This is a genomic window from cyanobacterium endosymbiont of Epithemia clementina EcSB (assembly GCF_029919255.1).
Classification (GTDB): domain Bacteria; phylum Cyanobacteriota; class Cyanobacteriia; order Cyanobacteriales; family Microcystaceae; genus Rippkaea.
This window is the reverse complement of sequence record NZ_CP123991.1, coordinates 749731-807401: the sequence shown is the minus strand read 5'-3', so window position 1 is coordinate 807401 and position 57671 is coordinate 749731. Positions and strand designations below refer to the sequence as shown.

Sequence of the window (57671 nt, the reverse complement as noted above, 5' to 3'; positions counted from 1 at the left end):
GATTTTGGATTGCCATCAGATTACAATTCTCCAGGACAACTCCTGTATAAGCTCCCGTTTCGTAATTAGGGGGAAAGCTACGCGAACGGGGACTTGCAGTTTTTACAGAGCCATAAAACAAACGAGTCTCCTTAAGATTTGACCCTTTTAAGTTGGCATCATAAAGGACAGTTCGGGATAAATTGGCTTTGACAAGATCGCACCAACTTAAATCAGCACGTACCATATTGGCTTCACTTAAATCCGTCCAGCGTAGATCTTGACCCGATAAATTTGTCCCTGCCAACATCACCCCTAAATTAATTACTCGTACCCCATGAGCTCGATCTTCAGCGTATCCTCCAAAACCGTCAAGTATAGGTCGGCCCAATCGACCATCTCGCATCAAGGGGGTCAATAATTTTGATTGGGACAGAAAACGCAGAATTTTTGCTTTTCCTACTTCATCAACACTACTGAGAATAGCTGCCGTTCTTCCTTCAGCAATAGAACGTTCTTGCGGCCAATCTTCAAGCATTCCTTCTCCATTAAGAACTAGATCGGAGATTCCTTGAAAGTAGGTATCAATAGTTTGTTGTTGAGTAATACGGTTTTGCTGGATGGTCAAATCTTTGGAGATGACATATTGAGCCCAGGCGATGTAAACTGCGAGTAAGGCAATCATGATTTGACCCAATGCCCCTACCCATTCAGCCCAAGAGCCAAATTCATCATATTTAAACTGATTAAGCCAATCTCCAATTTTTTGATAAAAGCCAACATATTTTGCCAGTCCAGTGATCGCCAGAATAAACACCAAAAATCCGATCAAAGTGTCACGTTCCTGGGGGCTTAAATATCGAATCACCCAATCTCGAAGCGACGGTACGATAATTTGTAAAGATAGCAATAAGGCAATAACTCCCGCTGACAATCCTAACCAAGAAATATTAAATCCTAATCCTAGTCCCATAATTGCTGCTGCGGTTAAAAGTAACCAAGGGTTAGAGGATTTCACTTCGTACAAATATAAGGGTTGAGGTTGTGCGATATTAGATAGAGTCTTCTGCGAAAGTTGAGTTGATGAGTTGGAGGAAACAGTCGTCCCTATTGTAGTAGGTAAGGTGTTTTTTTTACCATTTTGCTCTGCCAAACGGTTCGGAGTTTCGTCGAAGGAATGAGATTCAGGGGTTTTGGACATAAAATATTGACTGTTAACCAGTGAATTGATAACAAGATAACAACTATCCTTTTTATAGATATATAATGAATTCCCTTATTTAAGGTAAAAAAAGCCTAACACTCTAAAACCAATGGTTGCAGTAACCGATTAAGAATCTGTTTCAGGACTATGGCAGTCCATTCAATATCTTCTGAGGTAATTCCCCGTCCTAATGTAAGTCGAATTGCCCCTAATCCTTCTTTCTTAGAATAACCCATGGCTAATAAAATTTGACTGGGACTTAATTTACCACTCTGACAAGCCGAACCAGAACTAATGCCAATTCCAGCTAAATTAAGTTGACGAACGATAGTTTGCCCAGTTATTTGTTCTCGGTTATCATTACTTGATAGATCAGTTACAATGAAACTGACATGGTGAGGTAGACGGTGTAATCTATCACCTGTAGGAATTAGGTAAGGACACTCAGCCATCAGATCAAAAAGACGGTCGCGTAATTTCGTTAAGCGAGGAGTTTCCCAATTCATTTCTGAGGCAGCTAATTCAGCTGCGACTCCCAACCCGGCAATAGCCGGAACAGCTTGAGTTCCTGATCGTACCCCTCTTTCTTGTCCTCCACCTCCCAATAAAGGAGAAATTCCCACCCCTGGACGCACATATAAGGCTCCTGCCCCTTGAATTCCATAAATTTTGTGACCTGAGAGAGATAATAAATCTATCCCTAAACGCTGCACATCTAAGGGTAATCTACCGACTACTTGTACTGCGTCGGTATGAAAAAGTACCCCAGACGAATGAGCAATTTGTGCCAATTCTTTAATAGGTTGTATTGTTCCCACTTCACTTTGTCCGTAGATAGTAGAAACAAGTACTGTATCTGATCGGATAGCCTCTTTGAGATCTAACGGATTAACTCGTCCTTTATCGTTAACGGGTAATGTCGTCACTTGCCATCCTCTTTGGTTCAAAAGTCTAGCAGTTTCTGATATAGCAGAATGTTCAACTGATGAAATAATCAAATGTTGGGGAGTAGAATATTGTTTGGCTATTCCCCACAAAGCTAAGTTATCAGCTTCTGTCCCCCCTGATGTAAAAATTATGGAGTCAACATTAGGAGCATTGATTAAACTTGCTACCTGACATCGAGCAGTTTCGACGATAGTAGCAGTCCGTTGTCCCCAAGTATGCAAACTTGAAGGATTCCCCCACTGATGTCTTAGAATTTCCTGGACTTTAGTTATCACCTCTAGGCGAGGGGGCGTGGTTGCACTATAGTCAAGATAAATTTGCATTATTTCACCAGTGAGAATAGTCGGAAGTAAGACAAAAAGCTGACTTGAAGATTAAACAATTCAGAGTGATTTAAAAAAACTTAAATATCTAATGGACAGGTTTACTTAATGGCCAGGTTTACAAACATTATACTCTTCATGGGAAATGACCGCTTCTGGGACTAGTAAATTCCCCTGATCACGACAAATTAAACGATAATGTCGTGTTACAGGTATACTAATGACAAAACGATCATGCCTAAGTCGCTTCCCATGAAATTCCCGATAATTTTTTCGATTGGCTAATTCTTTAAGAATTTTACGGGCTTTAAGGACAACATTTCTGGGTAAGGTTCTCAAATTAATGGGATCTTTATCGAACTTGTCTTCCCAAGCATTTTTATCTTGTTTTTTTCGTTCCCAAGCAACTTGAGCTTGAGCACATCGGTGACACCGTTGACCATATCCTTTATGACCACACGGAAAGAGCTTTTTTCTTCTCGACATAATAATTGTTTATCTATAAAATATTTATAGCCTATTTTGTTAAAATGAAACACCTCGACGCACCCTAGCCTCTCAATATCTTCTCTTTAAAAAATATTGAGGTATTCCCGTAACCCACATTTCTATATATGTTCAGCATACAAGGTCTTATTATCTCCAGGCAAAGAAATTGGGAAGATACTAAGATAATTTCATCATCTCTAATTCACAAAATCCTCTTTGGTCAAGATTTAAACGTATATATTCTAAGTTAAATTCATGTAAAGTTCTTCTCAATAAAAGTCATAATAATCCATTTATTAGAAGAGGTTTAGAAACTGTTTGCTGTAATTAGTCTATTATCATAGATTCTCAGAAGTAGGTAGCATAGTTATAGTGAGATTTAATGTAAATAACGTTTACTACTTAAAAGCTAGAATTATGTCATCATTCCCAATCTCGTTACCCCCTAACCTTGATGCGATTGTCCAGAAATTTAAACAGCGTTCTGACCCGAAAAAACGCTATGAACAATTGCTGTGGTATGCCAAGAAGCTAGAATCAATGCCAGAAGAGAGTAAAATACCCAAGAATAAAGTTCAAGGCTGTGTCTCTCAAGTTTACATTACTGCTAGCTTGAAAGATGGTAAAGTTTGGTACTCGGGAGATTCTGATGCTCAATTGGTTAAAGGGTTAGTTGCTTTTCTAATTGAGGGGTTAAATGGTTTACCACCAGCTGAAATTTTGCAAGTTACCCCTGATTTTATTGAAGATACAGGGTTAAAAGTTAGCCTCACTCCTTCCCGTGCCAATGGATTTTATAATATCTTCCAACTAATGAAAAAGAAAGCTCTAGAACTACAAGAAGAAACATCAGTATAGAGCTATCCCCCTAGAAATAACTAGGGGGAAAATCAGTTAAGATATTGTATGTTTAGCAACTTACAAGAAATAGACATCATGATTTACAGTAGATCAAAATAGATTATATGATTAGCAGTTATCTAAGTTTAATTAGTATCCTAATACTTGTACTTTTCGATAAAAACTAGTTTGATAAAAACTGGTTTTTCCTATTATTTTGTAATTGTTACCGATGATATCTAAACTGTTTTGCTCATCGATCTAAAAAAATACTAAACAAAAAAGTAATTACCTGTAAACCTAAGATAGACTTCCAATTGTAAGTAACTTCTGCAACGTCTGAAATATAAATTGCACCATGACCCTCAATACCCGACCTGGCGAAAGTTACCCTCTTGGTGCTACCGTTTATCCAGATGGTGTTAATTTCTGTCTTTTTTCCAAACACGCCACAATTGTTGAATTGCTTCTCTTTAAGAAAGAGAATGCTCCTCAGCCCTCACATATCCTACTTTTAGAACGACAAACAAACCGTACCCACTACTATTGGCATATTTTCGTAGCTGGGTTAACAGCTGGACAAGTTTACGCTTATCGAGTTCATGGTCCATTTGAACCGGACAGTGGTCATCGGTTTGATGCGAATAAAGTTCTTTTAGATCCTTATGGTAAAGCCATTGTCGGGTCTTCCATCTACAATCGTAATGCTGCTTTCCAACCGGGAGATAATTGTGCCCAAGCTTTACGGAATGTTGTTATTGACAACAGCAATTATGACTGGGAAGATGATTACCCTTTACGCATTCCCTATTCTCAAAGTATTATTTATGAAATGCACGTGGGAGGATTTACCCGTCATCCCAATTCTGGCGTAGAACCTTATAAACAAGGAACTTATGCTGGATTAATTGAAAAAATACCCTACCTCAAAAATTTAGGCATTACGGCGGTTGAATTATTACCAATTCACTATTTTGATTCTGAAGATGCCAGGCCTGGACTAATAAATTATTGGGGTTATAGTACCATTAATTTTTTTACTCCTCACCGCATCTATAGTTCTGACAAAAGTTCTCTGGGACCTCTTCACGAGTTTCGAGATATGGTCAAAGCATTACATAAAGCAGGAATCGAAGTAATTTTAGATGTAGTCTTTAACCATACTGCAGAAGGGGACGAACGAGGACCGACCCTTTGTTTTCGGGGGATAGATAATGCAACTTATTACATTCTAGAAGCTGATAATTTGGCCCATTATAAAAACTATAGCGGTTGTGGTAATACTTTTAGGGGGAATCATCCCATTGTTGCCCGTTTAATTTTAGACTCTCTGCGCTACTGGGTATCAGAAATGCATGTTGATGGATTTCGCTTTGACTTGGCTTCAATTTTGACTAGGGATGCTAGTGGGACTCCCATTAAAGATCGCCAGGCATTAGATTTATTATGGGTAGTAGAATCTGATCCTGTCTTAGCGGGAACTAAACTTATTGCTGAAGCGTGGGATGCTGCCGGACTCTATGATGTAGGTCGATTTGTAGAATTAGCGGACTGGTTCGCCGAGTGGAATGGACCATTTCGAGATGATATTCGTCGCTTTGTAAAAGGAGATTTAGGGATAGTTCCTCGTCTAGCAGCAAGAATTCTGGGCAGTCCTGATATTTATCACCGCATGGATATAGATATCAATCGTAGCATTAACTTTGTTACCTGTCACGATGGCTTTAGTCTTAATGACTTGGTTTCCTATAATGAAAAGCATAATGAAGCCAATGGGGAAAATAACTGCGATGGATGCAATGATAACTTTAGTTGGAATTGTGGAGTAGAAGGGGAGACCAATAATTCTAGAATTAATGCCTTACGGGCAAAACAAATTAAAAATTTTCTGACCATTCTGTTTATTTCCCAGGGAACCCCAATGATTTTGATGGGGGACGAGGTGAGTCGAACTCGGAAAGGAAATAATAATGTTTATTGCCAGGATAACGAATTGAGCTGGTTTGATTGGGACGATGTGGATCGACAATTTGATTTATGGTGTTTTGTTAGAAAATTAATTCACTTTACCCAAGGGTTAGAATTATTCCGTCAAGAACAACGTTTAGAAGTCAGTTATGTTAATCTTCATCATCCTCAGATTAGTTGGCATGGAACTGAATTAAGACACCCTGACTGGTCATACCATTCGCGTTGTTTGGCTTTTAGTATACGCCACCCCGATGCGGATGAACATTTGTACGTAATGCTGAATGCTTATTGGAAATCCCTGAAATTCGAATTGCCCGCTTTAGATCACGGAGACTGTTGGCATCGTATCATTGACACAGCGTTACCTTTATCTGATAGTTTCTGCGAATTGGATGCAGCTTATCCTGTTAAAACTAACAGCTATCATGTTCGAGGGCGATCCTCTGTGGTTTTGATGGTTAAAGCTATACTTTAGGAAAAGTTGATTGTCTTTGAAGGTTACTACTGATGAATGATGACTAGAGTTTCAACTGATGTCCACTTCAAGAGTTCTTGAGCAGCTTCCATTAGCAGATTTATACAATTGTGACTTATATAAGTGCCACCCATATAACCAACAACTTCACGAACGGGATTACATCGATAGTAATACATCATATGGGGAGCATTGGGAATGTCATAATCTACTATCGGTATTCTGTCTTGGGGGAGTTTTCTAGAAAAAGTAAATATTTACTTTTTTATTGTGGTTGTTAGTGTGTAGGTAAAAATAATCATTGTACAACTTGAAATTTCTACCTGCGTTAGTTTGATTAAATTTTAAAACGCAGTATACGATGAGGTTAACGATTAGTCAAAAATTATCTGAGATAGTAACTGCCAGTAATCAAGACTAAAACAGTTTTTATAAAACAGTAGAAGGCCGGGCTAGATTACCTTTTTATTCTCAATTGAGAGAAAATATTTGAGATAAATAGGAATAAGCAATCGGTCGGACAAAAAAGTTAACAAAATAATTATAAACATTTAGATTGTTCAAATATTTAATTTAGAAGGTGTATTAAAGTCGATTTAATTAAAGAACGTTTACAAAGTAAAAATTTATCAATTAATTTCAATATTTTTTTCGTAATCTAGGCAACTACTTAATTTGTTAACTCAATTAACCTAACAAATTAAGTAGTGTTAAAAAACAGAACATATGTCTGGATTCAAAAGATATTTTTTGCCTAAAAAATCTAAAAAATATACTTGTTTTAAAAAAATAAATTCTATTTAAAAAATGAAATTATTTTTTTAAAACAACGAAGAAAAAACAAATTTTTTATAATTTATAAACGACTTTAACTATTAATTAACTAATTAAAATCGATACTAGTATGATGAATATGAACATAAAGGAAAGTAACTTTTATATATATAAAAATACAAGAAAGAAACTAAAGAGAATATAAGCAGTTAGAAAAAATTAAATATTTTGTCGGAGTTAAAGACCAAAATATAGAATAGTAGAATCTATTGAACAAGAAAAATTTATTAAAAATTTACTTTTAAAATTTACAAAAATCGAAAAAAATATCTAAAAGACAAAATATATATATGGTCTTTTGAAGGATTTAGAGTGCGATTAAAGCCGATCAGAACAAAAGTTTATCCTCCCTATTGGAGAAAAACAAATTGCTATAGTAAGCCAGAGCGATTAAAAGAAGAAATTTAAAATTTAACTTATTATCATTAGTCAAGTTTTTTAAAAATTCTGAGTAATCTATCATCTTAGACCTTGAGTAAACTCATTCATGAGTTTACTCAAGGTCATCTGTGTTTTCTGGAGTTAACTTAAAAACTAACAACTTAGCACTGTCGTTATGATTAGTAGTTTAAATTATTATGCTATCCCACATAATTTTGGTCTACTTAACTAAGTGTTCAAAAACTGGGTAGTTTTACTGTAAGCCTAGTAGCGAACTCCTATAGAAGTAGGATACTTCTATAGGAGTTCTTGTTATTTTTTCTTTGTCAATTAATAATAAATAACATATTAACATCCTTACTTAGGATATAAGTTCTACAAAATAATCGTAGTTGACCGGATTAGGAAATGCTTTCCCTAAACTTAAATTGAACTCACGTTAGCAAAGTTCACTCTCTTGGCAGCCTGGTACAAACTGCATAATCAACTATTAGAGTGGGTTACGTCACAGAGAAAAACTTCTCTCAACAATAAAGCCTTTACCTAACTTATCTTACAAAACACAAAATTTTTCTGTTACCACATTGAGTACAGCAGTGCGACAAGGGATTAAGTCAACTTAATACATTAATAATTATTTCCTCTGATTGAAGTTTGACTAACCTATCCCCTGTGCCATCTTTACCCAAAAATGGAATCGAACTAATTGGCACGACTAAAGAACGGTTTTGATTGGTGAGTAATGTAATTTCTCCTTCGTCTTTAGCCAATATCATTCTCCCTAAACCATCTGTTTTACTTTTGAATTGTAGACATTGATGACCAATATCCCCCAACTTTCCCGCTCTGATGTCTTTTAAAGACAAGCGTTTACCATAACCAAGACTTGAAATTAAGAGAATATCTTTCTCTAAATTCAGAGTAACACAACCAACTATGGTTTCTCCATAACGGAATTTTAACGCCTGATTTCCTTGAGCATTTCGTCCCATTACGCCAATCATCTCATCAGTAACTGAGAGACGTAATACACGTCCTCCTGAAGTAGCAATCACTACTTCTTGCCCTTCTTGAGTAGGACAAGCATAGTCAAGACGATCACCGTCCTTAAGTTTCACCAACACTAATCCTCGATTGGTTAGACTGGCCAATTGGGACATTGCAATACGTTTAATACGTCCGAGTTTGGTTAATAATAATAAATCTTGACTTTCCAACTGCTGAGGTAGAAAACCTGAATAAATAATCCGATTTACATTTCGTTGCGTTCCTTTTGCTAAAAGACTCAACAGAGAAATTGATTGAATCGTAACAGGAGGAATTTCCGATACGGTGATAGGATAAGCTTTACTGGCATCGGTAATTACTATTAACTCGGTTTTTTGTCCAATGGTTTCAGAATAAACAAGGTGATTGAGTCCTTTAATTTTAGGCAATCGCCAAGCTGCTTCACTACTATGGGTAATCTCTAAGATTGCATCTTCAGGGGGTTTTTGAAAAGAAAAGAGGGTTAATGGTTGGGGTAACTCCGAAGATTGTGATTTTCTTTCCGAATTATTCTCTTGTTTAGAGAAAGATGATTTGGGTTTAGAATCACTTTTTGTTGATTTAGCTTTCGTGTCTTTGGTGGGAGTAACCATTTTAGTGCGACGAGGATCACCAAAATTACGTTTTAGTGATCGTAGATCTTTCTTAAGAGTTTTTAACAGTTCATGACGGTCATTTAATAGAGTTTGTAATTTATTAATACGAGTTTGTAATTCATGATATTCGGCCTGTAATTTTTCCTGTTCTAACCCTGTTAGACGACGCATTGGCATTGCCAAAATAGCGTTAGCTTGAGCATCACTAATTTCTAATTTCTTTTGAAACCTAAATTTAGCAGTAGTTCCATCGGCAGCATTTCGTAGAATGTCAATCACCTGATCAAGATTATTGAGGGCTATTAACAACCCCTCCAATAAGTGGACACGGTTTTGTGCTTCTTTCAACTCATGGCCATATTGCCGTGTTAGAGTTTGTTCTCGAAATTTTAAGAATTCTTCTAATAACTGACGTAAAGAAAGCTGGCATGGTTTATTATCCACTAAAGCTAATGAAATCATTCCAAAATTACTCTGTAGAGCAGTTTTTTTATAAAGTCCTTTCAAGACAGTGTTGGAGTTAGCATCTCGTTTTAATTCAATAACAACCCGCATTCCCGTGCGATCACTCTCATCCCGAATATCGGCAATGCCCTCTAGGCTTCCTTGGTTAACCAGATCTGCCATTTTTTCAATCCAACCAGACTTATTGACTTGATAAGGCAATTCTGTGACGATAATAGCAGTGCGTTCTTTGCGTCGTCGTCGTCCTACATTGAGGGTTTCAATACGAGTCACTCCCCGAACAGGAATTATGCCGCGTCCTGTCGCATAAGCTTCCTTCACACCGTTTGTGTTGATAATTTGCCCTCCAGTGGGAAAATCAGGACCAGGAATAATTTTCCATAACTTCTCATCAGAAATATTAGGGTTATCGATCAGAGCAATTAAACCATCAACTAATTCCCCTAAATTGTGGGGGGGGATACTTGTCGCCATCCCCACAGCAATTCCGGTACACCCATTGAGGAGTAAAATGGGAAGTTGAGCTGGTAAAACAACGGGTTCTTGTTGAGAATTATCGAAATTATTGGTAAAATCAACAGTTGAATCACTGATATCGTTCAACATCCCGCGCTCAGCAATGGCGGCCAGTCGTGTTTCCGTGTAGCGCATTGCCGCGGGAGGATCATTATCCACTGACCCAAAGTTTCCGTGACCTGATAGGAGAGGATAACGACTCGAAAAATCTTGTACCATCCGCACCAGGGCATCATATACGGCTTGATCACCATGAGGATGATATTTTCCTAACACGTCTCCAACTACCCTAGCGCATTTACGAAAAGGGCGATCTGGGGTTAATCCCAATTCATACATTGCATAGAGGATCCGCCGATGGACGGGCTTAAGTCCATCACGAACATCAGGTAAAGCCCGCCCGACAATAACGCTCATGGCATATTCAAGATAAGAGCGTTGCATTTCTGTATGCAATGCGGTTGGGATAATTTGACCCGTCCGTAATACGTTTAGCTGTCTTGTCATTGAAGTTTCTTGATAAGAATGTTCTGTCGGTTTACAATAAGAGCCCTTAAATTTAACTTAACTTGATCACTAAGCAACTTGTGGATAAATTGCATCGAATGTAGGCTGACCATTAGCAATTCGCGTTGATTATTAAGATATTACCCAAAAACTTGAATCCCCTCCTAATTTAGAGCTAGGGGGTTAGTCCGGCAGGGCTTATTTAACGTAGTTTGTGGGAGTTGATTTCCAATCAGATATCAAGTTGATAGAGTCATTCCTGTTTCTTGGAGCAGCTCGATAGTCTCTTTAATCTTACCCAAATCACTAAAAATCAGTAATCTATCTTTATGCCTTTGGGGTCTATGACAAGCATTCTGATCGTAGAAGACGATCCCCTTAACTTTCGCGTGTCCTCTAAAACTCTCACCAAACGTGGTGAGTTGGATGTCAAAGGAATAGAGAATGTCAAGGAAATAATTAAGAATAGTTAAAGAGAGAGAAGTTGACATGAGCTCAATGGATGTTTTCCTATTCTATAGTGTTTATCTCTCTATCCCATCTAGCGCCTGTTCTATTAAAAATAGGCACTAGATGGGATAGATTTGCAATTATTCGGCGTCTTAAAGCTAAGTCTTTCACTGGAAAGTTGCCTGTTTTTCTGATATAAGGCTCATACAAACAAAGGACTCTATTTAAGAGTTGCTATTAAGAAAGGCGTTGGTATTCTAAAAGTGGGTATTTCTACTCCTGCTTTAGTCCGCGATGGGGCAAACTGCAAATTAGGAGAATTGACTTCAGTTTAGAGGCTTTTGCTTTGAAACCTCATCGTAGTGGAATGAATTCCATTGATTGGAATTCCAATTAAATTGTCGTTGAACCTACCAAAGACGGCTTTATTTTAGAATGGTGATCGTTGGTATTGAGGCAAAGTATCACTAATTAGTCAAGAAAATGGCATAAAAATAGTTAATTTAGTTTGTTTACAGTAATTTATGTACAGAGTTAAACTTATTTACGCTATCTATCCGAAGTTTTCTCAGTATGTGTAATCACCTCTCAAATCTCTTGAATTTTGCGATAAGATTTTTATATTTGTGGATGTGTGTGAGGAAAACAAGTAAATGTCACAAAACCATGATTTATATTCTAGAGTCTGGACATTCAAACTCTCACAGATTTTGTTGGGACGCTATAGCTGGTTAATAGGATTAATTTGGATGATTTTGAGTCTTCCAGCTCAAGGAGCTACTGAATTAAGAGTTGCTATTGAAAAAGGTGTTGGTACCCTCAAGGTGGGAAGTTCTACCCCTGCTCTAGTCCGCGATGGATCAGGACGTAAATTGGGAGAATTGACTCATTTAGAGGCTTTTATCGTGAAACCTCATCATAGTGGAGTGAATCTCGATCAATGGAATTCTAGTCAAATTATCATTGAACCTACTAAAAACGGCTCTATTTGGATCGGTGATCGCTGGTATCGGGGCAAGGTACGATTAATTCGTCAGGGACATGGCGTAACGGCAGTTAATTTGGTCGATTTAGAGGAATATCTTTACAGTGTGGTGGGGTCAGAAGCTTATCCAACCTGGCCCATAGAAGCCCTCAAATCTCAAGCTGTGGTTGCCCGCACCTATGCTCTCTACAAAAGTTCTAAGGCAGAAAATCGTTACTACGATCTTGACACAACCACTAAAACTCAAGTGTATAAGGGGTTAGAAACAGAATTCGTCACGACTCATGAAGCGGTTAATGGAACAGCCGGTCAGGTATTAACCCACAATGGCAAGGTCATCTTGGCAGCCTTCCATTCTTCGTCTGGAGGTCATACCGAAAATGTTGAAGATGTCTGGAGTTCTCCTCTACCTTATCTGCGTGGTGTAGTGGACTACGATCAACTTGCCCCCGTTTTCCAATGGCGTAAGTCTTTTAGTGCTAGTCAAATGGGACGACTCATCGGCGGTATAGGAGCAGTACGATCACTAATTCCCCAACGAACGACCCCTCATGGACGCATTATTACCCTGAAAGTAGTAGGAACTCGCGGTTCTAAAAACATTACTGATGACAATTTACGAAAAGCTCTCGATCTTAAAAGTACCTTATTTACTGTTTCTGCCAATGATGAAACATTTCAAATTGATGGTAGGGGTTATGGGCACGGTATTGGTCTGAGTCAATGGGGCAGTCATTACCTAGCAGAACAAGGTATCTCCTATGACCAAATTGTCAGCCATTACTATCAAAATGCACGGTTAACGACCTTAAATTAAAGTTTGGTCAGTGTGGTGATATTCATCAAGTGAGCAAGGTTAATTAATCGTTTAATTCTATAAAAATTAGACCTTAGCTCACTTTTTAGTTAGTCAAAGTAAGATTATTTGATAATCAACTGTATCTCTATCTAATAGAGATATAAAGTCATTCGAATATTATCGATATGGTTATTAGACTCTTTTTAGTATGATTTTTATTTACTTGGTGTTTTATTCTGTTGTTTTCTTTGATGGGAATTATTCTTTGAGATAATATTGTGGCGATAACCCTACTTACCATATTTTTATGACTGTAAAATCTGTATGGGAGAACAAAGAAGACTAACAGAGATAATTACACGTTGCTAGGCATTGGGGTTGCTACTCGACTAGATAAGTATTACTATAACTGTTTTCGTTGACAATATCCAAATTCTTTCTTATAAAATTGTGGCTGGTAATTTAGTTATCCTTTCTTATCCCGAAAGAATTGAGACATGGCTATTAATTAGTAAGTCAGTAGATGAGGTTTGGCAAGTAGCATTGGTTAATTTGACAGCTATCTTAGCTCAATTTGAACTTCAACTAGAGCGATACTAAGTAAGTAGCTCTATTTTACTAGAGGTAAAAAATAAACCATTGTATATCTCTATATTTAAGTATTCAGAGTTTAATTTATATTGCCTTAATTGGTACTTCTTAAAAGTAACTTTTTTGGACAATACTTTGTCTAGCTATTTTGTCCAAGTTGTTTAACTTTTAAAATATATGTATGACGAGTAGATGAGCTCTTACTTTGTGCTCTTTTACTTGTATTAAATCTAGTTAAAAACCACAACTTTATAGAAAAAATACAACTTTTATCCAAAAAATGTTTCAGTTTTACTTTAACTAAAGTACTTATATATACTTAGTTATTATTAATAATAATCGCTGTATTTATTCCTTTCTATTTACAGTGTTTTTAGCTTTTTTTCCTGTAGAGCATGGATAAATTATCGTAATTGAGTTGATTCCTTCTTATTTTTAATTTAGTTAAATTTACTTACTTATTAACAATTTTTTAGAAGATATAAAAATATTAAGCTCTTCCGGCCCAGCAATAATTAAGATTGCCGTAAATAAAAGCTAAAAGTCTCGCTTTACAAGCTTCCCAAAATCCTATCAAATTGAGCTTGATAGCAATCAAGTTTTTGGCGTTATAAAATACACTCAGGATAAAAATCTTAGAACTTATCATCTACCGATTAATCATGCTTATTTTAGAATAGTCACATATTATTGCTGATTATCAACACTACATAACCTGTAGGACTGGCAATGCTCACCCCACAATTAAAACTAAATGTTAGCCTCTTCTTTGACTAATTTTTCCCAGCCTAATTCTTCTAGGTTATTATTGCGACGTAGAGGACGGGTGACTAATTCTAGAATATCCTGTGCATTAGTAAATCCATGAATTTGAGCAAAAGTGAATTCAACGGACCATTTCGTATTAATTCCTCTTGCTTCTAAGGGATTAGCGTGTGCCATTCCCGTAATAACTAAATCAGGTTTTAACTCATAAATGCGTTTAATCTGATTATAATTATCGGGTTTTTCAACAATTTTAGGAACAGGAACCCCCATGTTTTGACAAGTTTTTTCAAGCAAATCTAATTCGGCTTTTTGATACCGCTTATCCATATAAGGAATTCCAATTTCAGGACAAGTCATCCTGCAACGAATTAGAAAACGTGCCAAAGAAATCTCTAATAAATTGTCTCCCATAAAGAAGACAGACTTACCACGAATTAATTTGATATAATCCTCTAAACTCTCCCAAATTTTCGCTTCACGTTCCTCTAAACCCTTGGTTTCAATATTGAATACTGAGCAAATCTTCTCAATCCAAGCGCGGGTTCCATCAGGGCCAATAGGAAAGGGCGCACCAATTAATTTACACTTACGGCGGCGCATCAAAGTTGTTGCAGTACGTGATAAAAATGGACTAACCCCACTAACATAATATCCCTCATTAATCACCGGTAATTCTGTATAACGTTTAGAGGGTAACCAACCGGAAATTCTGACCCCTTGTTTCTTCAATTCTAGGGTTAAATTGGTAACAACTGGATCAGGAAGAGAACCAAATAAAACTAAAGAAGGATGATCTATATATTCCAAATTCTCTTGCGTTAAATTCTTTTTCTTTTGTCTAAAATTAAGCAGTTTATGGATAGCATTACGTTTCTCTTTTTCTTTCTCTTTGGGACACTTATGTGCCATTGCTGCTAAGACTGTATCTTCCCCCTGGGTGAAGGCATAATCCAAGCCATTTGCGCGCGCAGTTACAATCGGAATACCGATTTCTTCTTCTAATTTAGGTGCTAACCCTTCCAAGTCCATTTTTATAATTTCGGTTGTACAAGTGCCAATCCAAACAATAACACTAGGGTTTCGATCACGTTTTATTTGTAAACACAATCTTTTTAGTTCTTCATAATCTTTTAATTGGGCGGTAATATCTCCTTCTTCCAACTCTGCCATTGCATAACGTGGTTCTGTAAAAATCATTACCCCCATGGCATTTTGTAGAAAGTAACCACAGGTTTTAGTTCCAATAACTAAAAAGAAACTATCCTCAATTTTTTGGTATAGCCAAGCTACGCAACTAATGGGACAAAAGGTATGATAATTCCCAGTTTCACAGTCAAATTGTAAGGCAGTAGGTTGGTTTGTAGCAGTCATAATTTACAGTTTTCTTGGTTGAATTTTTTGTCTGATTTATTCTAGTTTTTTAGTTGCCAATGGTAATCATGAAAATAATTTTATTTTTTTTGCTCTTTTTTTGATTTTTTTAGTCAGGACTAAAATCTAACTTCAGAACTTAAATCTTCATTTTTAGATCAATTTTTTTGCAAATACTAGTTCGTAGATAAGGTCTAAGACCTTATCTAAAATCGTTTTAAAGAGAATGCTAAAAAACTAAACTATCATAAAATCTAACTTTTCTTCTTTACTCTTAGAAGGGGTTTGAGGATTAAGATAGAAATCAGATAAAAGAGTAAACAATTCCCGATCTTGAACACTATTCGGAACCACTCCTTCTGGCATTGCTAACAATTGGTCAGCGATATTGAGATAGTAATGACAAATATACTCAAGAGAGGGATTTTTATCTAACATTTCAAACAAAGTTTTACCCTGAACACGAGAAACCCGAATATCCTCAATTAAGGGTAAAACTTCTAACACAGGTATAGGAACTGCTTCGATATATTTATCAATTAAATCACGCTTAGAAGTACGGTTTCCAATTAACCCTGCCAAACGTAAGGTATAAGTCTTTGCTTTTTCTCGAACTGAAGCACCAATGCGGTTAGCAGCAAACAAGGCATCAAAGCTATTATCAGTCACAATTAAACAATAATCTGCATAATTCAACGGTGCAGCAAACCCACCACAAACTACATCACCCAACACATCAAATATGATGACGTCATACTCATCAAATGCATTCAATTCTTTGAGTAATTTAACAGTTTCTCCAACTACGTAACCTCCACAACCTAACCCTGCTGGAGGTCCACCAGCTTCCACGCAGTCGACTCCTGCATAGCCTTTGTAGATGACATCTTTAGGCCAAATGTCTTCGTAGTGAAAGTCTTTTTCTTGCAGGGTATCAATAATAGTAGGAATAAGGAACCCAGTTAGAGTAAAGGTACTGTCGTGCTTAGGATCACAACCAATTTGTAAGACTTTCTTTCCTCGTTTGGCTAATGCTGTAGAAATATTACAGCTTATAGTAGATTTGCCAATACCGCCTTTACCGTAAACCGCGAGTGTCAAAGTCAAAGTTCGTTTTCTCCTTAAGAAATCTCTTAATGGCTGTTTACTTATAGCTGCTTTAACTGGGGATCAACAGCAGCTTTCTTTTGTTAATCTCATTGATCGAATTATGGACTATTTTGCCGAGAAATAAAAGATCAGTTCTAGAGACGTTAGAGTCTTAGAAAGCTTTTTAAAAAGATAAGTAATCTATCATAAATTTATATCGACTAAAAGCCTTAGTATAAAATAATATAAATTTTTATGATTTTTTTTAAAAAAAAGTAAATTAACGAAGTTAATTTCAATTAATTTAAAGAAAAGCTATCGATTTTTAATTAAAAAATATTAAAGCTTAAGTATTAAACTTTAACCTTAATTTTTCACAGATAAGACTTAAGGTTTTAAGAGAAAAAGTCTTTGAAGATGGTTGGGGACCCAAGTCTTTTACAAAAAATCTTCACAGTGTTTATAAATCAGAAGTTCACTTTCACTGATACTTGTAGAAAAAATACTATACATTATGGTTAGAAGATTGATATAATTGTAAAACAATGTAAGCTGATGATATACTGCCGACCTTGTATTAATATCATTATTGTTCTTTGTGCTGCTATAGTTTATGAGTAAATCAACTCGTTCCAAGACTACCTCCGTACTTTATCTTTTCATAATATTGTTACTAATAACATTTACGTTCTATATATTGAGAGGAATAAAGATCCTGAGCTTTTTTCCAGGATGGATAGTGCTGATATTAATAGCTATCTCAACTTTATTAGGTATTTTATATAGCGCACAAAGCAATCGACGCTGAGGATAACAAGTATGATACAATTCTCCTCTTCACCACATTTATAATCAGTTTTATTTTTTGTTCTAAGCAATTATCTCCTTTACATAAACAACTTAAACCTCTCAGAAATTATTTTAAACAAATTGGAAAACCATTAACTAATTTTTATCAATATCTTTTCAAAATAGCTAAGTACCTAAAAAGTAGCGAGATCTCACCTGGTAAAACTTCAGCTTTGCTAGCAAATCTTTTCCTATTTATTTATCTGTCCAAGAAAATTACAAATAAGTTTTTAAAAAACTGCATCAAGTTCTCATACTAGAAGAACTGATAGAAATTAAACTGTAAATTTTATTCTCGTAAGTCTCTCAAATAAAAGAAGATGAATTTCTATATCTTCGTGAAGAAAATAGTATTTTTAGTGTTTTCTAGGAGAAATTTCAACGTGAAGACAAATTTATATAAGAATTAAGTCCTCTTAAAAAAGAAGATAACATAGATTAAATGGGACTTAAAGAGTGAAATTAAGAATATAGCTTAAAGAAATTGAGTCAATTTTTTATAAATATAAACAATATCTAAAGATTTAGATAAAGACTTACAGATAAAAAAACTAAGATATTAAAATAATTAATTTTTTATTAAAAGGACTGAATATAGAAATTATACAAACAAAAAAATTAGAATAAATAGTAAAATATCTTAGAATAAAAGTGCGATTTTTTAAAAAAATAGGAGAAATAAAATTGTAACCTAAAATAGTAACCTTTCTACTATTTATAGATAAAAAAAAGCGATTAATTAGAACATAAAATAAAAATCATTAAACGATAAGATAAAAAACGTAAAAATACTAGTTAAAAATAAAATACTCTGCTAAGTACTCTGTTAGGGTTAAATAAAAGCAAATATTCTTTGCTAAAAAAAATGTTTAAAGAAAAAAAGATAAACTAAATTAGATGTATCAGACGGCATCAGTCTTCTTACAAAGATACTAATTAAATAAAAGAAAAAATCAGAATATTTTTATTAAAAATTAAGACTAAGTATTGGGACTATCGAAATTAGTCAATTTCTGTTTAAAAAATTACTTATCTTTTAGAAAAAGCTGTAAAACAATTAGATTTTTAGTAAAAAAATATTGTCTATTTTAATTAAAAAACAATTAGAATAACAGTAGAAGGTATTAATAATAAATTGAAGTTAATTATAAGGAGAGTCTATGAATTCAGAAATTTTATTAATTTTTGACTACGAAATTTTATTACCCGGTATCTTACTAGTTAATTCTACATTACCAGTTTGCTATAACCATCTTTTAATGTTTACTTAACTAAAAGAAACTCCTCTCCCAACTTAGACTTGATAAACACTCTTAAACGGGAAGATGACATCAATAAATTTAAGTCATTATGTACCAACTATACTAATATAATTTAGGCTCTATCTGTAGCGATTGTATGTCCAGTTTAAAATAGCTAACTTAAATAAGTTTAAGTTAGCTATTTTTTTTAAAAAAGCTGGTATTTTAGATATAAACATACCTAAATAATTATTTTCCATAATTAGAAGAGTAAGCACTATAAAAGTTAACTCGTACTCCAAAAATTATCTTAAAAAAGTAATAAAAACTGAAGGTTTATGTTGTTCTTTAAAAGAACAACATAAACCTAAAATTAATTACAAATTTAGTGAACTCATCACAAAATTAAATTAGAAAAACAATATCTAGATAGATTACTCAAGCAAAAGAAGAATTGTTATATTTTTTGAGAAGTATAAATAAAATAATTTAGAAGGAAGAAAATATAAAATATCTTGTATCTTGAAGAGAGATAGTTGAAAAGAAAAAGAAAGAACTTATAATAGTCAACAATAATCTAAGATTTTGAAAAAAATAGCTATAACTAGAAAAAAATAAAAGTTAGCATAAGAATTGATTCATATTCAAAAGAAAAAGAATCAAAAAAAATAGAAAAATTTTAGATAAGGAGATAAATGAAGCTGAAGAACATGGCAAGGACAAAGAAATAAAGGAAAAGAGTTGTATTTATTTTTTCTACTAATTCGCAGTCCAGTGTGAAAAAATATAATGAAAAGTTTATTTTAGTAAATAAAAACTTATACAATCCTCAAAAGTATGTTTAAATGTGATTTAACTAGAACAGTTGAACAAAGTTCTGCTCAAAAGAGCTGTGCGAAAAAGTATCAATTCAAGCAATATAAATTCAACTCTAATTACTTAAGTATAGATACAAAAAGTAATTTCCCTTTAGGTTACCTTCTTTAGGGTTTATGTATAGCCACCTGCTCAAAAAAACATGTATTTTATAAAATACATGTTTTTTTTTATAATCTAGATAAATAAAATTTTTACAAAAAGTAAAAAATAAAACCTGTGAGTAAACAACGTCTCGATATTTTGTTAGTTGATAAGAACCTGTGTTCTTCACGTCAAGAAGCCCAGGGATTTATTCGAGCTGGAGAAGTTAAAGTACATCAGCAAGTTATTGATAAACCAGGAACAAAAGTCGATATTACAGCTGATATCCAACTACAAGCTAAAGCCCGTTATGTTTCTCGTGGAGGTTTTAAGCTAGAAAAAGCTGTAAACACTTTTAATATAGCTGTATCAGGGCGAATTTGTCTAGATGGCGGCATTTCTACTGGGGGGTTCACCGATTGTTTATTGCAGGCTGGGGCAAAACAGATTTATGGAGTAGATGTAGGTTATGGACAGGTGGCATGGCGTTTACGCCGAGACGAGCGCGTTTTTTTAAAAGAAAGAACTAATTTCCGCTATTTAACCCCCCATAATTTATATGGAGATAGTCCTAAAGCTGACTTAGCGGTAATGGATGTTTCGTTTATCTCTTTGACAAAATTATTAGAACCCTTGTGGAATTTATTAGTGGTTCCCAAAGAAGTTATTTTGTTGGTTAAACCTCAGTTTGAAGTAGGGCGGTCGCGGGTTGGAAAAAAAGGGGTTGTTCGTAACCCCAAAGATCACGCCCAAGCTATTGACCAAGTTCTACAAGCTGCTTGTTCTCTAGGGTGGTACTATCACGGGTTAACGGAATCTCCCATTACCGGACCTGCAGGAAATGTGGAATATTTATTATGGTTGCGTTGCGATCAAGATAAAAAGTCACCTCAGCTTAAAACCCTTGAAGACTTTACCCAATCGATACTCTAGGATAACTTAGTCAATGTACTAGGTTAAAACTACAGCTAACACTGTCAGTCCTGCGTTAACTAGGTAGAATATTCCTACAATTTTAGTTTCAGCCCAACCACTTAATTCTAGATGATGATGCAACGGAGCCATTTTTAACAATCGTTTGCCTTTGCCATCAGGTCCTTTAGTTGCTTTATAGTAGGTAACTTGGGCAATAACTGAGAGAGATTCAACAAAAAAGATACCACTGATGATAAATAATGCCCAAAGATTACCACTAAGAATACCCACTGCCCCAAGGGAACTCCCTAATGCGAGAGAACCTGTATCCCCCATAAAAACCCTAGCAGGGTTGCGGTTGTGTACGACAAACCCTAAACATCCTCCACTCAGACAAGCACAGAAAATCATTAATTCTGAGTTGTCAGGACCCACCAACACCCCTAACCCTAAAAAAGCTAAGGCTCCATTTCCTGCAGCTAAGCCGTCTACCCCGTCAGTGAGGTTAGTCGCATTACTCTCAGCTACTAGGACAAATCCTGCAAGTAACCAAAAGAAAAGTCCTAGATGCAGAATCAGATTGCCAGGAAGGGTAATAGAAGTAATGCTAGATGGTTGACTTTGAAATCCCCAAAAACAAAAACCAATGGCGATTACAATTTGTAGAATAAGTTTCACCCAAGGGCTAATCCCTTTATTGGATTTTTGTCTTAGAATCTGCCAATCATCTATCCAACCAATGCCAAGATAAGCAAGGGTAACGGCTGAAACAGCAATAACAGTCGGCTCAAAGTCTGTCCAGACTAGAGCTACGGTCACTCCAACAGGGATAAAAAAAATTCCCCCCATAGTCGGGGTTCCTGCTTTGGTTAAGTGAGCTTGAGGACCATCTTCTTGGATGACTTGTCCAGTTTTAAGTCGCCGTAGTAGAGGAACGATCCCATAACCAAGAATTGCACTGATAGTGGCGGAGATACCAAGAGGAAACATAAGCATCAGGCTAAAGCGAATGGATTGCCCTGCAAGTTGAGCTAACCCTAAACCTAGAAGGTTTAACAGCACTATCAATAGAATTAATAAAAAGGTCCCTGATGGTTTTGTAAAGAGGGTTGAAGGGGAGAATTTAGCGTCCACAACTACCTTAAATATTAGAATCGAATAACAATCAACACAGATAATATAGCGTTGGGTTGATAGGATAACTTAGTCTTCGTCTAAATCAATATCATCATCATCATCATCATCATAGCTATCATCGACATCCATCAATTCTGAGATTTCCTCATCCTCTTTCAGGAGACTTCTCAAGTCCTCTCGTTCGCGGGGAATCAGACGGTCATTAGCTTTTAACCAATCTAGGATAGAAGAATCGTATTTGACTGGAATCACCACAGCTGGTTCATAACGTGGTTCTTGGCGTAAAGAGGGATTGTACATAGGCTTACTCTTAAAAGTTTACCGAAACACCATTAGAGTGTACCATTGAAATCCTTTTTTGTCTCTATAGCCAAGAAGTTTCAGACTCACAACTAGCGGGTGCTTTCTCCGATTTACAGCATCTATAAAAAAAGCATTATCGCATTATCTTTATTTTAGTCTAGTCATTTTAACAACCTATTTATACCCTTAAACTTAATAAGATTATCACCTTAAAAAAAAATAAATATTTAATTGATTTTTTGTGTTACCTATGCAAAAAGCTATTATACTACATGAGTAGTGAGTAATTTTCAGAGAAATAATATCGTTTAATAGACAAAAAATTGTAGGCTATTTCTTGTCTATTATTTTTTTATTTGTACTAAATTTTCATAGATAACTAACATCTTTAAAGGATTTTTTTTTAAAAAACTATTTTAACTACCTAGATTGTTAATATAATAAATAATTTGTTTTACATCTTTTAATGAGAATAAGTCTTACTTTTTTCTACTAAATTAGATTGGTTTTATCTTTAATTAATTGAACCTTATGCTAGATATAAAAATATTGTGCATTCCTCCCTATATAGTCTTCTGTCTGTATCTTTCCACTATGCTTAAAATTTAATTCGAGACTTGTTTTAATCTGTTAACCCCTACAATATAGTTTTTTTCAGAGAAAATTGTAGTGAGTAAATAGCACTTTTTCGTAAAATCGATACCTTTTTACTAAGTTATAAAGTCCTTAAATTAATTTAATTTGTTTTTTTCTCTCAACTATCCCCTGTTTTTCATTACCTAATTGTTTGGTTTATCATCCTAAATTAGGCAGAATACCCTTTTTGTAGAAAATTAGAATAGAACAGTATGTTTTTTATGTTTGTTACCCCCGATGACTTTATCTAAAATTCCCTCAATACCTAGCATTAATTTTTCTAAAATTCGCTTAGACATTCGTTCCTGTCGATCAAAATTAGTTCAATGGCGCAGACAGTTTCACATTCAACCAGAATTAGGATTTCAAGAACAAGCAACAGGGGCGTTTATTGCCAAAACTCTAACAAAAATAGGTATTCCTCATCAAACAGGTATTGCTAAAACAGGAATTGTCGCCACCATTACCAGTCCCTATCCTGGACCAGTCTTAGCAATTAGGTCTGACATAGATGCTTTACCTATTCAAGAAGAAAGTGAAGTTCCTTATCGTTCTCAAAACAGTGGTATAATGCACGCCTGCGGGCACGATGGGCACATGGCGAGCGCTCTAGGAACGGCTTATTATTTGTGGCACCATCGCCATAATTTTAAAGGAACTGTTAAAATCATTTTCCAACCTGCTGAAGAAAATTCAGGCGGGGCGAAACTGATGATTGATCAAGGAATCCTCAAAAACCCTGATGTAGATGCCATTATTGGATTGCATCTGTGGAATAATTTTCCTTTAGGGACAGTGAGAGTAAGCAGTGGACCGTTGATGGCGGCAGTAGAGTGTTTTCGCCTAGATATTTTTGGAAAGGGTGGGCATGATGGAATGCCTGATCAAACTGTGGACTCTGTGGTAGTTAGTGCCCAAATCGTCAATGCTCTACAAACAATTGTTTCTCGTAGTGTTAACCCTCTTAACTCGGCCGTCGTTACAGTAGGAGAACTTCACGCAGGAACTGGATTAAATGTGATTGCAGATAAGGCTAGAATGAGTGGTACTGTGCGCTATTTTAATCCTAATTTAAAAGGATATTTTGGTAAACGTATCGAAGAGATTGTTGCGGGAATTTGTCAAACCTTTGGTGCGACCTATGAGTTAGATTATTGGTGGTTGTATCCTCCGGTTATTAATGATGAAAAGATGGCAGATCTAGTGCGCTCGGTAGCTATAGATGTTACAGAAACTTACGAAGGAATTATTTCTTCTTGTCAAACTATGGGAGGAGAAGATATGTCTTTCTTTTTACAAGAAATCCCAGGATGTTATTTTTTTTTGGGGTCAGCTAATCAAGATAAAGGATTTACCTATCCTCACCATCATCCTCGTTTTGATTTTGATGAAACAGCATTACTAATAGGAGTTGAAATCTTTGTTAGAGCCGCCGAGAAATTTTGTCAGTAGGAGCAAGAACCAATATTAAGTATAATTTACTAATTTCAACGATTATACAAGGATAAAATAGTTCTAATAGTTTGATTAAGACTATTTAATCCTTGTAAAGACATAACCAAAAGTTTTTCTCTACGTAAGTTTTAGCCACAAACAATAGTTAATATTCAGAAATATAATGTCCCAGAATAACATCAATCTATTCGGTATTTACAAAGCTAAATTTGGCGATATTTAGGCTCTAAATTAGAATCTAATCAGGAAAAAGTGAGTAAATATAGCAGCAGTACTAAAAATAATTAGGATATTTTATTCTCGAGCTCTTTTGCGGCTTACCATTGTCTTTTTCCTAGTACTCAGCACTAAATAGTTGTATATAAATAAGCAGTCCTATATTAATGTGCATCACAAATTTTGAAATAATCGCCATGAACATATATAAAAATATCTTAACAAGGTTAGTCATAAGTATTCTGATTAACTAATATTATTTATTCAAATATTCATAGATAAAAGAAATTTTACTTTAAAATAAAAAGTAATGCTTAGTGAAGAAAAAAATTAAAAAATATGAATTAAGTTCTAAATAAACTAGCTCAAAAATAGAAAATAATGATGCCAAACAGTTGCCAAGAATATTAGATTTTCTAAATAAAGTCTATGTCAAAAAACGCCAATTAAAAAGAATGCCAAAAAAATCTACTTAAAAAAGATGTATTATTACGAGGCAATTGGGAGAAGATTAATTCACAAAAAATTCATTACTATACAAAATTTATAGTGAATACTCCAAAGAAGACTGTTTTATGAATAAATAATTTATTAAAATAAATTAATCAGTCAACAAAATATGAGTTTAACGATATAACTATAGAAAATTTTTCTAGGTAAATAAATATAAGTAATCAGTTAAATAAAAAGGTTAATAAAATAGATAATTATATATATGCTTAATAAGTAAATTAATAATTGTTTATGCTATCTAATTATTGGCAGTGATATTTAACTAAATTTAGTTTAATTTTCTGATGATATTTCACATAATTATAGTCCTAATAGATTAAGTCCTTAAAGATTAAGTCTTCTTTTTAAGAAGATAAAAAAACTTATCTTAAGTTTGTATTATTAATACTAACTTATATAATTTTTCTTTGTTAATACATAAAAAATAGTATAATAATTTTATTAATTAAAATATAAGCTAAATAAAGTAATAATAGTTTACTGGGCGGAGAAGTACTTTTTTAAATAAAAAAACAGGTAATGTACAAAAGGCTTGATATTTGATATCATGACCAGTAAGAAGCAATTATAGTAATAATAACTTTACTTGTTATCAGATAAACAATTGTCATAGTTTTTTTATCTTTAATAAATGCTGTTATCAAGAAATAAAATAACAGTACTATTTTAATTTTTAATCGAAGTTATTTATGCCACTAAGCAAAAATATTATTTACTTTTCTAAGTATAAAATAAATAATAAAAACGTCGAGTTAACACTATCAATTATAGTACTAATTTATAATTAAAATTTACACAAAAAAACATTTAAATAACATAAAAAGAGTAAAAAAAATATATTATGTTTTAGGAATTAGTTGTAATACTTTGTATTCATAATTATGATAAGCAAAAAAACACAGAAATTATACAGCAATTACTAATAGATAGTTATATAAAACTACCTAAAATATTATCTAATATAGATAATATTTTAGGTAGTTTTGAAGTAAAATTCTAATAATAAACTAAAAAATAGTACAACTATGTATAACAATATCACTTTATATAAAAAAATATGTATATAAAATTAGAAATAGCTTGAAAACTATAAATACAAAGAAAAGATAAAATAAGAGAATAAAATTTTAAAAAATGCTAAAAAATAAAAAATATCTAACTAAAGCTTAATTTTTTATGTAAATAAATTACATCCAGTTCTAGAAGATAAATATGTAAAGCAATAAAATATAAAAATAAAAGGAAAAATGTTATTTACACTAGTAACTTGAAAGGTTAAAAAATCTTTGCTTAGTTAACTGTAGAAAGAGGTTATAACAGGGATTTATTTTAGACTTAGTTATCTTACTTAACGTTTAATCACTCAATTTAAACTAGGATATATTTTTTTGAGATAAAACTACGTTAATACTTTCTACCTTACTAGACCAAACTTAAATAAAATCAAGAATTGATAGTCTTTTGTAAAAAATTAGCTAAGACAAATAGTATCTAAATTTGAAACACTTGAAGAACGTATGGATATTTTTCTTAGAAACCACCATTATATTTTTGCGTAGTGCTATGGAGCACATAATGATTCAGTCAAGATTCAAAACTAAATTTTACATCCAAAGTACCAAATTTCAATAAATACTACTTACTTTTCTCTGCATAACTCTTCATCAAACGTTTTTGAATAAAAATAGGACAGAAGGCTAAAGAGTTTGTCAAAAAAATTTTTTAATGACTCGTAAACTTCCAGAATATCTAAATTTAATAATGGTGTTACTTTACACAGCTAAATTTTTTAAAAAAATCTTAAATAATGAACAAAGGTGTCTATTTTAAAAAATTGTTTGAATACATGTATGAAATTCCAACGTAGGGTGGATATAACTTGATTTGTTTCCCTAAATAAGGGTCAACAGCCGTCAACCCTTATCATTGTCTAATTTTTATTTAGGAATTTCGACCATTAAAAACTTAAACTCTTTCAATTGATACAATCCAAGTTCCTATATACATACGAATGGGGATATCTCCTGAACTCAGAACGTCACAAATTAAGTAATAAGTACCATTGCTAGGGTTTTTTACACCAGAAAAGACAATTTCCGCTTTTTGACTAGCCTCGACAGGTGTTTCTAGCTCAATTTCGACGACACGACTTTCTTTATCCCAATGGACCTCCTTTAAAGGTAAAGACTCGCCGTCAACACGAACTTCTACTTTATCAAGATTAAATTTTCCATCGAATTTAGGCCTTTCGAGATAAGAGATAAAAAACTTACTTGCCCCTTGAGTCAACTTTTTCCCTGGGACATAGAGTCTATACCGTTCTCCCACTTGTCTAGGGCGGCCATTAAAGTCCAAATGATAATCGAGAATATCTTTACGGTCCTCAACTCCACTAAAAATTGTTAGTCCAGGATTACTTCCTGCCCAAGTTAGAGCTTGAACACCGGTAAATAAACAACCAGACAAAATTAAAGTAGAAATCAGACGCTTAGAAAGAAAGATTGCAGACAATAAATGATTCTTATTCATAATTTATTTCTTTAGCTAAAGGCGTTTTAGGGGCAGATTAAGCAAATCCACTCTTTGGGTCTTAGGATAGCAAATGTCTCCCCATTATGGGGAGGAAATAAGATAATCCTCTGAGTGTCGAAACTTCAGTAGAAGAATTTTTGTCAGGGAAGCGATTGCTACGCTCAAAATCTTATAAAGATGAGGTATTCTTGCAAAAAAGGATCAACAACTATCAATGCAACCAGCTGATATTCTCATTTTGTCTAACGGGCCAGGGGAAATGACCACCTGGGTACGTCCTGTGGTAAAAGCTATACGTAAAACTATAAGCTCGGATCGCTCTCAAGTACGTATTTCTGTAGTGTTATCCCCTTGTCCTCATGCTACGGGCCAAGAAGCTGCCATCGCGCGTCGTTACCTGGAAGTTGATCGGGTTCAGTCAAGTGAACACTTTTTTAATTTTTTATTCTGGGGAAAAACAGCTGAAGATTGGAACTGGCATAAACACGGCATTGTCCTATTTCTAGGAGGTGATCAATTTTATCCAATACTACTCGGTAAACGATTAGGATACCGCACCGTCATTTATGCAGAACGGGAGGCCCGTTGGTATCGTTGGATTGATCGCTTTGGAGTCATGAATGCAGATGTGATTAAGCCTATTCCCAAATCCCATCAACATAAACTGACTGTAGTAGGGGATTTAATGGCTGATTTGACCCCAAATTCTGTAAGTTCATCCAAAATTGATCCTTTCCCAACTATTGGAATTTTACCCGGGTCGAAACCAGGAAAATTGATGCAGGGGATTCCTTTATGTTTGGCGATTGCCGAACAAGTTTATCAACAAAACCCCAGAACCCGCTTTATTCTTCCTGTTGCCCCCACCTTGGATTTATCCATCCTAGCCAGCTTTGCTGATTCGATTCAAAATCCTATGGTAATGAAGATGGGAGGAGTGTGTGCAAAATTAGTCATGGCTAGTGCTGACCAATCTACCTCCCCTCGACTAGAGACTCCTAATGGACTTCAAGTAGAATTGATTACTCAATTTCCTGCCTACAATCACCTCTGCAATTGTTGTTTAGCCTTAACCACTGTAGGGGCTAACACAGCTGAATTAGGAGCATTAGGGATTCCGATGATCGTCTTACTCCCTACCCAACAACTCGATGCTATGCGGACTTGGGATGGGATTCCAGGAATTTTAGCCAGTTTACCTTTAGTAGGGAGAGCTTTCGCTAAGACTATCAATTTAATGATACTTAAACAGGGACGACTATTCGCTTGGCCTAATCTTTGGGCTAATGAAGAAATTGTGCCGGAATTAGTAGGGGAACTTGAACCAACTGATGTCGCAGAATTAATCTTGGATTGGTTAGCCAATCCTATTCAACTAGCAGAAATCCGTGAGCGCTTATTACAGGTTAGAGGACAGCCAGGAGCAGCAACTGAGCTTACCAACATCCTTAAGGAACAACTAAATTTACTCAATTCTTGATCTAAAATTGAGCTATAACTTCCTTTAGTTTAAGTGGCTTTTTGTAAAAAAATCAACTAATGAGGGAAGACAAATGTTAAGATATTTCGAGTCTTCATAAGTTGTTTTACCAAAACTCGGCTCGAGCGAGTTCTGCTATGTTAAAGGTGTTAATGCGCTGCTTTAGTTTGAATCGTCTAATGGTTGCCTTACTAGCCTTGGGAATCACCCAGTCACATCCAATACAAGCTCAAACGCCCTCTGTTAGCCCTAATAATAGTGAGGTGCTTGGATCTACCCCAGATAATGGAGGAGAAATCACAGATGAAGATCTTAGTAATCCCACTAATTTGCGTCCCCTAACTCAAGCTGACAGTTTGCTTAGCTCACAAGGAGCTCAAAGACTCGTTTCAGAAGCTAATAAAGCTGTTAATGCTGAAAACTATGACCTAGCGGCCAGTAAACTCCAGCAAGCTCGCACGATTTTTAATCAGTTGTCTAATTTCTATTTACAACTAGCCAATAGTTTTTCAGGAATTGATAGTAAGATTTATCAACATCAACGTGAGAGCGCGCTAGAAACAGGTCAGATGAGAGATTCTGCCACGTATCAATTAGCTCTTGTTCACCGAGCACAAGACAAACCAGAATTGGCTGTTCCTTTGTTGGTTCAAGTCATTCGTTCCCAAGATCCTACAAGTGATTTAGGAAAAAAATGTTATCGGCAGTTGTATGAATTAGGATTTGTTGATATGCCTTTTGGGACTTCTTCGACAGCTACAACTCCAAATAACTGAATTTACTCGTTAAAAAAATTTTTTGAACCAGTTCATCATGGTCACTTACACTGTGAACTGTTCTATTTTTTTTGCTGCCAAAACAAATTTACAATAGCTTTTAACTAGGCGAAGGTAGTTAGTATTGTTTTTCCAAACTATACATTATAAAACTGCTTTAGTACAAAAATGTAAATTAAGGTAGGTAGAGTTAATGAACTAACAGGTTTTAAGGAGCTTAAGTTAGTCAAGTTAAGGAGTAGCTAGTCAGGGAATTAAGCCTGCTACCAGTTCCGGAGATAAAGAGCATTTTAATAAAACAAGAAGCTTTTTACCTCCGTTTACCAAACATAAATTATCGGTGATCATCGGTAATCAAATAGCCAAAAAAATTTATTTAAATGTCTCAACTCTTCCGCTTTAATCAACCCTGATTAAAGCGGAAGAGTTGTTGTTTTTAATCTCTGGTTCAAGTAATGCTTCTTTTGGTAAATATTTAAGTCTAAAAATCGGAACTTAACCATAAACCCAAAGCAGAAACTTCTGCAGTCGAAGTCGAGAGTAAAATGGCTTTATTTGAGGAAACATCTAACAACACAACAGAATATGTAGGGCTCAAAAAAAAGTTAAAGATGGATATATAAGACAGCGATAAAAGCGAAATATAAAATTTGTCTAGAAACAATTAGAAGTATTAAAAAAGCTGTAATTGAAACAGAAGTAGAGGTTAGTCCAAGTAGACAAGAAACCCTAACTTTAAAGCAGGAACTTATACTTTTAGTTTAACAAGCTAAATAGCCTGGAGACTCCATAGAATAGCATCGTTAAGGGGGTCGAGATGACCTAGCTGATAAAGAAGCTCAAGGACTAGTGATTATTGAAATAATATTTATTATTGAAATTTATTTATCAGCCCAAGTCTTTGAATACGAAATTAGCTAAATTATCGATTAAATTATTATAAACGTTGGTGCAACGCCTCTTACAAGATATGGGGAAAATAATGAACCCGGCCATACAATGGCTAAAGAGTAAGGCTAATGTAAAAAAAGTTCAAGTGTCAGTTAAAACAAAACTTACTTAAGAACTGTTTGAAACGGCTTTTGATATAATCGTGATCAACTCAATCGGGGGGGTGTTCCCCTCAGTTTGTGATTGAAGAATCGAATTTGATATAAGATCAACCTGTACAACGGTAATCAATTCACTAAGGAGCATTGTAACTTATGGCTGCTGCGTTAATTATTGAAACTCTAATCAATTTCATCAACATATATCTACTGTTGATTTTTATTAGAATCTTACTATCTTGGTTCCAAACCACTGAGTGGGCTTACAGTATAATGGCTTTCTTAAGCCCTATTACTGACCCTTACCTCAACATTTTTCGGTCTATTATCCCTACCTTAGGCGGCTTGGATATGTCTCCCCTTTTAGCAATTTTAGCATTGCAATTTATTTCTTCTATACTGACCCAGGTTCCTGCTATCTTCTAGCTTGAGTAACCATTATAGGCTTCACTTTCCTAGAAAATAGGGGTCACTTGAGTGGTAACCTCAGACGCTTTAAATTGTCTTAATTTAAGGGGGGTCAGTTAATTAGCTGGAACCGTAATCCTTAGTTTAAACTTGCTGACCCCTGGGGAAACTTCAGTAATTGAACCTATACAATTTAGATGTTACAACACTTGCTCATCATTAGTGTTTAAAATGCCTCGAAAAACATCAGTATAATAAACAGTTTTTCCTAATGTATTTTTAGCTTTTTGGGTCGCCATATAACAACTAGTAGATGACTTGTAAATGCGGTTAGTGACATGCTTTTCAGGCAGTCAAAAGGTACTGTTTCGATAATCCATCTTAAATACTTTGATTTAAGTAAGGGGAATCCTCAATGGAGTTATAAACCAAATTTAATAGCGATAGTAGAAAGGAAAATATAACAGTTGTGATTGCTCGAAATTTTATAGATATTTGTTCATCTTAATGAATTATTTCTTTTAGTTCAACGTCGATTCCGACACCTCCTGCTTTCAAAAAGCAGGAGATAGATTTTTGTTGATAAAGTTTCTTTTCCAGTAAGGACCTAATTTATGAGGTTAATCCCCTACTTAGACTGACTTAAGGCAAGTATACATAGTACTTAGTCGACTAGACTGTCATAATATCTTTTTCCTTGATTTTTAATAAATCATCGATTTTTGTCGTAAATTTATCAGTTATTTTCTGAATCTCATTCTGTAAATCACGGGATTCATCCTCAGAAATATCATTATTTTTTTCTTGTTTACGAACCATATCAATGGAATCTCGACGTATATTCCGAATGGCTACCTTTCCCTCTTCAGCCAACTTTCCGGCTAATTTAACCATTTCTTTACGCCTTTCTTCGGTTAAGGGAGGGATATTTAAACGAATGACCTTACCATCATTATTTGGGGTTAAACCAATATCCGAAAGGCTAACAGCTTTTTCAATTGCTCCCATACTATTCTTATCGTAGGGCAATATATTAATGCTACTGGAATCAGGAATGCTAATATTGGCTAGTTGATTTAGGGGAGTTTCTGTCCCATAGTATTCAACCGTTATCCTATCAAGAAGTGAAGCATTAGCCCTTCCTGTTCTAATGGTATTGAAAGACCGTTGAGTGGCCTCAATGGATTTTTGCATATTATCTTCAAGTTCAGCTAACTTCACAGAAACCTCCCACAAGTGTTCCAACCGCCTCTCCTTTGATAGCTCGAAGGATGTTGCCTCGAACTGAGAGATCAAAGACAACGATTGGGATATTATTTTCTTTACAAAGAGCGATCGCCGTTCCATCCATTACCCGTAGATCATTAGCTAATACATGACCGTAGGTCAGACTTTGATAACGACGAGCCTTCGGATTAATAGTGGGATCACTATCGTAAATCCCATCGACTTTTGTAGCCTTAAAAACCACCTCCGCATCAATTTCGGCAGCCCGGAGCGCGGCTGTGGTGTCAGTGGTAAAAAAGGGATTTCCTGAGCCAGCCCCAAAAATGACTACGCGTCCCTTTTCAAGATGGCGGATAGCACGACGACGAATATAGGGTTCAGCCACTTCCTGCATAGCGATTGCTGTGAGGACTCGTGTAGGGATTCCCATCTGTTCGAGGGCATCTTGCAACGTCATAGCATTCATAACTGTAGCAATCATACCAATGTAGTCAGCTGTTGCTCGATCCATCCCGGCCGAAGCCGCTTTGACTCCACGAAAGATGTTCCCTCCCCCAACAACGATAGCCAATTGGGTGCCATGCTCAATGACATCTGAAATTTCCTGAGCAATTTCGGACACCACTTTAGGGTCAATGCCATAGCCTAGGTTGCCTATCAAGGCCTCGCCGCTTAGTTTAACTAATACTCGGTGGTAAGTCATCCCTCTGTTGCTACTGTTGAATTGAACCTAGAGTTTACGTTTAATTGACACTCCCACCGGTGAAACCGCGCAGGATTCTTGCTTCATTGGGTTTGTCTTGTTCAGAAAGCAAGGTTTCCAAACTCGCTCCAGATTCCCCTCTACAAGCATTTGTTTAACTTCTACTGGCTGTCCAACAGCAGAGTGTTTTTTGCAACATGATTGATTTGAGTAGATATGTCAACTCAAGTCAAATCAGTTACAGTTTCTAGACAATCATATCGCTCAATGACTCCTGGGTCTATCGATTAAGTATTTTAGTAAAGCTCAATCTTAAAAAAAGCTAATGAATTAGCTACAGGAGTTGTCCTTTTGGGAACTACGATACAATAGTCCCATGACTGTGCTAAATTTTGGTTAAAATCAAACTTTTAGAAGGATCAAAAACCTAGATGTCAAATTGCCGAATCACCTTAGCAATTGCTAAGGTGAGGGCGTCGATGGGATCGTTCGACTTTGATGGATACCATTACTTAACTTTAAGATTGTTGAACTCCAGGGAAAAAGTTACCGAATGCCCCATATTGATCGGCTCAACTCCCAAATACAAGTAAATGGTACTCAAACTATCTCCGTTCAGGGTTCTCAACCACATCACACTCCTCTTAGAAGTGGTCTTGATTTACCAGCAACCAATCAACTCCTATCCGATACTAATGCCCAAAATGTAGTCGAGTGGTCTGCCACTACATTCGGAGATGGATTAGTGATGAGTACCAGCTTTGGTATCCAAGCGGCAGTCATGCTCCATTTAGTAACTCAAGTTGTCCCTCATATTCCGGTAATTTGGGTTGACACTGGATATCTTCCGGCAGAAACCTATCGTTTTGCTGAGGAATTAAGCAAACGGTTAAACCTTAATTTGAGGATATATCAATCTCCCCTTACCCCCGGCCGTATGGAAGCTCTCTATGGGAAACTGTGGGACAAAAAAGATTTGGACTCTCTTAACCTATATGATCAGATCCGGAAGGTAGAACCAATGCAAAGGGCGTTACTTGAATTGAATGCCACAGCTTGGTTAGCAGGGTTACGTCGAGCTCAAACGAGTCATCGGAAATCTTTAGAACGGGTAGAACAACAAGGAAACTATTATAAGGTTCACCCGATTTTACATTGGGATTCCCGTGATATTTATCAGTATTTAATAGTCCACAATTTACCCTATCATCCCTATTTTGACAAAGGATATGTGTCGGTTGGAGATTGGCATTCAAGTCGTCCTATGATAGCAGGAGATGAAAGCGAACGAGATGGACGTTTTCACGGACTAAAGCAGGAGTGCGGGTTGCATTTACCTTTAACGCCTGAGGCCGCACAAAGTTTAGATTCAAGTACCTTGTAATCTGCAACCAAGCATCATAATTGAGTTAACAAAACCGGCTCTCCTAAGACCGACTGCTACAAGGTCATAATAAACAAAAGTTAGCAGTTATGCCTTACAGGTTTTACGGAATACAGTCAGTTTATGGTTCTCTTCTTTAGAAGAGAACCATAAACTTTTCATTAATTATTTTCGATTTGACGAGGTTCTGTTGTCGCTGGACCGGGTAAAATTTTCCTCAACTCTAATCCTTGTTCGAAGATGTCATGGATAGGGAACATTTTACCTTCGGCAGTCATAAATTTGTGGTCTTTTGTTGCTCGAATGATGGCACCGTCCTCAAGACAATATTCAAAGATTTCTTGCTGACCTCGTGAATGCCATTGTTGAATAGGTTGAGTATAAACAAAGCCATTTTTGTCTACCGTATAAATATTACAGTCGAGACTTTCCTCCACCACTTTACCGATGGGAATTGCTCCATACTCGACGGTCAATACTTCCGTATCATAACTTAAACAATATTCCGCAAACTTAACCATTTGTTCGTACAAATTTTCTGCAACATTCCTAGGAACTCCATTTTTAGTCGATCCATCAATAAAAATCTCTCGATGCTTTTTCATTTCTGAGATTTTCTTTTTTCCCATTGCGCGACGTAATAAATCTGCTTCTCCTAAAGAATAACCAGCTAAATCTTGTGCCATCTTCATGATTTGTTCTTGATAAACTAAGACAGCATAGGTTTCCTTAAGAATAGATTCCAATAAATAATGTTCATATTGAATCGCTTCTTTTCCATGTTTACGATCAATAAATTTAGGAATGAGTCCCGCATCCAAAGGACCAGGACGATAAAGAGCTAAAATAGAAGAAATATCTTCAATTCCTGATGGTTTTAGATCTTTAACAATCTGCTTCATTCCTGATGATTCTAACTGAAAAATTCCTTCTAAGTCTCCTCTTGCTAAAAGTTTATAGGTTTTGTCTATATCATCTGGAAGTTTTTTAGCGGTTCCTTTAGCAATGATTTGTAAGGCTTTTCTTTCTTCTAAAGGTAATTGATCTAAATCTAAATCTAGATTTCTATTTTGCTTAACTAAATCTGCTGTTTTCTGAATAGTTGTTAGATTTCTTAACCCTAAGAAATCCATTTTTAACAACCCTAGGGACTCTAAATCTTCCATGAAATACTGAGTAATAACTGCTCCTTCATTATTCTTTTGAAGAGGAACAACTTCGTCTAAAGGTTCAGAAGAAATAACTACACCTGCAGCATGAACTCCAAAGGTTTTATTGGTTCCTTCAATGCGAATTGCCATCTCCACCCAATTACGCACAGGAATTTGACCAATCACATTTCCTTTATCATCTTTAATATCTACTTCTTGACTATCATAAGCTTCTTTAAATTTTGGCTCTGGAGTTTCATCAGAAATCATTACTTTTAATTTAGTAGGTTTTCCCCGTGAAACCGGAATCATTTTCGCCATTTTATCGGAGTCTGCATAGGGAATATTTAACACTCTAGCTACATCTTTTAAAACCGCTTTAGAAGTCATACGGTTAAAAGTTATAATTTGAGCAACATTAGCTTTTCCATATTTTTCAGTAACATATTTAATCATTTCATCCCGTCTTTCAATACAAAAATCTGTATCAACATCGGGCATAGATTTCCGTTCAGGATTTAAAAATCTTTCAAATAAAAGTCCGTGATGAACTGGATCTATATTAGTTATTTTCAAAGAATAAGCAACTAAGGAACCTGCAGCCGATCCTCTTCCGGGTCCAACAGGAATTTTATGATCTCTTGCATATTTAATATAATCCCAAACTACTAAAAAATAAGTTGAAAATCCCATTCTTTGTAACATCTTTAATTCATATTCTAATCTTTCCTTATAGTTGTCTGGTATTTCTTCACGCAAACGACATTTTAGCCTTTTTGTTAACCCTTCCCAAGTTATTTCTTCAATGTAACTATCAGGATTATGTCCTGAAGGAACGGGATAATTAGGAATGCGAGGTTCTCCAAAAATATTTTTATAATGTTCAATTTTATCAGCAACTTCTAAGGTATTATTTATTGCTTCTTCAATCACACTATCAGGAAGATGATCTCTGAATAATAACCTCATTTCTTCGGCAGATTTGAGATATTCAGTCCCACTATATCTAAGACGTTTATCTTCTGTAATTAACTTCTGTGTTTGAATACAAAGTAACGCATCATGAGCTTCTACATCATAGCAAGAGATAAAATGAGAGTCATTAGTTGCAATAATTTTAATGTTTAATTTATCGGCAATTTCAACAATCTCTCGATTAACAATTCGATCTTCTTGTGAACCATGATCTTGGATTTCTAGGTAAAAGTCGTCTTTAAATATTTTTTGATACCATTTAGCAATTCGTTTAGCTTCTTTTAAATCTCCTGCTAAAATTTTTTGGGGAATTTCCCCTCCTATACAAGCACTCGTAACAATCAATCCTTCATAATATTGCTCTAATAATTCTTTATTGATACAAGGACGAGAAAAAATTCCCTTTCCCTGAATACCTTTGAGGTGAGATATAGTTGTTAACTTTACTAAATTTCTATAGCCTTGGGTATTCTTAGCTAAGACAACTTGATGATATCGTCGATGACGTTGATTAACTTCAATATCTTCATTGATAACATACATTTCATTGCCAATAATTGGTTTAATTCCTTTATTACGGCAAACTTTCATGAGTTCGATCACTCCATACATTACTCCATGATCCGTTAGAGCAATCGCTGGCATTTCTAATTCCACAGCACGATCAACTAAAGCATTGAGTTGAGACGCTCCATCAAGTAGACTATATTCACTGTGAATATGTAAACCAACAAAAGACATAAAATTCCTCTTAAAAATAAAAATGGTTTTTTAATTGATTGTTTATTAATCGAAAATATTGATTATTTACTCTGAAACTCTCTCCGTTGGTTCTAATTTACAAGTATATTGTGAATCGCCTAATTCAACTTGTAGTGTTGAATGAGCGATGCCAAAGTTATTATGTAACTCCTGACAAATTTGGGATAAAAATTTGTCACCTGGATGACCTTGAGGAATAACTAAATGTGCTGTTAAGGCAGTTTCTGTGGTACTAATTCCCCAAATATGTAAGTCATGAATTTGAGTTACCCCTGTAAATTCAGACAAATAAGTGTAAACAACACGCTCATCAATTTTAGTAGGAACTCCATCGACTACTAAGTGAAAGGACTCTTTTAACAGTTCCCAGCTGTTGACAATAATCAATACACTAATAATTAAGCTAAATGCTGGATCTAGCCAAGACCAACGAGTTAGGATAATCCCAATTCCTGCCAAAACAACCCCAACCGATACCATAGCATCTGCTACCATATGGGAGAATACAGCCTTGATGTTAATATCATTTCGACGACCTGAGAAAAACATTAAGGCAGTACCAATATTAATAATAATACCTATCGCTGCTATCCAAATAATTGGATTACTTTGCACATCCACAGGATAGAACAATCGCTCAAGTGCCTCCCAAGCTATTCCCCCTGTCACTAGTAATAAAGACACTGCATTCAAAAATGCGGCTAAAATTGACGATTTTCGACAACCATAGATCTTTCGGCTCGATGGTTGTCGGCGGGCGACCAAATTAGCTGCCCATGCTAAAATCAGCCCTAAAACATCACTTAAATTATGTCCTGCATCTGCCGTCAAGGCAACTGAGTTGGCTATAAACCCCCCTATAAACTCAATTAATACAAAACTTGTATTGAGCAGTAACCCAACAACAAAGGCACGATTGTAACTAGTAGGATTATGATGATGTCCATGACCTGTAGCAGAATGTCCATCGTAAGAGTTAATATGATGATGGCGTGTCATTTATGGAATCATAGAAATACAATTTGACCTAGTTTAATCTAAAGTAATAATAACTGTCTTTGTTTTTTTAAAATATAAAGTTTGTAGTAATGTTCGTTTTTAAACTAAATCTAAATATTTTTATAGATTAAGTTATAATCTATAAGGGACCATAAGCCATCTAATTTTAATTATTTGTATATCTACAATTAATTCTAATATATACTATTCTTCAATATAGTATTCTTATCAATTCAAAACTATCCTAGATTAGGTAAAGATAAAAAACGTTTTTACTAGAGTTAAAAATAAATACTAGGTTTAAAAAAACCTAGTATTTATTTTTAACTGTCTTGTTGATAATTAACACCACAAATATAAAGTTCAGTGGTTAAGGTCAATAAGAGAGGAAGGTAAAATCTCTAGAATGATTTCCTACTTAATATTTTTTTACTGGTAAAATTTATTATCAATCACGGCTTTTTATTCTAATAATTCTAATTTTTTTGAGTTTCTTGATTTATTTTCTAGTTTATTTTACTCGTTTTTTAACAAAAAGACAAAATTTATAATTAATTGGTTAATTAGCTCTTCTTGAAAGAGAAATAGTATAAACATATCTCAAAACTATATGTCTGGTTTATAAAAAAGTAGAGATAAATAAATTTTTAGCGATGTTTAGTAGATTCATATATTGGATGAATATCTGTATTTCATATATATAAAAAATATTTTTTATGGTTGTTTTTTTAAAATTTAACTAGATATGTAGAGTACTTTTACTATTGGTCTACCTTATCCTTATAACCATACACAATAACATTCTTCCTCATTCCTATTGTCATCTCTAGTGTACTCTCAATTTTCTCCTATAAGACTATGATGAGGAAAATAACGAAAAAAGTTTTCTAAAATCAAGGCTGACATTATTTTTTTCAATTCAACAAGACATAGATACAATGCCCTAAGTATTTTATCTATGTCTTGGTTTTTCAGCTTTTTCTTTATTTGTTAACTATTCATTGCCAGAATACTATTGTACGAACATTACTTCTACAACAACTCGACATTACTTTGAGAAATAACTAGTGTCAAGGACGTGAACTCGGGTTGTACTAACTAAAGTGATATGCAGAACAAGCAAAAAATCAGACGATATCTTTTTCCAGGAACCAGTTGGCAGCTCGAGGTCAGAGTCGCCACAGACGAGCATTCAATCTCGGTATTTACATTATAGGCTAAAGCTGATGTCCATAGTTACGACGGACAGCATGCTCGTTCCGACATTGTAGCTGTTCTCGAGGACGAATATGATCTCGCTTAGTCCCGTAACAGCGATAGGACTTTCTACTTAATTGCTGACCTATGGGGTGTTGCTAAGAAGTACAACCAAACTGAACTCATCAATTCTATCAAACAAAAGTACGATGTTAACAACACTCTCGCCGACGTTAAACAGCAATTTCTACGAAATGTTAACCTTAAATTCATTAATAGCGGCGTGAAGACAGTGAGTGATTTTCATCATAATTAGACATTATCAACCTGATTAGTTGATTGCCTCAGCTATTTCTGGGAAAGCTGCTAATTCTTCTAAACGTTCCTGTTGATCCTGACTAATACAAATTTGGATTATATCCTCAATATCTCCTTCCAGAGCACCACCAAGAGCAAAATTTTGACCTAAACGATGATCCGTTATCCGATTGTCTTTATAATTATAAGTCCGAATTTTCTCAGAACGTGCCCCTGTTCCTACCTGAGACTTACGCATCGAACTAACCGCGTTTTGTTGTTCCCGTAACTTTACTTCGTATAACTTTGCTCGTAAAATTTGCATTGCTCGTTCACGGTTTTGTAGTTGCGAACGCTCTTCTGTGCAGAATATACGGATACCCAAAGGTTTATAAAATAAATCTACTGCCGTTTCTACCTTGTTGACATTTTGTCCCCCTGCGCCCCCTGAACGTGCTGTGGATATCTCAATATCTTTGGGATCAATATCGATCTCCACTTCATCCACTTCTGGCATAATTGCCACCGTTGCGGTTGAAGTGTGAATCCGTCCTCCTGCTTCTGTAACAGGAACGCGTTGTACCCGATGAACTCCAGCTTCAAATTTAAGTTTACTATAAACCTGTTCCCCTTGAATTTCAAGAATAGCTTCCTTAAACCCGCCCATGTCCGCCAGGGACTCACTCACTAGTTTAACCATCCATTTCTGACCTTCTGCATAGCGAGAATACATCCTTACTAAATCTCCAGCCCAAATACTGGCTTCATCGCCTCCAGTACCAGCACGAATTTCTAGCATGATATTCTTATCATCGTTAGGATCTCGAGGAAGTAACAGGATTTTTAGTTTTTTTTCTAAATCTTCTGACTTTTTTTGTAACTCCTCCACTTCTAGGGAAGCCATTTCTCTCATTTCGAAATCACCTCCGGCATCTTTGAGAATTTGTTTAGCCCCTGTTAACTCTTCTTGAGTTTCTTTCCAAATCTCATAAGTGAGAACAGTTTCTTCTAAAGATGAACGCGCCTTAGCCACCCGTTGAAGTTCATCAGGGTTGGTGGCAATGTCAGGATCTGCTAGACGGTAGGTTAATTCTTTATAGGTTTGTTCAACAGATTGTAACTTTTCTAAAAGATAGGACTCAGCCATAGGATTCTCTTAACTTTAATACTTCTAATTTAACAATAACAAGATTATGTCAAGGGATTTGTTTTCAACTCGGTTTGAATCAACTAAAAAATTACGATATCTGTTTAGTAGACTGAAGATAATAAACTTTTTTAGTGTTTTTTGTTTGTATGACAAACTAACGGTATTTGAAGTGGAACTTTTATGATATGACTAAACTACATGGCAGCTACTAATTGAACTTTTCAAGATGGAACCATTTTTAGTTCACCGTTGTGGAAGAATAACTTTACTAGTAATAAATTGTTTCTTTACCCACTAAAAATATATATATGAAAAATGTATACATAAGTATAAATTAAGATAAAATGGGGATTTTTTTGTAGAAATCTTAACCAGAGAGTCTCTAGACAGCCAAATTCGTTAATAACCTATAGATTAGCACATCAAATTCCTTTGATATTCTAAACACAGCATATTTTCTCGTCTTTATCTCAAAAAATATTAACCCAGCAGAAACTCTGCTGGGCCACTAATATCAATCACGTTGCTATTTTTTAGAAGCATCAGATTTTTTTTCAGATTTTTTGTTGCCTCCTTTACTAAAATTTCCATACCGCTTTTGGAAGCGATCAATTCGTCCTTCCGTATCGATCATCTTCTGAGTTCCAGTGTAAAAAGGGTGATTTCCCGACCAAACTTCCACATTAATTTCGGGTCGAGTCGATCCTACTTTCATCACAACTTCCCCATTACACATTACTTCCGATTCGGGATACCAAGTGGGGTGAATGTCTGGTTTAGCCATAAAACTCCTTATGCTATGATTGACTAGTGGTTTTTGACAAAAATCGTGAATTATCGTTTTGAGTATTGAGGGGCCTTACGAGCTTTATGTAAGCCGTATTTCTTACGTTCTTTCGCCCGAGGATCACGAGTTAAATATCCTTCAACTTTTAGGGGTTGGCGGTTTTCAGGAGCTAACTCACATAAAGCTCTCGCTATCCCCAATTTGACGGCATCCGCTTGACCAGTCAACCCTCCTCCATGAGAGGTGACTAAAATATCATAGTCATTTTCTAGTCCCAAGGTTTCTAACGGAGCCTTGATCGACTGAATATAGGAAGCAATTCGGTTAAAGTAAATGTTCCCAGGTTTTCCATTAACGGTGAGTTCACCACCACCAGGTACTAAACGAACCCTTGCGATCGCTGATTTACGACGTCCAGTTCCCCAATAAACGACTTTATCTTCAGACGCAGTAGCTTGCATTAATTTTTTCCTCCATTAGGAATAGTATTAATATTAAGTGCTTCAGGATGTTGTGCTTGATGAGGATGGGTCGCTCCGGTATACACTTTGAGTTTTGTAAACAACTTACGACCCAAGGCATTTTTGGGGAGCATCCCCTTGACAGCCTTTTCAAGAATTCTCTCAGGAATACGAGCTTGAAGTTTTTCAAAGGTCTCTATTTTCATTCCTCCCGGTCGACCTGAATGACGACGGTAGAGTTTCTGAGTGTTTTTTCTACCGGTTACCATGACTTTTTCGGCATTGACTACAATAACAAAATCTCCTGTATCCATATGAGGAGCAAAAGTTGGTTTATTTTTCCCCCGTAAAACTTTTGCAATCTCACAAGCCAAACGTCCCAAACGTTGGTTGGTTGCATCGACAACATACCATTTATGTTCGATATTTTCTAGGGTTGAAGTTAGGGTTTTATTCATGGAGAACTCAGTGAGTAATTAAGATAAAGTTTATTTTATTGAGTTTTCTAGGAACTGATGGCACACATCTATAGGCTGCTCAGCCACAGAAAACTGTGGTTCAAAACTTTGATGAAACACAAAAAAGGGTTGGGTATCAAACCAAACACTACAGGGAAAAGGAAAATCTTGATAACCTATTCGCAGCAAACATAATCCTTTAGCTGGAGCAGAATATTTAACCTCTTCTCTTCGTTGATTCATCCAAATATCGGTAAAATTATCAGCAGAACGCTTACCACTGCCTACTTCAACTAACATTCCCACTAATAAACGCACCATCCCATACAAAAAACCATTGGCTTGAATTTCTAGATGAATAAAGGGTCCTTGTCGGTAACAATGAGCGGCTTGAATCTCAACCCAACAATGATCACGATGGGAACCTGCGCGACAAAAAGCCGCTAGATGATGTTTTCCAATCAAGGGTTTAAGAGCCGTGTTCATTAGAGATTCATTCAAGGGCGAATGATAATAATGCCAACTAAAGGGTTTTACAAATAGGTTTGGCTGCTTTTCGGTATAAAAAGTATAGCGATAGCGTCGCCACTGGGCCGAAAAACGAGCGTGCCAGTTTTCAGTAACGAGAGCCGAAGCTCGAATGAGAATATCTTCGGGTAGACGAGAATTGAGAATATCTGCCCATCGAGTGGAAGGAATGGGACTAGAATAGTCGAAGTGAGCCACTTGAGCGGCTGCGTGAACTCCTGCATCTGTTCGTCCTGCACCGTGTAAGGTAACTTTGGTTTCAAGGACTTGGGTGATCGCAGTTTCAATTTCTGCTTGAACCGTTCGCCGATTGGGCTGCCATTGCCAACCATGAAAGCAACTCCCCAAATATTGAATAACCAGGGCTACTCGTTGTTTTTCTAGTGGTTGGGTTCGGTTCATAAACTCGGTAACAAATTTCAGAACAATTTAGACAAGTTCAATAATAGCCATTTCGGCATTATCTCCGCGACGGCGCAGGGTTCGAGCGACTCGAGTGTAACCACCATTGCGATTGCTATAGCGGTCTTTGGCCTCTGCAAATAGGGCATGAACTAACTGTTTATCGTATATATAGCCTATTGCTCTGCGTCTAGCTGCTAGGGAGCCGTCTTTTGCTAAGGTAATCATTCTTTCTACCTCAGAGCGTACAGCTTTAGCTCGAGTTTTAGTAGTTGTAATTTGACCATGACGGATTAACTCTGTTGTGAGTGATCTTAACAAAGCTTTCCGCTGGTCTGCTGGCTTGCCCAGTTGGGGAACGCGACATTGATGACGCATGATTTTTACTCCTCCTAAAGTAAATTGTAATGTAATGAGTCAAGTTTAAGTCCTCAAATTTTCAGTGTGCAACACTGAGGTCTGAGGACTAATATCAGGGTTTAGCTTTTTCTTGAGGTAAGGTAATGCCCAACCGCTTTTGTAAGGCTTCAATCACTTCTTCAGCAGACTTCTGCCCAAAATTCTTAATTTCGAGAAGATCTTCTTGACTATAATCCAATAAATCTGCGACTGTATTTATCTGTGCCCTTTTTAGACAATTGTAAGCTCGCACTGAAAGTTGTAGTTCTTCAATAGGAATCTGACTTTGAGGATTGTCGTCATCTTGATAATCAGGAGGACTAGTTTCAAGTTGATTAAGATCTTTAAGGGGACTAAATAAATCGACTACAATCTCTGCTGCCTCAGAAAGAGCATCTTTTGGATTAAAACTGCCATTCGTCCAAATCTCCAAAATCAGTCGATCTTTAGGCTCAGCTCCATCTCCCCTAATGTCTTCTACACTATAATTAACTTTGGTTACCGGCATAAAAACCGCATCAATCTGTAAAAAATCCAGAGAAGGAGATTCATCTTTTTGACGGTAAATTCCCTTATATCCAGTTCCTTTTTCAACTCGAAACTCCATTTCCAACTTTGACCCTTCTGTCAGGGTAGCAATATACTGGGTTGGATCAACAGCTTCTACTTCTGAGGGTAACTCAAAATTTGCCGCAGTTACTGTGGCTGCTCCTATCGCTACTAGGCGACCAATTTGCGGTTGATCACTATAACTTTTAAGGGCAATTTCCTTCATGTTTAACATGATTTCTAGTACATCTTCTCTAACCCCTGGAATGGTGGCAAACTCGTGGTTAACTCCCGCAATGCGAATCGCCGTAACCGATGCTCCCTCTAGATTAGCTAGCAATACTCGCCTTAGAGCATTACCCATTGTCGTCCCTTGTCCTCGTTCTAGAGGCTCCAGGACAAACTTACTGTATTGACTTTGGTTTTTTTGAGTCTTAGACTCAACACACTCAATTTGAAACTGCGCCACGACCATGACCTCCCTTCATTGTCAAATGCCCCTACGACGCGGATTCGCGCCTTGTCCAACGCCAACTTTTTATGTTTTTTGAAAGATTTATGACTGCTGGCTAAACTCGGCGTCGTTTTGGTGGACGACAGCCGTTGTGAGGTATAGGGGTAACATCCCGAATAAGAGTAATTTCTAGCCCTGCACCTTGAAGAGCACGAATAGCTGTTTCACGTCCTGCCCCTGGCCCACTGACCATGACCTCAATTTGTCGCATTCCATGATCAATTGCTCGTCTACCGGCTGAATCGGCCGCGGTCTGTGCCGCAAAAGGAGTCCCTTTTTTTGCCCCCTTAAAACCGCTTGAGCCAGCTGATGCCCAAGAAACGACGTCACCTTTCGTATCAGCAATGGTAACGATAGTATTATTAAAGGTAGATTGGATGTGAGCAATGCCATTAGGAACGTTTTTCTTCTGCTTCTTTGCACCGCTTTTTTTTGTTGGTCGCGCCATAGTTCTTTACTGAATTTTCTGTCTAAATCAATTACCAATAGAAACTCATTATTTTTTAGAGGGGGCTTTTTTCTTCCCAGCAACGGTAAGTCTTCTACCGCGACGAGTACGGGCATTGGTCCTAGTCCGTTGTCCTCTTACTGGCAGTCCTTGACGATGACGACGGCCTCTATAGGTCCCAATATCTGCTAAACGCTTGATATTCATTGCCTCCCAACGTCTCAAATCTCCTTCGATTTGATAGTTTGCTTCGATGTAAGCACGTAAGGTAGCAATGTCTTCATCACTTAAATCTCTAACCCGAGTATCAGGATTAACCCCTGTTTCTGCTAAAATTTCTTGAGATCTCGATAGACCAATGCCAAATAAATAAGTTAGGCCAATCTCCACCCGTTTATCCCGAGGCAGGTCTACACCAGCTATCCTTGCCACGTTTTTTCTCCCTCTACAATATTGCTGTTTGCGTTTTTAGAAATTGTTTCACTTTTGTGTAACGACAACGACTAACCTTGACGCTGCTTGTGTTTAGGATTGGTACAAAGTACCATCACCCGCCCACGTCGTCGGATAACCCGACATTTATCACACATTCTCTTGACTGATGCTCTAACTTTCATTTTGGTTTCTACAGCTTTGACTGCAAGCTTATTATTATAGCAACAATTGTCTTCAAATTTAGCTAATTTAACAAATTTTTTAAGGAATTGTTATCGAGCTTCAGCTGACTAACCTCTTATTTTTTTGTTTTTAGCCGATAAGTAATTCTTCCTTTAGTTAGGTCGTAAGGAGTTAATTCAACCTTCACGCGATCACCTGGCAGAATTTTAATATAGTTACGGCGGATTTTCCCTGAAATGTGAGCTAACACATTAAACCCGTTGTCAAGATCGACTCTAAACATAGCATTAGGGAGGGATTCTGTTACTGTTCCCTCCATTTCAATTAAATCTTGTTTGGACAAAAGATTAAGCCTCAAATGGTACACTTTAAAAAAGATTAGGTAAATACCTACGCTAGGAATGGACAAATCTAAGTAGTCCGACGTGTGATCCCTGTAGACTATTCCCCGCCTATTTTATCAGAAATTTTGAGGTCGCGGGATTAATCGGTTTGTGGTTAACTCCGTCACTCAATTAAGCAGTAATAACTTCTTTTAAAGAGGCGGTTACCCGTTCTAGTGGGAGGTTTCCATCCACGGAAGTTAGTCGACAATGTTGTTGGTAATAATCAATAACTGGCTTTGTTTTCTCTCGGTAAACTTCTAATCGACGACGAATAGTTTCTTCATTATCGTCTTTACGACCTCTTAATAGAAGCCGTTTAACAAGTTGGTTATCAGACACTTCTAAATTGATAGCTTGTTCTGAAAATTTTCCCAACTTTGATAAGAGTTTATCCAAAAAAGTTGCCTGAGAAACGTTTCTGGGAAACCCATCTAAAATCCACCCACTTTGGACATCATCCTGGTTAAGTCGTTCCTTAATCAAATTTAACAGTAACTCATCAGGCACTAACTCCCCCTTATCAACGTAATATTGAGCTCTTTTCCCTAATTCCGTCTTTTTAGCAATCGCCTCTCTCAACATTTCTCCGGTTGAGATATGGGGAATTGTTAATTGTTCTGATAAAAGTTGGGCTTGGGTTCCTTTTCCTGAACCTGGGGGTCCTAAAAAAATTAATCCCTTTGCATGACTCATAGCTATTGTTTGTCTTGAGGTTAGTTAGGCTTCGTGAAAAATAGGAACTGGGAATAATTAAACTTCTCTATTCCCTCAATCATCTACTGTTTAATCATTCCTTCATACCTTTGGGAGATGACATAAGTTTGAATTTGTTTAGCGGTATCAATAGCGACCCCTACTAGAATCAAGAGGGAAGTTGCTCCTAGTCCCCGAAAGGTTGTCACTCCAGTTGCTCCTTCAACTAGAGTAGGAACGGTTGCGACAATACTCAAAAAGACTGCCCCTAGGAAAGTCAGACGGTTAAGAACTCCTTCTAAATACTGCTTAGTTTTATCTCCTGGGCGAATTCCTGGAATACTTGCCCCCATTTTCTTAAGATTTTTGGAGACATCTTCAGGGTTCATGATTAAGGAAGCATAGAAGTAACTAAAAAAGAGAATCAACAATGAGTAGACTCCAATATAAGTCCAAGTTCCAGGACGTAAAGTATTAGCAATTTGTACTAACACCTGACTAACTGGCCCTTGATTACCAAAAAATCCCGCTAAGGACTGGGGTAAAATCAAAACAGCGGAAGCAAAAATAATCGGCATTACTCCACCTTGATTTAACCGCAGGGGTAAATAACTGGTTCTTTCTCGGTATAATCTTCGGCCTACTTGACGACGGGCTGAAATAATTGGAATACGTCTAGTTCCTTCTTGAACAAACACAATCCCCACAATCATAATCAGAAATACTAACAACAGAATTACAACTTGAGCTACAGCTTGCTGACCGCCTGTTTGGGCATAATCTATAGTATTTCCCAAAGTTCTCGGTAAACTTGCAACAATATTAACGAAAATCAATAAAGATGCTCCATTGCCAATACCTCGTTCGGTTATAATTTCTGACACCCACATTACGAACATTGAACCAGCCGTTAGAGCCAAAACTGTTTCAGGGACAAACCAGAACTGGTCATTGAGGGCATACTGTCTCAACAAACCAATAGTAATTCCAGAACTCTGGACAATACACCAGCCTAGGGCAACATAGCGAGTTATTTGGGAAATTTTCCGCCTTCCTGCTTCTCCTTCATTTTTTTGCAAATCTTCCAAAGCAGGGATAGCAGCCGTTAATAGCTGCATAATAATGGAGGCATTAATAAACGGGAGAATTCCTAAGGCAAATATTCCTAAAGCGGCAATCCCTCCTCCTGTAAAGATATCCAAAAAACCTAAAATAGGGCTATTACTAATAGCGGTGGCAAAGGCTTCACGATCAATTCCTGGAATGGGAATAAAAATGCCAAAACGAATTAAAATTAATAATCCGATGGTTATCAAGAGCCGACCTCGAAGACCGGCGGCTTGAGCCATTTGTAAAAATGTCTCTTGTGCTGTAGGCGTTTTATCTCGACTGACAACCATTAATGGCTACCTCAGTTATCAATGATCAATTATTACTTATCAATTATTAATCGTTTTAGTGTTTTTTTTGGGGAGTATTTCAAGATAACTCTTTCCAACTTCCTCCAGCTGCCTCTATTTTTTCTTTGGCACTTTTGGTAAAGGCCGCTGCTTGAATTACTAAAGATTTGTCAAGATTTCCATTTCCCAACACCTTTAATGGACCATCATTATTCGTAATGACTCCTTGTTCAATCAAACTTTCTAGGGTAACCTCAGTCTGAGGAAACAGAGAATTTAATTTACCCACGTTAATAATGGTGTAGTTATGGGGATTAACTATAGAAAAGTGTTTTAATTTGGGAACACGGCGATACAGAGGCATTTGTCCCCCTTCAAATCCTGGTTTTGTCCCTGTTCCTGAGCGTGATTTTTGCCCCCGCATTCCAAAGCCACAACTTGCTCCTTGTCCGGCAGAAATTCCACGCCCAACGCGACGGCGGCGTCTTTTGGAGCCTTCTTTTGGGGTCAATTCATGAATTCTCATAGTTTCTTTGTTTTGAACATTTAATATTGAGCCAGTCATTCTTCCTCACACCTTGATAATCCATTGGAGTCTAGGGACTAGGTGTAAAGATATTCTAGGGGAACCCCCCGCTCTTGGGCGACAGCAGAGAAAGTCCGGACGCCTTCAAGAGCGTTAATCACAGCCCTAGCATTGTTGAGGGGATTACTGGAACCAAGTTGTTTAGCAAGAATATTTTTCACCCCTGCTAATTCTAAAACGGTACGTACGGCTCCCCCAGCAATTACCCCTGTTCCTGGGGCAGCAGGTCTAACAACAACTTTGGCTCCTCCAGAAATACCTTTAGCAAGATGGGTAATGGAGCTGGCTTTGTTCAAAGATACGTCTATTAGTTGTTTCTTGCCATCAGCGACTCCTTTACGAACTGCTCCAATAACATCCCCGGCTTTACCGACGCCAACGCCGACTTGTCCATTTTCATTGCCAACGACGACAATAGCACGAAAACTCAGTTTTTTACCGCCTTTAACGACTTTACTGACCCGACGAATTTGAATTACCCGTTCTTGCCAGTTGGTCTCTTTTGCTTTTGTTCGGCTGCCTTTACGACGCTTTGCCATAATTTCTACCCTTACATTGAGATATTGTTTCGTTGTGTTTAAAACTGCAATCCAGCTTCACGGGCTGCATCTGCCAATGCTTTAATTCGTCCGTGATAAAGATTCCCCCCTCGATCAAAGACAACTTGTTCAATTCCCTTATTGATAGTCCGTTGGGCAATCAATTTGCCTACTGCTGCTGATGCTTCACAAGTAGACCCTGAAGACAAAGATTGTTTTAAATCTGGTTCCAAGGTCGAGGCAGCGGCTAAAGTTTGCTGAGCTATATCATCAATAACTTGAGCATATATATGCTGATTGGAACGGAAAATTGCCAGACGGGGGCACTCAGTCGTGCCGCTGACTTTTTTGCGAATCCGCCGATGGCGACGTTGAACTGATTGTCTACGCGTGAGTTTCATATTTATTTTTTACCTGCCTTACCTGCCTTACGTCTGACAAACTCGCCCAGATAGCGAATGCCTTTACCTTTATAAACCTCTGGGGGACGGACAGCACGAATCTGGGCTGCAACGTTGCCCACAATTTCTTTATCGATGCCACTAACCACCACTTGGGTGTTGTTTTCAACTAGGACTTGAACGCCTTGGGGCATAATCATTTCAACGGGTTTGCTGTAGCCCACATTCAGAATAAGTTTACTTCCTTGGGCTTGAGCTCGATAGCCGACCCCTTGGATACTGAGACGTTTTTCAAAGCCTTTAGATACTCCCTCAACCATATTGGCTATAAGGGTACGGCTAAGTCCGTGACGCTCTTTGGCAGTACGAGAATCATCGGCTCGTTTTATCACCAGGGTGTCCGACTCTTGAACTACCTTGACTTTTTTGGAAAGGGTGAGATCTAACGATCCTTTGGGTCCTTTAGCCGCCACATATTGCCCGTTGATCTCGATGGTGACTTTATTAGGGATGAGAATGGGGCGTTTACCAATACGAGACATAGGTCTAATTACCAGTTATCAGTTATCAGTTATCAGTTATCAGTTATCAGTTATCAGTTTCAGTTATCAGTTCCTATTTACTGTTTACTGAAAACGCTACCAAATGTAGCATAAGATTTCGCCACCCACGTTTTGACGTCTTGCTTCCCGGTCAGTCATAACACCTTTGGAGGTAGAAATGATTGCAATACCAATGCCGCCAAGGACTCGAGGCAAGTCTTTTCGCTTAGAGTAGACTCGTAACCCGGGTTTACTTGCCCGCTTAAGCATATTAATAATGGGTTGACGGCTTTTGTCTTTATACTTGAGAGTCAGGATAAGAAATTGTTTAACTCCTTCTCCCGTTTCTTCAAAGTCTTCAATAAAGCCCTCTTTTTTGAGAACTTGAGCAATGCTGCGGGTCATTTTTGTGGTCGGCACTTGGGTGGTGGGATGCCGGACGGCACAAGCATTGCGGATGCGAGTTAGCATATCTGAGATAGTGTCGTTAGGTGCCATTATTGCTTAAGGTGAATTTCTCCTATAAAGTCGCTGATTAACCAACGGTTGCTAGTAGGCAGGCTCCGTATAAAGCGGAGTAATATAGTGACTACTTGCGGAAGGGCATTCCCATTTCTTGGAGTAAAGTGCGTCCTTCTTCATCAGTCTTTGCCGTAGTAATAATTGAGACATCCATCCCCCGAATTTGGTCGATGGTGTCGTAGTCAATCTCAGGGAAGATAAGTTGTTCGCGGATTCCTAAACTATAGTTACCTCGCCCGTCGAAGCTTTTGTCACTGATACCACGAAAGTCTCGAATCCGAGGCAAAGCTAGGTTAATCAGACGATCCAAAAAGGCATACATCCGATCTGACCGCAGGGTAACCATGACCCCGACAGGCATTCCTTCACGGATTTTAAAGCCAGCGATTGCTTTTTTTGCCCGGGTAACAACGGGTTTTTGTCCGGTGATAGTGGACAGTTCACCAATAGAAGATTCTAGAGCTTTGGCATTTTGAGATGCCTCTCCTAATCCTCGATTGACGGTGATTTTGACCACTTTAGGAACTTGATGAATATTTTTGTACCCAAACTGTTCTTTGAGTTTTGGGACAATGGTGTCTTGATAAAAAATTTTCAGGCGTTGAGTCATGGCATTTTATCCTTGATTCCCCTGGGCTTGGTCAGGGAAGGAATTAATCATTGATTAGTGAACGGGTTAACTATCCAGGGATAATAATTGATTTTTCCTCATACTAATCAATAATTTCCCCAGTTTTCTTAAGCATCCGTACTTTACGACCCTCTTCGGTGAAGGTGTAACAAATTCGGCTTGCAACTTTTTCTTTAGTGGAATACAACATGACATTAGAACTGTGAATCGGGGCTTCAAAAGTAGTAATTTGCCCAGATTCTCCTTCTTGTTGAGGTTTAATGTGCTTGGTTTTTACATTAACTCCTTGGATGACGACTTTGCTGGTCTTAGGATTGGTTTTAATAATTTCCCCAACCTTTCCTTTATCTCGACCAGATATCACCTGAACGGTGTCGCCTGTTTTGACGTGCATTCTATGCCGTTGGGGCTTTGGGTTTTTCTTATTACTCATTTAGAGTACCTCCGGAGCCAGAGAAACGATTTTGGTAAAGTTTTTATCGCGCAGTTCCCGCGCCACTGGTCCAAAAACACGGGTTCCTTTCGGATTACCATCGTTATTGATGATAACAGCGGCATTATCGTCAAATCGAATACTCATACCGCTTGCCCGTTTTTGTGCTTGGCGAGTCCGCACAATAACGGCTCTGACAATATCAGAGCGTTTGATCGGCATGTTAGGGATGGCGTCTTTGACGACAGCAATAATGACATCGCCAATCCCGCCGTAGGTGCTGTTTCCGGTTCCTAATACTCGCAAACACATTAATTTGCGAGCGCCACTATTATCAGCGACATTGAGATAGGTTTGCTGTTGAATCACTGGGCTAACAAAAGAACTAATGGGACGTTAAAATTTCTGCAACTACCCAGCGTTTGGTTTTGCTGAGAGGTCTGGTTTCTCGAATGCGAACTCGATCACCTTCTTGACATTGGTTTTCTTGGTCGTGGGCTTTGAATTTTTTTGTTTTCACGACAATTTTCCGATATTTTGGGTGAGGAGAACGGTTTTCAATAGCAACAACAACGGTTTTATCCATTTTGTCACTGACGACGACTCCTACTTTTTCTTTCACTGCCATAATTGACTTTTATTCCTCCTCTGAGGTTGGTTATGGGGTTTTAGTTTCCGTGGACTCTAACTTTGGCAATATATTTGAATTAACTGCCCGGATTTCACGTTCTCGCTCCACGGTGAGAAGTTGTGCCAAACGATGGCGTGCATGCTTAAATTCATGGGGTTTTTCTAAGCGGCGGGTGGCTTGCTGAAATCTCAGGTTAAATAACTGACGCTTGGTAGCTAAGATTTCATCAACCAGTTCTTCATCGTTGAGCTTTCTCACATTTTCTATCTTAGGTAGGGGCATAACCTTAGGTGTATTCCTCCTCTTTAGTTATAAATTGCGTTTTAATCGGCAATTTTTGGGCTGCTAACCGCATGGCTTCCCGCGCAATGGATTCAGTCACTCCCGATAATTCAAACATGATGCGACCAGGTTTAACCACTGCAACCCAGTATTCTGGATTGCCCTTACCCGATCCCATTCGAGTTTCTGCGGGACGCATAGTCACAGGTTTATCAGGAAAAACTCTAATCCAGATTTTCCCACCTCTTTTGATATAACGGGTCATGGCGCGTCGAGCAGCTTCAATTTGACGAGAGGTAATCCAACAGGGTTCGGTAGCTTGTAGGGCATATTCACCAAAATTAAGGGTATTACCTCGATAGGCCATTCCCCTCATTCGCCCTCGCTGCTGTTTCCGAAATTTAGTTCTTCTAGGACTAAGCATTGTAGTTATCCGTTATCAGTTCATAGTTATTCGTTAGTAGTTAATAACCATTAAATAATCCATTATTGATTACTAAATAATCCATTATTGACTACATTTCCTTAACTTTTGTTAACTCACTCTTCACTTGAGCGATCTTCAAATTGTTGACGGCGGCGCTGACGACGGGGAGCCTGAGTCGGCATGGGAACAGGTTGTTCCTCTTGACCAGGAATGATTTCTCCTTTGAAAATCCAAACTTTAACCCCTAATATGCCGTAGATGGTTTGGGCGGTACGGTAGGAATAGTCGATATCAGCTCGGAGAGTATGCAAAGGAACCCGTCCCTCCCTCACCCATTCAGTCCGGGCAATTTCTGCTCCGTTGAGACGACCTCCTACTTGAATTTTAATGCCCTTTACTTCTGCCCGTTGTGCCCGTTGAATAGCTTGACGGACGACACGACGGAAAGAGACTCTTCGTTCAAGCTGTTGGGTAATGTATTCAGCAATCAAAGCTGCGTCAGCATCGACCCGCGATACTTCAATAACATTGATGCGAATTTGACGGTTGCCGCCTAACTCTTTTTGTAAGCCAACACGTAGTTGCTCAATACCACTACCTCCTCGTCCAACGACAACTCCTGGTCGTGCCGTATGAATAGCGAGGTCTATCTGATCGGCTTTGCGCTCAATACGAATGCCAGAAATTCCGGCATTACTAAGATTTTTAGTTATAAAATCGCGAACTCGGCGATCTTCTTGTAGTAGTTCTGGATAGTGTTTGGCATCAGCGTACCAACAGGATTTATGTTCTTTGGTAACGCCGAGACGAAACCCGATTGGATGTATCTTTTGTCCCATATTGACGTAAAAGGAGGAAAGTATTAAGGGTTTTCGTTAGTCTTCTGCTACATTGGGCGCGACGGCAACCGTAATGTGACAGGTGGGTTTGCGAATTTGATAAGCTCGCCCTTGAGCTCTAGGTCGATAGCGTTTTAGGCTTGGCCCACCATCAGCGTAGGCTTTACTGACCACTAAAGTTGCTCGCTCTAACCCTTGGTTATGTTCTGCATTAGCTGCAGCTGAACGCAGGACCTTGAGAATAGGTTCACAAGCCCTATAGGGCATGAATTCGAGAATAATTAGAGCTTCTCGGTAGGAACGCCCGCGAATCTGATCCAATACTCGCCGCACTTTTGCGGGTGACATTCGGATATAACGAGCAAGCGCTTTTACTTCTACTGTCGTATCAACTGTCATTTTTTTAGTTAATAGTTAATAGTTAATAGTTAATAGCTTTTGACCATTGACTATCAGTTAGGTTATCGACGACCCGATTTCTTATCACTTTTGGCGTGTCCTCTAAAGGTTCGGGTGGGAGCAAATTCTCCCAGTTTATGCCCCACCATCTGTTCTGAGATAAAGATTGGGACATGTTGTTTTCCATTGTGGACGGCAATAGTATGACCAACCATTTGGGGAACGATAGTTGAAGCTCTTGACCAAGTTCTAATAACCTGTTTGTCTCCTTTTTCGTTGAGTTTTTCGATTTTTGAAAGAAGACTATCGGCAACAAACGGACCTTTTTTAAGAGAGCGACCCATAAGCAATTCAATGGTAAAAATTTAGTGATTGATTTCCTAAAGGAATTACATTTTCCAGTAAGATTATTTTGTGCGACGACGCACAATTAGTTTGGAACTCTGTTTTTTCTTGTTGCGGGTTTTGGCTCCTAATGCAGGTTTACCCCAGGGTGTCATTGGTCCACTACGACCAATGGGGGCGCGTCCTTCTCCACCACCGTGAGGATGATCTACCGGGTTCATGACACTTCCTCTAACGTGAGGTCGTCGTCCGAGATGACGAGTACGTCCGGCTTTTCCAAGTTTGAGGTTTCTGGCTTCGATATTGCCCACTTTACCAATGGTGGCGTAACATTCTTTACGAACCATGCGGACTTCTTTTGAGGGCAATCTCAAGGTGACGTAGTCCCCTTCTTTAGCCACCACTTGGGCAGCTCCTCCAGCAGCACGTACTATTTGTCCTCCTTTCCCTGGTACTAGCTCAACATTATGAACTTCAGTTCCTAGAGGAATTCTAATCAGAGGTAGGGCATTGCCGATTTCAAAGGGGGCATTTTCGCCGGACACCACCATGGTTCCTACAGTGATGCCGGCTGGTGCTAACATGTACCTCTTTTCTCCGTCTTGGTAGAATAGAAGAGCAATGCGGGCATTACGGTTGGGATCATATTCGATAGCGGCAACTTTTGCCGGAATATTGCGCTTATCGCGGCGAAAATCTACTAATCGATAACAACGTTTGTGGCCACCTCCACGATGACGACTGGTAATTACCCCTCGGTTATTGCGCCCTTTGGGATTGTGCTTAGATGTGGTTAATGATTTTTCCGGCTTACTTTTGGTGATTTCTGAGAAATCTGAAACAGATGCTTGTCTAGTTCCTGGAGTGTAAGGCCGATAAGAACGAATACCCATGATGATAGTTAATAGTTAATCGTTAGTAGTTGATAGTAAATATTTTGGTTTGTCAGATGCCCTCTTTCATACCTTCATATTGACTATCACTATTGACTGGTTCTTTAGACATCAGGGAACAAGACAATGGAGTCCCCTTCTTGTAAGGTTACGATCGCCCGTTTATATAAAGGCTTATACCCAACAAACTTGCCCACTTTCTTTTTTTTGCGTGGAGGGCGAGCTGTGTTAACCTTCAAGACACTGACCTCAAATAAGCTCTCAATAGCTGCTTTAATTTGGGATTTAGTTGATTTAAGAGCAACTTCAAAGACATATTTATTATCTTCTAAGAGTAAAGTTGCTTTTTCAGTAACAATTGGCTTGAGGATTAAATCAGCCAAGTTGCGGGGGTCATAGTTAGTCACTGTAAACCTCCTGTATTTTGCTTAAAGCTTCTGGGGTGGCGACAATTTTTTTTGCTACTAACAAATCATAGACATTTAGACTGTCAGCTCTTAACAGCTTTAGATGGGAAACGTTACGAGCTGATAAGTAGACGTTATCAGAAATATCGCACAAAATTAAAATGACTTGTTTGCCCTGTTCTACTCCCCAACGGCTCAAAGCCAAAATTAATTCTTTAGTTTTTGGTTGAGAAAATTGAACGGCAAAGTTTTCTACAATCACTAGGTCTTCAGCACGGCTTTGTAAGACGGTTCTCAAAGCTAGACGGCGCTCTTTGCGGTTCATCTTGAGGTTAAAGTCCCTAGGTTTAGGTCCAAAAATAACTCCCCCGCCTCGCCATAATGGGGAACGATTGGAACCAGCCCTAGCTCGTCCAGTACCTTTTTGTCTCCATGGTTTACGTCCGCCCCCTCTAACTTCAGCACGAGTTTTACTTGAGGCAGTCCCTTGACGGCCATTGGCACGTTGTCGCACTAAGGCACGATGGATTATGTGAGCGGCGTTTTCTTCTTTAGCCACTTTTAACTCCAAGGTAGCTTGACCCGCTTCTTCTCCTTGCCAGTTTTTAATGATACAGTCAACCATTTTTAGTTCTCAATTATCAGTGATAGGTCGTCATTGTTACACACAATTATTTACCGACTTTTTTGGCTAGGGTAATATTAAGTAAAGCCCCAGACTTACCCGGGATTGCTCCTTTAACAAGTATTAGGTTTCGTTCTCCATAGACTTGCACCACTTGAAGTTTGCGGATGGTGACTTGGGTTGCACCATATTGACCTGCCATACGTTTCCCTGGATAAACTCTCCCTGGAGTAGTTCCAGCTCCAGTGGATCCTGGAAGACGATGGTTTTTTGACCCGTGGGTCATGTTTCCCCGTTTAAAGTTATGACGTTTTTGATACCCAGCAAACCCACGACCTATACTTTTCCCGGCAATATCTACTAAATCACCTGTTTTGAATATATCTGCTTTGATGGCATCCCCTAACTGATATTGATTGGGATTCTCTAGCCGATATTCCTTTAAATGACGCAAGGGCGGTACGTCATTTTTTTTCAAATGCCCTAATTCAGCCTTAGTTAGAGCTTTTTCTTTAACTTCGTTATATCCAACTTGGATGGCACTATATCCATCTGTTTCAGATGTTTTAATTTGTGTAACGGT

The 57671-nt window shown here is 37.2% G+C and carries 54 protein-coding genes and 2 pseudogenes (2 of these 56 only partly in view); 12 read left to right on the top strand and 44 right to left on the bottom strand.

Going from position 1 to position 57671, the window contains the following annotated elements:
* From P3F56_RS02665 to P3F56_RS02655, 3 genes are all read right to left on the bottom strand, one after another.
* Nucleotides 1–1180, bottom strand: the 5' portion of a protein-coding gene (locus P3F56_RS02665; RefSeq protein WP_281153263.1) for a pentapeptide repeat-containing protein. It extends 104 nt beyond the left edge of the window; only the first 1180 of its 1284 coding nucleotides appear in the window; the start codon lies at nt 1178–1180; its stop codon lies off the left edge, out of view.
* A 95-nt stretch (nt 1181–1275) separates the two neighbouring features.
* Nucleotides 1276–2454, bottom strand: a complete 1179-nt coding sequence (locus tag P3F56_RS02660; protein ID WP_281153262.1) for a cysteine desulfurase family protein — start codon at nt 2452–2454, stop codon at nt 1276–1278.
* 105 nt (nt 2455–2559) lie between these two features.
* Nucleotides 2560–2940, bottom strand: a complete 381-nt coding sequence (locus P3F56_RS02655; protein WP_281153261.1) for a DUF7682 family zinc-binding protein — start codon at nt 2938–2940, stop codon at nt 2560–2562.
* 420 nt (nt 2941–3360) lie between these two features.
* Here P3F56_RS02655 and P3F56_RS02650 point away from each other — a divergent pair, with 420 nt between their 5' ends.
* Together P3F56_RS02650 and glgX are read left to right on the top strand one after the other, a co-directional pair.
* Nucleotides 3361–3801 carry a SufE family protein gene (locus tag P3F56_RS02650; protein WP_281153260.1) on the top strand — a complete coding sequence of 147 codons (441 nt, stop codon included), beginning with the start codon at nt 3361–3363 and terminating at the stop codon, nt 3799–3801.
* A gap of 340 nt (nt 3802–4141) precedes the next feature.
* Nucleotides 4142–6229, top strand: a complete 2088-nt coding sequence (glgX, locus tag P3F56_RS02645; protein WP_281153259.1) for a glycogen debranching protein GlgX — start codon at nt 4142–4144, stop codon at nt 6227–6229.
* Between the two features lie 1829 nt (nt 6230–8058).
* Here the strand turns inward: glgX and P3F56_RS02640 are convergent.
* Entirely contained in the window at nt 8059–10575 is a 2517-nt protein-coding gene (locus tag P3F56_RS02640; protein ID WP_281153258.1) for a DNA gyrase/topoisomerase IV subunit A, read from the bottom strand.
* Nucleotides 10576–10919: 344 nt separating this feature from the next.
* Between P3F56_RS02640 and P3F56_RS02635 the strand changes: the two are divergent.
* The 3 genes and pseudogenes from P3F56_RS02635 to P3F56_RS02625 form a co-directional block, all read left to right on the top strand.
* Nucleotides 10920–11103: pseudogene (locus tag P3F56_RS02635) on the top strand (response regulator); the annotation flags it as partial.
* 575 nt (nt 11104–11678) lie between these two features.
* Complete coding sequence (locus P3F56_RS02630; protein ID WP_405054762.1) at nt 11679–12827, top strand: SpoIID/LytB domain-containing protein; 1149 nt, start codon at nt 11679–11681, stop codon at nt 12825–12827.
* A 432-nt stretch (nt 12828–13259) separates the two neighbouring features.
* Nucleotides 13260–13409, top strand: coding sequence for a hypothetical protein (locus tag P3F56_RS02625; RefSeq protein ID WP_281153257.1), 150 nt, complete (start codon nt 13260–13262; stop codon nt 13407–13409).
* Between the two features lie 741 nt (nt 13410–14150).
* Here the strand turns inward: P3F56_RS02625 and P3F56_RS02620 are convergent.
* Together P3F56_RS02620 and bchL are read right to left on the bottom strand one after the other, a co-directional pair.
* Entirely contained in the window at nt 14151–15539 is a 1389-nt protein-coding gene (locus tag P3F56_RS02620) for a ferredoxin:protochlorophyllide reductase (ATP-dependent) subunit N (protein WP_281153256.1), read from the bottom strand.
* A 237-nt stretch (nt 15540–15776) separates the two neighbouring features.
* Nucleotides 15777–16646 (bottom strand): ferredoxin:protochlorophyllide reductase (ATP-dependent) iron-sulfur ATP-binding protein, encoded by an 870-nt coding sequence (bchL, locus tag P3F56_RS02615; RefSeq protein WP_281153255.1) that lies wholly within the window; start codon nt 16644–16646, stop codon nt 15777–15779.
* Nucleotides 16647–19813: 3167 nt separating this feature from the next.
* Between bchL and P3F56_RS02610 the strand changes: the two genes are divergently transcribed.
* On the top strand, nt 19814–20611 hold the full coding sequence (locus tag P3F56_RS02610) for a TlyA family RNA methyltransferase (RefSeq protein ID WP_281153254.1): 798 nt from the start codon (nt 19814–19816) through the stop codon (nt 20609–20611).
* An 18-nt stretch (nt 20612–20629) separates the two neighbouring features.
* Here the strand turns inward: P3F56_RS02610 and mraY are convergent, their stop codons facing one another.
* Together mraY and P3F56_RS02600 are read right to left on the bottom strand one after the other, a co-directional pair.
* On the bottom strand, nt 20630–21727 hold the full coding sequence (gene mraY, locus P3F56_RS02605) for a phospho-N-acetylmuramoyl-pentapeptide-transferase (protein ID WP_281153253.1): 1098 nt from the start codon (nt 21725–21727) through the stop codon (nt 20630–20632).
* 69 nt (nt 21728–21796) lie between these two features.
* Nucleotides 21797–22030, bottom strand: coding sequence for a DUF3134 domain-containing protein (locus P3F56_RS02600; protein WP_281153252.1), 234 nt, complete (start codon nt 22028–22030; stop codon nt 21797–21799).
* A gap of 876 nt (nt 22031–22906) precedes the next feature.
* Between P3F56_RS02600 and P3F56_RS02595 the strand changes: the two genes are divergently transcribed.
* Complete coding sequence (locus tag P3F56_RS02595; RefSeq protein WP_281153251.1) at nt 22907–24121, top strand: M20 metallopeptidase family protein; 1215 nt, start codon at nt 22907–22909, stop codon at nt 24119–24121.
* 2697 nt (nt 24122–26818) lie between these two features.
* Here the strand turns inward: P3F56_RS02595 and P3F56_RS02590 are convergent.
* A complete protein-coding gene (locus P3F56_RS02590) occupies nt 26819–27382 on the bottom strand; it encodes a DUF2808 domain-containing protein (protein ID WP_281153250.1) in 564 nt (187 codons plus the stop codon).
* 217 nt (nt 27383–27599) lie between these two features.
* Here P3F56_RS02590 and P3F56_RS02585 point away from each other — a divergent pair, with 217 nt between their 5' ends.
* From P3F56_RS02585 to P3F56_RS02570, 3 genes are all read left to right on the top strand, one after another.
* Nucleotides 27600–28865, top strand: coding sequence for a glycosyltransferase family protein (locus tag P3F56_RS02585; protein WP_281153249.1), 1266 nt, complete (start codon nt 27600–27602; stop codon nt 28863–28865).
* A gap of 137 nt (nt 28866–29002) precedes the next feature.
* A complete protein-coding gene (locus P3F56_RS02580) occupies nt 29003–29641 on the top strand; it encodes a hypothetical protein (protein WP_281153248.1) in 639 nt (212 codons plus the stop codon).
* A 1205-nt stretch (nt 29642–30846) separates the two neighbouring features.
* A complete protein-coding gene (locus P3F56_RS02570; RefSeq protein WP_281153247.1) occupies nt 30847–31116 on the top strand; it encodes a YggT family protein in 270 nt (89 codons plus the stop codon).
* 654 nt (nt 31117–31770) lie between these two features.
* Here the strand turns inward: P3F56_RS02570 and frr are convergent.
* Nucleotides 31771–32319 (bottom strand): ribosome recycling factor, encoded by a 549-nt coding sequence (gene frr, locus P3F56_RS02565; protein WP_281153246.1) that lies wholly within the window; start codon nt 32317–32319, stop codon nt 31771–31773.
* The gene (gene pyrH, locus P3F56_RS02560; RefSeq protein WP_281153245.1) at nt 32306–33028 is read right to left on the bottom strand and encodes a UMP kinase; all 723 of its coding nucleotides are present in this window, start codon (nt 33026–33028) and stop codon (nt 32306–32308) included. The genes frr and pyrH overlap by 14 nt, the downstream gene beginning before the upstream one ends.
* Before the next feature lie 553 nt (nt 33029–33581).
* Here pyrH and cysH point away from each other — a divergent pair.
* The gene (cysH, locus tag P3F56_RS02555; RefSeq protein WP_281153244.1) at nt 33582–34412 is read left to right on the top strand and encodes a phosphoadenosine phosphosulfate reductase; all 831 of its coding nucleotides are present in this window, start codon (nt 33582–33584) and stop codon (nt 34410–34412) included.
* 161 nt (nt 34413–34573) lie between these two features.
* Here the strand turns inward: cysH and P3F56_RS02550 are convergent, their stop codons facing one another.
* Nucleotides 34574–37279, bottom strand: coding sequence for a DNA polymerase III subunit alpha (locus P3F56_RS02550; protein ID WP_281153243.1), 2706 nt, complete (start codon nt 37277–37279; stop codon nt 34574–34576).
* 66 nt (nt 37280–37345) lie between these two features.
* A complete protein-coding gene (locus tag P3F56_RS02545) occupies nt 37346–38299 on the bottom strand; it encodes a cation diffusion facilitator family transporter (protein ID WP_281153242.1) in 954 nt (317 codons plus the stop codon).
* A gap of 1219 nt (nt 38300–39518) precedes the next feature.
* Here P3F56_RS02545 and P3F56_RS02540 point away from each other — a divergent pair.
* A pseudogene (locus tag P3F56_RS02540) lies at nt 39519–39812 on the top strand (DUF1257 domain-containing protein); the annotation flags it as partial.
* Nucleotides 39813–39827: 15 nt separating this feature from the next.
* On the opposite strand, the gene prfA reads toward P3F56_RS02540, so the two are convergent.
* The 31 genes from prfA to rplC form a co-directional block, all read right to left on the bottom strand.
* The gene (gene prfA, locus P3F56_RS02535) at nt 39828–40940 is read right to left on the bottom strand and encodes a peptide chain release factor 1 (protein WP_281153241.1); all 1113 of its coding nucleotides are present in this window, start codon (nt 40938–40940) and stop codon (nt 39828–39830) included.
* Between the two features lie 529 nt (nt 40941–41469).
* On the bottom strand, nt 41470–41727 hold the full coding sequence (rpmE, locus tag P3F56_RS02530) for a 50S ribosomal protein L31 (protein WP_281153240.1): 258 nt from the start codon (nt 41725–41727) through the stop codon (nt 41470–41472).
* Nucleotides 41728–41777: 50 nt separating this feature from the next.
* Nucleotides 41778–42191 carry a 30S ribosomal protein S9 gene (gene rpsI, locus P3F56_RS02525; protein ID WP_281153239.1) on the bottom strand — a complete coding sequence of 138 codons (414 nt, stop codon included), beginning with the start codon at nt 42189–42191 and terminating at the stop codon, nt 41778–41780.
* A complete protein-coding gene (gene rplM / locus P3F56_RS02520) occupies nt 42191–42649 on the bottom strand; it encodes a 50S ribosomal protein L13 (RefSeq protein WP_281153238.1) in 459 nt (152 codons plus the stop codon). Before rplM ends, rpsI begins: the two co-directional genes overlap by 1 nt.
* Nucleotides 42650–42679: 30 nt before the next feature.
* Nucleotides 42680–43579: a tRNA pseudouridine(38-40) synthase TruA gene (gene truA, locus P3F56_RS02515; protein ID WP_281153237.1), complete on the bottom strand. Its 900-nt coding sequence runs from the start codon at nt 43577–43579 to the stop codon at nt 42680–42682.
* A gap of 27 nt (nt 43580–43606) precedes the next feature.
* The gene (rplQ, locus tag P3F56_RS02510; RefSeq protein ID WP_281153236.1) at nt 43607–43957 is read right to left on the bottom strand and encodes a 50S ribosomal protein L17; all 351 of its coding nucleotides are present in this window, start codon (nt 43955–43957) and stop codon (nt 43607–43609) included.
* Between the two features lie 94 nt (nt 43958–44051).
* Nucleotides 44052–44996, bottom strand: coding sequence for a DNA-directed RNA polymerase subunit alpha (locus P3F56_RS02505; protein ID WP_281153235.1), 945 nt, complete (start codon nt 44994–44996; stop codon nt 44052–44054).
* A gap of 100 nt (nt 44997–45096) precedes the next feature.
* Nucleotides 45097–45489 (bottom strand): 30S ribosomal protein S11, encoded by a 393-nt coding sequence (gene rpsK, locus P3F56_RS02500; RefSeq protein ID WP_281153234.1) that lies wholly within the window; start codon nt 45487–45489, stop codon nt 45097–45099.
* Nucleotides 45490–45537: 48 nt separating this feature from the next.
* Nucleotides 45538–45921 (bottom strand): 30S ribosomal protein S13, encoded by a 384-nt coding sequence (gene rpsM / locus P3F56_RS02495; protein WP_281153233.1) that lies wholly within the window; start codon nt 45919–45921, stop codon nt 45538–45540.
* 71 nt (nt 45922–45992) lie between these two features.
* Nucleotides 45993–46106: a 50S ribosomal protein L36 gene (gene rpmJ, locus P3F56_RS02490; protein WP_119260920.1), complete on the bottom strand. Its 114-nt coding sequence runs from the start codon at nt 46104–46106 to the stop codon at nt 45993–45995.
* Between the two features lie 116 nt (nt 46107–46222).
* The gene (infA, locus tag P3F56_RS02485) at nt 46223–46450 is read right to left on the bottom strand and encodes a translation initiation factor IF-1 (protein WP_085433775.1); all 228 of its coding nucleotides are present in this window, start codon (nt 46448–46450) and stop codon (nt 46223–46225) included.
* Nucleotides 46451–46622: 172 nt separating this feature from the next.
* The gene (locus P3F56_RS02480) at nt 46623–47186 is read right to left on the bottom strand and encodes an adenylate kinase (RefSeq protein WP_281153232.1); all 564 of its coding nucleotides are present in this window, start codon (nt 47184–47186) and stop codon (nt 46623–46625) included.
* A gap of 83 nt (nt 47187–47269) precedes the next feature.
* Complete coding sequence (gene secY, locus P3F56_RS02475) at nt 47270–48586, bottom strand: preprotein translocase subunit SecY (protein WP_281153231.1); 1317 nt, start codon at nt 48584–48586, stop codon at nt 47270–47272.
* 79 nt (nt 48587–48665) lie between these two features.
* Nucleotides 48666–49112: a 50S ribosomal protein L15 gene (rplO, locus tag P3F56_RS02470; RefSeq protein WP_281153687.1), complete on the bottom strand. Its 447-nt coding sequence runs from the start codon at nt 49110–49112 to the stop codon at nt 48666–48668.
* A 77-nt stretch (nt 49113–49189) separates the two neighbouring features.
* A complete protein-coding gene (gene rpsE / locus P3F56_RS02465) occupies nt 49190–49711 on the bottom strand; it encodes a 30S ribosomal protein S5 (protein WP_281153230.1) in 522 nt (173 codons plus the stop codon).
* A gap of 38 nt (nt 49712–49749) precedes the next feature.
* Nucleotides 49750–50112 (bottom strand): 50S ribosomal protein L18, encoded by a 363-nt coding sequence (gene rplR / locus P3F56_RS02460; protein ID WP_281153229.1) that lies wholly within the window; start codon nt 50110–50112, stop codon nt 49750–49752.
* Between the two features lie 2 nt (nt 50113–50114).
* Nucleotides 50115–50654: a 50S ribosomal protein L6 gene (rplF, locus tag P3F56_RS02455; protein ID WP_281153228.1), complete on the bottom strand. Its 540-nt coding sequence runs from the start codon at nt 50652–50654 to the stop codon at nt 50115–50117.
* 96 nt (nt 50655–50750) lie between these two features.
* Complete coding sequence (rpsH, locus tag P3F56_RS02450; protein WP_281153227.1) at nt 50751–51152, bottom strand: 30S ribosomal protein S8; 402 nt, start codon at nt 51150–51152, stop codon at nt 50751–50753.
* A gap of 91 nt (nt 51153–51243) precedes the next feature.
* Nucleotides 51244–51786, bottom strand: a complete 543-nt coding sequence (gene rplE, locus P3F56_RS02445; RefSeq protein WP_281153226.1) for a 50S ribosomal protein L5 — start codon at nt 51784–51786, stop codon at nt 51244–51246.
* Nucleotides 51787–51889: 103 nt separating this feature from the next.
* Nucleotides 51890–52240, bottom strand: a complete 351-nt coding sequence (gene rplX, locus P3F56_RS02440; RefSeq protein ID WP_281153225.1) for a 50S ribosomal protein L24 — start codon at nt 52238–52240, stop codon at nt 51890–51892.
* Nucleotides 52241–52609 (bottom strand): 50S ribosomal protein L14, encoded by a 369-nt coding sequence (rplN, locus tag P3F56_RS02435; protein WP_281153224.1) that lies wholly within the window; start codon nt 52607–52609, stop codon nt 52241–52243.
* A gap of 16 nt (nt 52610–52625) precedes the next feature.
* Nucleotides 52626–52868, bottom strand: coding sequence for a 30S ribosomal protein S17 (rpsQ, locus tag P3F56_RS02430; protein WP_281153223.1), 243 nt, complete (start codon nt 52866–52868; stop codon nt 52626–52628).
* A gap of 30 nt (nt 52869–52898) precedes the next feature.
* Nucleotides 52899–53153 (bottom strand): 50S ribosomal protein L29, encoded by a 255-nt coding sequence (gene rpmC, locus P3F56_RS02425; protein WP_281153222.1) that lies wholly within the window; start codon nt 53151–53153, stop codon nt 52899–52901.
* A 4-nt stretch (nt 53154–53157) separates the two neighbouring features.
* Nucleotides 53158–53577 (bottom strand): 50S ribosomal protein L16, encoded by a 420-nt coding sequence (gene rplP, locus P3F56_RS02420; RefSeq protein ID WP_281153221.1) that lies wholly within the window; start codon nt 53575–53577, stop codon nt 53158–53160.
* Between the two features lie 116 nt (nt 53578–53693).
* Nucleotides 53694–54419 (bottom strand): 30S ribosomal protein S3, encoded by a 726-nt coding sequence (gene rpsC / locus P3F56_RS02415; RefSeq protein ID WP_281153220.1) that lies wholly within the window; start codon nt 54417–54419, stop codon nt 53694–53696.
* Nucleotides 54420–54455: 36 nt separating this feature from the next.
* Nucleotides 54456–54818: a 50S ribosomal protein L22 gene (rplV, locus tag P3F56_RS02410; protein WP_281153219.1), complete on the bottom strand. Its 363-nt coding sequence runs from the start codon at nt 54816–54818 to the stop codon at nt 54456–54458.
* A gap of 62 nt (nt 54819–54880) precedes the next feature.
* Nucleotides 54881–55162, bottom strand: coding sequence for a 30S ribosomal protein S19 (gene rpsS / locus P3F56_RS02405; protein WP_281153218.1), 282 nt, complete (start codon nt 55160–55162; stop codon nt 54881–54883).
* A 63-nt stretch (nt 55163–55225) separates the two neighbouring features.
* Entirely contained in the window at nt 55226–56056 is an 831-nt protein-coding gene (gene rplB / locus P3F56_RS02400; protein WP_281153217.1) for a 50S ribosomal protein L2, read from the bottom strand.
* 104 nt (nt 56057–56160) lie between these two features.
* A complete protein-coding gene (locus P3F56_RS02395) occupies nt 56161–56463 on the bottom strand; it encodes a 50S ribosomal protein L23 (RefSeq protein WP_281153216.1) in 303 nt (100 codons plus the stop codon).
* Complete coding sequence (rplD, locus tag P3F56_RS02390; RefSeq protein ID WP_281153215.1) at nt 56456–57088, bottom strand: 50S ribosomal protein L4; 633 nt, start codon at nt 57086–57088, stop codon at nt 56456–56458. The genes P3F56_RS02395 and rplD overlap by 8 nt, the downstream gene beginning before the upstream one ends.
* 46 nt (nt 57089–57134) lie before the next feature.
* Nucleotides 57135–57671 carry the 3' portion of a 50S ribosomal protein L3 gene (rplC, locus tag P3F56_RS02385; RefSeq protein WP_281153214.1) on the bottom strand. 102 nt of this gene lie beyond the right edge of the window, so only the last 537 of its 639 coding nucleotides appear in the window; its start codon lies off the right edge, out of view; its stop codon occupies nt 57135–57137.

What these genes read in the sequence shown, in the direction of transcription:
- P3F56_RS02630 (WP_405054762.1), top strand. Translation starts at nt 11,679, where the DNA reads ATGTCACAAAACCATGATTTATATTCTAGAGTCTGGACATTCAAACTC.
- P3F56_RS02600 (WP_281153252.1), bottom strand. Translation starts at nt 22,030, where the DNA reads ATGTACAATCCCTCTTTACGCCAAGAACCACGTTATGAACCAGCTGTG.
- rplV (WP_281153219.1), bottom strand. Translation starts at nt 54,818, where the DNA reads ATGACAGTTGATACGACAGTAGAAGTAAAAGCGCTTGCTCGTTATATC.
- rpsH (WP_281153227.1), bottom strand. Translation starts at nt 51,152, where the DNA reads ATGGCACCTAACGACACTATCTCAGATATGCTAACTCGCATCCGCAAT.
- P3F56_RS02585 (WP_281153249.1), top strand. Translation starts at nt 27,600, where the DNA reads ATGCAACCAGCTGATATTCTCATTTTGTCTAACGGGCCAGGGGAAATG.
- rpsS (WP_281153218.1), bottom strand. Translation starts at nt 55,162, where the DNA reads ATGGGTCGCTCTCTTAAAAAAGGTCCGTTTGTTGCCGATAGTCTTCTT.
- P3F56_RS02580 (WP_281153248.1), top strand. Translation starts at nt 29,003, where the DNA reads ATGTTAAAGGTGTTAATGCGCTGCTTTAGTTTGAATCGTCTAATGGTT.
- rpsC (WP_281153220.1), bottom strand. Translation starts at nt 54,419, where the DNA reads ATGGGACAAAAGATACATCCAATCGGGTTTCGTCTCGGCGTTACCAAA.
- rplX (WP_281153225.1), bottom strand. Translation starts at nt 52,240, where the DNA reads ATGAGTAATAAGAAAAACCCAAAGCCCCAACGGCATAGAATGCACGTC.
- P3F56_RS02620 (WP_281153256.1), bottom strand. Translation starts at nt 15,539, where the DNA reads ATGACTGCTACAAACCAACCTACTGCCTTACAATTTGACTGTGAAACT.
- rpsK (WP_281153234.1), bottom strand. Translation starts at nt 45,489, where the DNA reads ATGGCGCGACCAACAAAAAAAAGCGGTGCAAAGAAGCAGAAGAAAAAC.
- P3F56_RS02650 (WP_281153260.1), top strand. Translation starts at nt 3,361, where the DNA reads ATGTCATCATTCCCAATCTCGTTACCCCCTAACCTTGATGCGATTGTC.
- rpmC (WP_281153222.1), bottom strand. Translation starts at nt 53,153, where the DNA reads ATGCCCCTACCTAAGATAGAAAATGTGAGAAAGCTCAACGATGAAGAA.
- truA (WP_281153237.1), bottom strand. Translation starts at nt 43,579, where the DNA reads ATGAACCGAACCCAACCACTAGAAAAACAACGAGTAGCCCTGGTTATT.
- rplM (WP_281153238.1), bottom strand. Translation starts at nt 42,649, where the DNA reads ATGAATAAAACCCTAACTTCAACCCTAGAAAATATCGAACATAAATGG.
- rpsQ (WP_281153223.1), bottom strand. Translation starts at nt 52,868, where the DNA reads ATGGCAGTGAAAGAAAAAGTAGGAGTCGTCGTCAGTGACAAAATGGAT.
- rplR (WP_281153229.1), bottom strand. Translation starts at nt 50,112, where the DNA reads ATGAAACTCACGCGTAGACAATCAGTTCAACGTCGCCATCGGCGGATT.
- P3F56_RS02590 (WP_281153250.1), bottom strand. Translation starts at nt 27,382, where the DNA reads ATGAATAAGAATCATTTATTGTCTGCAATCTTTCTTTCTAAGCGTCTG.
- prfA (WP_281153241.1), bottom strand. Translation starts at nt 40,940, where the DNA reads ATGGCTGAGTCCTATCTTTTAGAAAAGTTACAATCTGTTGAACAAACC.
- rpmJ (WP_119260920.1), bottom strand. Translation starts at nt 46,106, where the DNA reads ATGAAAGTTAGAGCATCAGTCAAGAGAATGTGTGATAAATGTCGGGTT.
- rpsI (WP_281153239.1), bottom strand. Translation starts at nt 42,191, where the DNA reads ATGCAAGCTACTGCGTCTGAAGATAAAGTCGTTTATTGGGGAACTGGA.
- P3F56_RS02660 (WP_281153262.1), bottom strand. Translation starts at nt 2,454, where the DNA reads ATGCAAATTTATCTTGACTATAGTGCAACCACGCCCCCTCGCCTAGAG.
- P3F56_RS02545 (WP_281153242.1), bottom strand. Translation starts at nt 38,299, where the DNA reads ATGACACGCCATCATCATATTAACTCTTACGATGGACATTCTGCTACA.
- rplO (WP_281153687.1), bottom strand. Translation starts at nt 49,112, where the DNA reads ATGAGAATTCATGAATTGACCCCAAAAGAAGGCTCCAAAAGACGCCGC.
- P3F56_RS02640 (WP_281153258.1), bottom strand. Translation starts at nt 10,575, where the DNA reads ATGACAAGACAGCTAAACGTATTACGGACGGGTCAAATTATCCCAACC.
- rplQ (WP_281153236.1), bottom strand. Translation starts at nt 43,957, where the DNA reads ATGCGTCATCAATGTCGCGTTCCCCAACTGGGCAAGCCAGCAGACCAG.
- rpmE (WP_281153240.1), bottom strand. Translation starts at nt 41,727, where the DNA reads ATGGCTAAACCAGACATTCACCCCACTTGGTATCCCGAATCGGAAGTA.
- P3F56_RS02550 (WP_281153243.1), bottom strand. Translation starts at nt 37,279, where the DNA reads ATGTCTTTTGTTGGTTTACATATTCACAGTGAATATAGTCTACTTGAT.
- P3F56_RS02595 (WP_281153251.1), top strand. Translation starts at nt 22,907, where the DNA reads ATGACTTTATCTAAAATTCCCTCAATACCTAGCATTAATTTTTCTAAA.
- glgX (WP_281153259.1), top strand. Translation starts at nt 4,142, where the DNA reads ATGACCCTCAATACCCGACCTGGCGAAAGTTACCCTCTTGGTGCTACC.
- rplP (WP_281153221.1), bottom strand. Translation starts at nt 53,577, where the DNA reads ATGCTTAGTCCTAGAAGAACTAAATTTCGGAAACAGCAGCGAGGGCGA.
- rplB (WP_281153217.1), bottom strand. Translation starts at nt 56,056, where the DNA reads ATGGGTATTCGTTCTTATCGGCCTTACACTCCAGGAACTAGACAAGCA.
- P3F56_RS02480 (WP_281153232.1), bottom strand. Translation starts at nt 47,186, where the DNA reads ATGAGTCATGCAAAGGGATTAATTTTTTTAGGACCCCCAGGTTCAGGA.
- P3F56_RS02570 (WP_281153247.1), top strand. Translation starts at nt 30,847, where the DNA reads ATGGCTGCTGCGTTAATTATTGAAACTCTAATCAATTTCATCAACATA.
- rplE (WP_281153226.1), bottom strand. Translation starts at nt 51,786, where the DNA reads ATGACTCAACGCCTGAAAATTTTTTATCAAGACACCATTGTCCCAAAA.
- secY (WP_281153231.1), bottom strand. Translation starts at nt 48,586, where the DNA reads ATGGTTGTCAGTCGAGATAAAACGCCTACAGCACAAGAGACATTTTTA.
- rpsE (WP_281153230.1), bottom strand. Translation starts at nt 49,711, where the DNA reads ATGGCAAAGCGTCGTAAAGGCAGCCGAACAAAAGCAAAAGAGACCAAC.
- pyrH (WP_281153245.1), bottom strand. Translation starts at nt 33,028, where the DNA reads ATGACTTACCACCGAGTATTAGTTAAACTAAGCGGCGAGGCCTTGATA.
- rplD (WP_281153215.1), bottom strand. Translation starts at nt 57,088, where the DNA reads ATGGTTGACTGTATCATTAAAAACTGGCAAGGAGAAGAAGCGGGTCAA.
- cysH (WP_281153244.1), top strand. Translation starts at nt 33,582, where the DNA reads ATGCCCCATATTGATCGGCTCAACTCCCAAATACAAGTAAATGGTACT.
- rplF (WP_281153228.1), bottom strand. Translation starts at nt 50,654, where the DNA reads ATGTCTCGTATTGGTAAACGCCCCATTCTCATCCCTAATAAAGTCACC.
- P3F56_RS02655 (WP_281153261.1), bottom strand. Translation starts at nt 2,940, where the DNA reads ATGTCGAGAAGAAAAAAGCTCTTTCCGTGTGGTCATAAAGGATATGGT.